The sequence below is a fragment of the Delftia sp. RIT313 genome, assembly GCF_000632165.1.
Taxonomy (GTDB): domain Bacteria; phylum Pseudomonadota; class Gammaproteobacteria; order Burkholderiales; family Burkholderiaceae_C; genus Comamonas; species Comamonas acidovorans.
This window is the reverse complement of record NZ_JFYT01000028.1, coordinates 1-55,827: the sequence shown is the minus strand read 5'-3', so window position 1 is coordinate 55,827 and position 55,827 is coordinate 1. Positions and strand designations below refer to the sequence as shown.

Here is a 55,827-nt window from a genome sequence, read left to right as displayed (position 1 = left end):
GCTGCGCAGCCTGCACACCGCCACATCCACCACGTTGTTCAGCGCATCGACGGGCAGGCTCCAGACCTGCTGCACCAGTTCGGCGCGCGTGACCACATCGCCCTGGCGCTGCAGCAGCAGCCACAGCACGGCGAATTCCTGGCGAGTCAGGTCCAGTCGCCGGCCGGCACGCTCGACCCGCTTTTTCGACAGGTCCAGCACCAGATCCGCCAATGTCAGGCGCAGGCCCTCCTGGCCGGCCGCGCCTCGCATCCGCAGCCGTGCACGGGCCAGGAACACCGGCAACCTGACGGGTTTGACCAGGTAGTCATCGGCGCCGTTCTGCAGGCAGAACACCTGGTCCTCCAGACTGTCGTTTGCGGTGACCACGATGGTGGGCGTGTCGCCCGCCTGGAGCAGGGTCTGCAGGACCGCACGCCCGCTCTGGCCAGGCAGGTCCAGATCCAGCACGAGCAGGCTGTAGGCGCGGCTCAGTGCCAGGTTGCGGCCCTGCAGACCGTCATGCACGACATCGACGTTGAATCCGTCCTGGCACAGGCCCTGGCACAGGTACTGCGCCGACGGCGGGTGGGCATCCACGATCAGGATCTTCATGTCTTTTCCTTCGCACGCGGGCACAGGCGAGGCTCAGGCCAGCACCTGGCGGAGGATCTGCTGCTGCCGCCTGGCCCATTTCGTGCCAATGCGAATGGCATCGCGCTGCTGTGAGGAGGCAGAAGCGAAGAAGACCGTTTCACTGATCTGCAGGCGGTGAAACAGCCGCCGCATCTGCAGGGATCGGGCCCTCAGCGAGCCTTCCGGCGCCAGGGATTCCCCCTGCTGTGCCGAGAACATGGACGCGGCCTGCTCCAGGCAGCGCTGGGCATCGGGCGTGGTCGCGGGCACGGCACGGGGCTCGCACAGCCGGGCCTTCGCCACCAGGGGGTTGTGGCCCACCACCAGCCCCCAGGGACGCATGGCGGTCGAGGGATTGACCGACAGCGCCTCCAGCTTGGTGAGCCCGAACACGCGCGCCAGGCGCAGGCGCATGGCCAGCAGCGGGGCATCTGGCTGTACGGCCTCGATGGCCGCGAGGGCCTCCTCCTCGTTGTCTCCGCCCACGGGCAGCAGCAAGGAACGCAGCAGCAGCCCGGCCAGCACGTCCCCCTTGGCCGCTGCAGCATGCAGCAGGGCCACGCCCTGTTCCATGGGTTCGATGTGCGTGGCATCACGCAGCACCAGTGCACCCAGACGGCGCTCGGCCTCGGGCAGTCCGTGACGTGCCGCCTTCTCCAGGCAAAAGCGTGCCAGGGTGGGATTGGCCACCGAGCTGCGGTAGTCGGAGCAGATGCGGAACAGGTGCAGCCAGGCGGTGACGATGCCGCCATCGGCAGCGCGCAACAGCAGGGCTGCGGCCTTGCGCAGGTTCTGCGCATTCACGAGATTTTCGGGAGCCAGGTGTGCACAGGGCAGCCCTGAAAGCGCCCGTCCAAGCACGTGGCAGGCACGCACGTCGCCATTGGCGGCGCACCGGTCCAGGCTGGCTTCGATCCAGCCCACGGTCAGCCGTCCCAGGTCATGGCCCGCCACCTCCGCCTGGTGGACCAGGTCGGCAATCAGCTGCTGCATGACCGGGCCATGAGCGGCATGAGGCAGGTCGCGCAGGAGCTCCAGCATCCGCACGGCGCGGTGCGACTGGCCCTTGGCCATGGCCTGCCGGGCCTCGCAGGCCATGACTTCGGCAATGTCCAGCGGCTGTATGGCGCGCAGGATCTGCAACGCCTGCAGCAGCTCACCGGATGTGTGCGCAGACACGCTGCTTGCCAGATGGCTTGGCAGTGCGGCGCTGCACTTGCCAAGGCACTCCAGCGCCAGATCGAGCTCCCCCCGGATGAGATGCCAGGCGGCAAGCTTCTGGCGCCCGACATCCTCGTACTCCGCCGCGATCCTCAGGGTCTCCAGCAGCCCGTGCTCCAGCAACTCCCTGAGCGGCAGATGCAAGGCTATGCAGACCGAGGCCTGGCGCCTGGCCTGAGGCAGTGCGGCCTGCAGATACTCCAACCCCACCGGGATGCTCCTGGAAACGCCGGGTCCCCCGGTCAGATACGCCTCCCCGAGCTGAAGCCTGGCGCCCGTGTCCCCTCGCCTGGCCAGCATCCTCAGCTTGACATCCTCGCGCCGCATTTTTCTGTCCCCTCCTATCTTGCGATACCCGCTCACAGCCGTATCAACAACCCGATACGAATTGATTTTTTCTTCTTTACCGGATTCAACCCTCGGGATGCTATCAATCTCCAGAATCCATCTACCCAACAGAAAAGTGACATTCAAGACATATTGAAGAAAGATAACTGCCATGAATGGAATTGCAATCCATTGGTGTTGGCCGGACGGAACATGTTGATCCCAAAAAACCTGTGATTGGCTTGCCACCCCCCGTCGATTCCTTTTCAAGGCTCCTGGCGCCGCCCTGTGAATTCTAGTATTTACAACAGCATCCGTTTTGAAATGGATGCGCATGGAATCCACATTCAATACAAGGACCAGGCATGAAATTCAATCGTATATTGGCGGCCGCACTGCCCGTCATTTCGCTGGCGGCCAGCGCGCAGTCATCCATCACCCTGTTCGGCATCGTTGACGTCAATGGGCGCTACGTGAAGAACAGCGATCTGCCCAGCAACATGACCATGAACAACAGCGGGCTGTCATCGGGCCGGTTTGGCTTTCGCGGCACCGAGGATCTGGGCGGCGGATTGAGGGCCGAGTTCTGGCTGGAGTCAGACCTCTATGCCGACACCGGCACGACAAACGCCAATGGCAAGTTCTTCCAGCGCCGCTCCACGGTGAGCTTGGCGGGCGGCTTCGGCGAGCTGCGCCTGGGCCGCGATTTCACGCCGGCCGCGCAAAATCCCACCAAGTTCGACCCGTTCAACGTGATCGGCCTGGCAAACTCCAACATCATCAGCCGCCTGCCCGGCACCTTCTCGAACTACTACCGCAGCGACAACGCCATCCAGTACTTCACTCCCAAATGGAGCGGTTTCCAGGCAGAAGTGATGTATGCCCTGGACGAAGACCCCGTGAGCAGCGCCGGCCGCCATTTCGGCAGCCGCCTGACCTACGACAACGGCCCTCTGAACCTGGCGCTCACCTATGGCTCGACCGATGTGAACGCTGCGGGCACCAAGCTCAAGCAATACGGCGCAGGCGCCTCCTACGATTTCGGCTTTGCCAAGCTGATGGGGTATTTCCAGCGCGAGGACCTGCCCTATGGCACCTATGGAACCCGCATCGCGGGCTCCGAGGACCGCTGGCAGGTCGGCCTTACCGTGCCCGTGGGGGCGAACTACATCCGCGCCTCCTATGTGCGCACCGATTCGCGCCGTGGCCCGGTGGCCTTCAATGGCAGCGATGCCAACAGGTATGCGATCGGCTATGTGCACAACCTGTCGCGGCGCACGGCGCTGTACGGAACCCTTGCACGCGTGACCAACAAGGGCGGGGCCAATTTCAGCCTCAATGGCGGCACCACCGGATTGGCTGCGGGCGGCAGCTCCACAGGCGCTGAACTCGGCATGCGCCACAGTTTCTGAAGATTTCCACGCATTTGCGGCAATATGGCTGAAATGTCATCCGGCTGCCCGGATATATAGAAGCCAATGGCTCTACAGTCTCCGCCATGGACTGAATACAGTTCATGGCGGATTTCACGAATCCGCCCATGTATCCGCCCTATTTCGGAGGCATATTCAATGAAATCCATATTCATATTGGGCACCGCAGCAATCGTCATGGCTGCATTGCCGGCCCATGCAGAACGCTTTGCAAACGGCAAATCCTATTACGGATCGCCCGCGCCTGCGGGCGTCTACCGTACTGTCGATCTATCGCAGAAAGCGCCCATCAATATCGCCTGCGGCGAAACCGTGAATTTCACCAGCCAGGGCCGCACATTCGCGTGGAAGGTCAGCTCCATCCAGCACAACCATGTCCCGGTGGCGCGCTTTGCGCCGCCCGGTTTCGACACGCAGGGCAAGAGCATCTTCGTCATGCCCGGAGAGCATGAGCTGGGCGGCTGAAAGCGCCGTTGGCAACGAAAGGGCCCGCAATTCGCGGGCCCTTTTCGTTGCTGGAGGCAGGCCGAAGCTCAGGCGGCCAGGGCGCCGCGCATGGCGTCGATCACGGCCTTGTAGTCAGGCTTGCCGAAGATGGCGCTGCCGGCCACGAAGGTGTCGGCACCGGCATCGGCCACGCGGCGGATGTTGGTTTCCTTGATGCCGCCGTCCACTTCCAGGCGGATGTCGCGGCCGCTGGCCTCGATGCGCTTGCGCGCGGCCTCGATCTTGCGCAGCGTGCTGTCGATGAAGCTCTGGCCGCCGAAGCCGGGGTTCACGCTCATCAGCAAGATGAGGTCGATGTCGTCGATGACCCAGTCCAGCACGTCCAGCGGGGCGGCGGGGTTGAACACCAGGCCGGGCTTGGCGCCCTGGGCGCGGATGTTCTGGATGCTGCGGTGCACGTGGGCCGTGGCATCGGGGTGGAAGCTGATGTAGTCGGCGCCTGCCTTGGCGAAGGCCGTGGCCAGTTCGTCCACGGGCGAGACCATCAGGTGCACGTCGATGGGCACGGGCTGGCCGTCGGGCGTCTTCGCATGAGGCTTCAGGGCCTCGCAGATCATGGGACCGAACGTGAGGTTGGGCACGTAGTGGTTGTCCATCACGTCGAAGTGGATCCAGTCGGCGCCGGAGGCGATCACATTCTTGACCTCGTCACCCAGACGGGCGAAGTCGGCAGACAGGATGGAGGGGGCGATGCGGTAGGTGGGGCTCATGGCCTGCGATTGTCGCAGCTAGCCCATGCCGGCACCAGCGACGGCACAAAGCCATGGGCGGCGGCGCGTGGGGACGTTCGCAAGCCGGTACATTGCGGGCAGTTACCATTGCCGCCATGCCCATGAACGAGTTCCAGGTCCAGGTCCGCCCCGCCTTTTTGCCAGAGCAATCCGCTCCAGCGGCGGGCGTATACGCCTTCTCCTACACGATCACCGTGACCAATACCGGCCAGGTGCCGGGCCAGTTGATCGCGCGCCACTGGATCATCACCAACGAACTGGGCCATGTCGAAGAGGTCAAGGGCCTGGGGGTGATCGGCCGCCAGCCGCTGCTGCAGCCCGGCGAGACCTTCGAGTACACCAGCGGCTGCCAGCTGCGCACGCCCAACGGCAGCATGCAGGGCAGCTATCTGTGCATCAGCCACGAGGGCGAAGTCTTCGAGTGCCCCATCCCGCGCTTTCATCTGCAGTCGGGCGCTGGCGGCGACAGCTTTCCGGACCCTGACAACCGCGTGCTGCACTGAGCGCGTTCCTCGGGGGAGGCGCTAGTCTTCCGCCCTGCCGCAAGACCCCTACATGAAGCGAATCACCCAAGACCTGCCCGGCCTTCTGGCCGCACTCGACCCCGAGGCCGACCTCGCCCACCGCCATATCTGGCTGATCCACCTGCTGGAGTGGGTGCGCGCGCCCAAGCCGTCGGTGGACGGCGCCGTGCAGCGTGTGCAGTTGCTGGTGGAGGCCGTGGAGGCCGACCCGGCCGTGCGCCAGCGCCTGCATGCCTGGTGGCTGCGCTTCATCGACACCGTGGACATCACGGCGCTGCTGGCCGATTTCGGCTTTGCGCCGCGCACCAACATGTTCAGCGAGCTGTCCGAGCGCGCACGCTACAAGCTGCTGCCCAGCACGCCGGAGACGGTGGATGCCTCCGAGCTGTTCATGCTGGCCATGCCCGACGAATTCGACGCGCGCTGGCTGCACGCGCTGGAGGCGCCGCTGCTCGAACGCATCGCACTGCTGCTGACCGATGGCAGCGAGGGCCAGGGCAGCAGCTTCTGGCAGAACAGCCTGCTGGGCTCCATCACCTATTGCACGGGGCAGATCCTGTCCACGGGCTTTTCGCCCGAACTGCGCCTGCGCATGGACGAGCAGGCGCGCGACGACCAGCCCTTCCACGCCCTGATCCACGACGCCGAGAGCCTGCGCGTGGAGGTGATGCACGCGCTGCGCACCAATGACCGGCGCGATGCGGCCGAGGCCCGGCTGCGCGAGCGCCTGGATGCCTGCCGCGCGGCCGTGACATCGGTCTACACACATTTCGAGTCCGAAGGGATTTCGGTAGGCCTGGTGTTCCGCCTGCGCCAGCTGCGCGCGCGCATCCTGCGCGTCAGGCGGCTGCTGGACTGCCTTGTGGCCGACAACCGCGCCACCGAGACGGCCGACCTGCTGGCCAACCTGGTGTCCGTGGGCATCGAGCGGCGCAGCCTGCGCGCGCTGCTGTCCACCAACACCTCGCTGCTGGCAGCCAAGGTGGCCGAGCGCAGCGCCGAGACGGGCGAGCACTACATCACGCGCACCGGCCGCGAATACCTGTCCATGGCAACCAAGGCCGCCGGCGGCGGCTTTGTGATGGCCTTCACCACGCTGCTGAAGTTCGCGCTCTACGCGCTGGGGCTGTCGGCGTTCTGGGGCGGGCTGGCGGCGGGCATCAACTACTCCATCAGCTTTGTGCTGATCCAGCTGCTGCACTTCACGGTGGCGACCAAGCAGCCGGCCATGACGGCACCGGCCATGGCCGCCAAGCTCAAGGACCTGCGCGCCAGCGAGGCCATCGAAGAGTTCGTGGACGAGGTCGCCCACCTGGTGCGCTCGCAGGTGGCAGCGGTGCTGGGCAACGTGCTGGTGGTGCTGCCCATGGTGCTGCTGCTGTCGCTGGGCTATGCCCAGCTGTTCGGCCACACGCCCATCGACGGGCCGCATGCGATTGCCGTGCTCGACTCGCTGAGTCTGCTGGGCATGTCGCCGCTGTTCGCGGCCTTCACGGGCGTGCTGCTGTTCGCCAGCAGCCTGATCGCGGGCTGGGCCGAGAACTGGTTCGTGCTGCGCCGGCTGGACTCGGTGATCCGCTACAACCCCGGCATCACGCGCTGGCTGGGCGCCAAGCGTGCCGACCGCTGGGCGCATTTCTGGCGCAAGAACATTTCGGGCTTTGCCGCCAACGTCTCGCTGGGCATGATGCTGGGCCTGGTGCCCGCGTTCGCTGCCTTCTTCGGCCTGGGGCTGGAGGTGCGCCACGTCACGCTGTCGGCAGGCCAGATCGGTGCCGCCATGGCGGCCCTGGGCTGGCAGGTGCTGCACTCCGACATGTTCTGGTGGGCGGTTGCCCTACTGCCGGTCAATGGCGCGTTGAATGTCACTGTCAGCTTTTATCTGGCATTCCGCGTTGCGATGAGGGCACACAATGTCAGCGGAGTCGACCGCTCGCGCATCTATTCGGCCATCCGCCGCCGTCTGCGCACAGCGCCGCTGAGTTTCTTCCGCCCCTGAGCCTGCGGGACCTCGGGAACCACGCGGAACCCACGTGCTGGCGTGCCCGCCCGGCCTTGCAGCCCGGCAGTCACGCCAGTGGATCGCCAACGAAGTGTCCCCGTGCCAAGCGCACGGGACGCGGGCTTGCCCGCGCCGCAGGGAAGGCCCTGCGGAGCTTCGCTTGCGGGCCACTGGCTCGCGCAAAGGACCTCGCTTATGAATGACATGCTGAGCTTCTGGGAACCGTGGCTGCGGCCATCGGCCGGGTTGGCCACGGTGCAATGGTCCCTGCTGCTGGCAGTGGCCACCATGGTGGGTTACGCCTGCCAGCGCCATGCGGCCCTGCCCAAGGTGGTCGGCTATTCGCTGGTCGGCGGCATTGCCGGGCTGATCGGCTTTGGCGCCAATACCGCCTGGCCGCTGCAGGGCACGGGATTGTTCCTGCTGGAGCTGGGCGTGGCCATCGTGCTGTTCGAATGCGGCGGGCGCATCACGCTGCGCTGGTTCCGCCACAACCCCATGGTGCTGGTGCAAAGCGTGGCCGAATCCGCGTTGACCTATGTGCTGGTCTCCCTGGTGCTGGGCTGGCTGGGCGTGGCCCCCGAAGTGGCCGGGCCGCTGGCCCTGGTGGCCATGGCGGCCTCGCCCCTGGTGCTGACGCGCGTGGTGGCCGACATGCGTGCCGCAGGCGCCGTGACCGATCGCGGCCTGGTGCTGGCCACCCTGTCCACGCTGTATGCGCTGGCCCTGGGCAGCGCCAAGGCGGGCATGCTGACGCAGCCCAAGGCGGGCTTCGTGGCCTCGATCATGCCGGTGCTGGTGGTGCTGGGCGTCTCGGTGGCCGTGGCCCTGGTGCTGGCCGTGCTGATGCGCCTGGCGCTGCGCTTCATGAGCCCGGCCAGCGAGAACACCTCCATCCTCTTTCTCACCCTGATCTCGGCCAGCGTGCCCGTGGCCTCGTACCTGGGCGGCTCGGCGCCGCTGGCGGCGCTGCTGGGCGGCATCCTGCTCAAGCAGTTCAACCCGCGCCCCTGGGCCTGGCCGCGCCAGCTGGGCACGGCGGCCTCGCTGCTGACCATGCTGATGTTCGTGCTGGTCTCCACCGTGGCCGCACAGGCCGACTGGAGCGCGCCGGTGGCCGGCGTGGTGGGCGCCGTGATCCTGGCACGCCTGGTCGCCAAGACCATGGGCGTGGCCGTGGGCAATGTGGGCACGGGCGCCAACTGGCGCCAGGCCTTCTGGGTGGGCTGCGCGATGGCGCCCATGTCGTCGGTGGCGCTTTTGATCGCCTCGCAGTTCGTGGCCGCCGCGCCCGAGCTGGGCGCGCAGATCGCAGGCGTGGCCCTGCCCACCATTTTGGTGATGGAGGTGCTGGGCGCCGCCCTGGCCACCGTGGCCATCTACCGCTCCGGCGAAAGCTCCCGTCCCTGGAAGCCGCTGAGCCGCACGAATACCGCAGGAGATGAACGTGAGTCTTGAAGCCTTCAACTCGTCCGAACCGCTGACCCTGGGCGTGGAGCTGGAACTGCAGCTGGTCAACACCCACGACTACGACCTGGCTCCCTACGCCGAGGACATGCTGCGCCTCATGCTCAAGAACCCGCTGCCCGGCAGCGTGGTGCCCGAGATGACGAACAGCATGATCGAGATCTCCACCAGCGTATGCCATTCGGCCTCGGAGGTGCTGGGCCAGCTCAGCCAGATCCGCGATGCGCTGGTCAAAAGCGCCGACAAGCTCAACATCGCCGTGGTGGGTGGCGGCACCCACCCCTTCCAGCAGTGGCATGAGCGGCGCATCTACGACAAGCCGCGCTTCCAGGAGCTTTCGCAGCTGTACGGCTACCTGTCCAAGCAGTTCACCATCTTCGGCCAGCACGTGCACATCGGCTGCCCCGACGCCGACGCGGCCCTGCTGATGCTGCACCGCATGTCGCGCTACATCCCGCACTTCATTGCGCTGTCGGCCTCCAGCCCCTATGTTCAGGGCCACGACACGGCCTTCGACTCGGCGCGGCTGAACTCGGTGTTCGCCTTTCCGCTGTCGGGCCGCGCGCCCTGCGTGCTGCACTGGAGCGAGTTCGAGCAGTACTTCGACAAGATGACGCGCACGGGCGTGGTCAAGAGCATGAAGGACTTCTACTGGGACATCCGGCCCAAGCCCGAGTTCGGCACCATCGAGATCCGCGTGTTCGACACGCCGCTGACCATCGAGCGCGCAGCCGCCCTGTCCGGCTACGTGCAGGCGCTGGCTGCCTGGTTCATGGACACCCAGCCCTTCACGCCCGTGGAGGACGACTACCTGGTCTACACCTACAACCGCTTCCAGGCCTGCCGCTTCGGCCTGGAGGCCGTGTACGTGGACCCGGCCACTGGCGAGCACATGCCGCTGGCCGACCACATCCTCAAGACCATGGATGCCGTGGCCGACTACGCGGCCCGCCATGGCGCCGCGCCCGCACTGCATCTGCTGCGCAGCGACGTGGCCGCCGGCAGCAACGATGCCCGCTGGCTGCGCGAACGCCAGCGCAGCGAGCAGCTGCTGGCCGAGGTCTCGCGCCAGGCGGCCATGCGCTTTCGCGGCCAGGCCGTCTGAGGCCTGCGTTCAGCGCAGGCTCAAGGCAGCACCGCCGCCGCACGCGCGGCGGTGATCTGCGCGTCGGCGTCGCGCTGCAGCAGCAGGCGCTGGCGCACCAGGTCCTGGGCCGCGGCCGTGACAGCGCTCACGTAGCCGGCCTGGTCGACATACAGCTCCTCCAGTGAAGGCCGCCCGTCACCGGCCGCCAGCCGCGCCACGCGCGTCTTGTGGAAGGGGATGAAGCTGCCCGTGAGGTTGGACAGGTCCACGATGCCCGGCGTGGCCACGTAGTTGAACTCCACGCTGGTGCCCAGCGGTGCCCGCGCCTCCACGCTGCGGATGCCGGCGCGCGTGAGGCCGGTGGCCGCATCGACCTGGGGCACGAGGATGGCGTAGTCCTTGCCCGTGGCGCGCGGCGGCTGCAGCGTGGCGATGCCGCTTTCGTCCTGCGACACGTACTGCGGGCCGAAGTCGAGCAGCGCAAAGCCGTTGTGGCGCGCCAGGTAGCGGAACTCGGGGATGGCGGTCTGCACGCCGCCCACGCTCCAGTTCAGGCCCTTCATGGCGGGAAAGACCAGCTTGTCGGGCCGCACCAGGGTGCCGTCGGCCAGCTTGGGCACCTGGCTGGCCGGCGGCTCGGTGCCGCGCACCACCCAGTCCTCCAGCGCGATGAACAGCGCGCGGAACGTGTCGTTGAAGTGCACCACGGTGCCGGCCGGATAGACATTGCGCGTGGGCGCATAGCCGATGCTGGCCGTGCCGCCTGCGCCGCCATGCTGGGTGCTGGCGTAGTAGTAGATGCGCGCATTGGCGGGCTGGGCGATGTCGCGCAGGCCATTGGCATCGGTCAGCACGGGCGAGCCCTGCAGCTGCCAGAACTCCGTGCCCGACAGGCCCAGGAAGAACTTGGGGCAGGTGTTGCTGGCTTCGCAGCGCTTCATCACGCCGCCCTGGCGGCCGCTGACCTCGTCGCTGTAGTCCTTGTCCAGGCCGCGCGGCGCGGTCTGGCCGAAGGCCGTGTGGTCGGTGCGCAGGCCGCCCCCGCCGCCGGGCACGGCGAAGCGCGTGTTGATGTTGGTCTGGCGCGCGGCCACGTGGGCATACATGCCGTCGAAGACCTTGCCGCCATCGAGCGCCTGGTTGAAGCCCAGGTGCAGGAAGGTCTTCATGGCATTGCCCGACTGCGAGGTGCCCTGGCCGATGGTGTGCGTGATGCGCCCGGCCAGCGGATTGGCCTTGCCGTCGGCATCGGCCGCCTTGGCGCGGAAGAAGCTCACCGTGTCGCGCAACGCGGCCAGGCCCACGCCCATGACCTTGGGGTCCTTGGCCACGTAGACCAGCTCGTAGAGGTACTGCGGGTCGAACCCGCCCTTCAGGCAGACGCTGGTGGCCGCAGGCGTGCCGGGGAAGGGATTGGCGGCGGCATCGCAGCTGGCGAACTTCCAGTCGCCCGCAGGCACGGTCTGGCGCGCATCGGTTTCGTTGATGCGGCGCGTGAGCGAGTAGCCGGCCTGCGTGTTGTCCAGGCTGGCGGGCTCGTAGGGGATCATGGTCCCGTTGAACACGCCACCGGGCAGGGTCATGGAGGGCACGGCGGCGGCCGGGACCAGCTCGGTGCGGTAGCTGCCCGTGATGCTGCTGCCGTCCTTGTTGCGGGCCACGGGCACGGTGACCGTCAGGCGCGCGGGCGTGGACTTGGGCACATCGCCCTGCCAGGCCGAGTACAGCAGCACATAGCCGCGCTCCAGGTAGACCGCATCGCCGGGCGTGGCCGTGGGGTTGGGCATGGTCAGGATGTTGCCGCGGTTGGGTGCGTCATAGCGCAGCACGCCGCTGGCCTTGGACATGTCCTTGGGCTTGAGCATGACGAAGTCGGTGCTGTACTCGACCATGCCGCGCGCATTGACGGGCGCCAGCGCCAGGTCCTGGATCACGGCGTTCTTCGGGTCGGCCGGGTCCAGCTCGCCGCGCAGCACGCCGGTCACTTTCTCATAGGCGCCGACACTGCCGTAGCTGCCGGCAAAGTCCTCGGTGGCGCTGATGCTCAGCTGCATGCGCGGCGCCGGCGAACCGGCGGGCGAGTCACTGCCGCCGCAGGCGGTCAGCAGGCCGGATGCGGCCAGGGCAAGGGCCAGTGGATGGGTGGATCTGATGTGCATGTTGTCTCCTTGGGGTCATGGCACAGGCAAGGCTCCGCCCTGGCCGCCGTGCATTGCGGCGGCCTAGGACGGTTCGGAAAAAAGGGGAACGGGAGAGCGGGGAGCGGCCTACTCGGGCTGGATGCCGGCGGCCTTGATCACCTGGCCCCACTTCTGGGTCTCGCCCGCCTGGAAGGCGGCCAGCTCCTGGGGCGTGGCGGTCCAGCCCTCGGAGCCGGACATCTCGAAGAAGGACTTGGCGCCCGCGCTGTGCACGGCGTCGGACAGCAGGCGGTTGAGACGGGCCACCACGGCCTCGGGCGTGCCAGCGGGCGCGTAGGCGGCGAACCAGTAGCCCATGTCATAGCCCTTGACGCCGGCTTCCTCCAGCGTGGGCACCTCGGGCAGCTGCGGGCTGCGTTTGGTGGTGGAGTAGCCCAGGGCGCGCAGCTTGCCCGACTTGACCTGGGGCACGCCGGTGGAGGTGTCGGTGATCATCAGGTCGATCTGGCCGCCCAGCAGGTCGGTGATGGCCAGCGGATTGCTCTTGTAGGGCACGTGCATCAGGTCCACGCCGGCCAGCTGCTTGAGCATTTCACCGGCCACGCGGCTGGAGGAGCTGCCGCTGCCGAACGACAGCTTGCCCGGCTGCTTCTTCGCCGCCGCCAGCAGATCGCCCACGTTCTTGTACGGCGCATCGGCGCGCACCACCAGCACCTGGCCGCCCTTGCCCAGCCCGGCCACGGGCGCGAAGTCCTTGACCGCGTCATAGGGCAGCTTCTTGTACAGATGCTGGTTGGCCGCATGCGTGGTGTTGGTGGTGATCAGCACCGTGTAGCCATCGGCCGCCGAGCGCGCCACCTGCTGGGCCGCGATCATGCCGCTGGCGCCGCCCTTGTTCTCGACCACCACGGCCTGCTTGGTCGCCGTGGTCACGGCCTGGCCCAGCGCCCGTGCCAGCTGGTCGGTGGCGCTGCCGGCCGCAAACGGCACGACGAAGGTGATGGGTTTGGACGGATAGTCCTGCGCCAGCGCCGGTGCGGCGGCGGCTGCCAGCGCGCAGGCGGCCAGCACGAGCGCATGGCGGCGGGGAAGGTTCTGCGAAAAGTTCATGTCTGTCTCCTTTGTTGTGATGAATGTGTGACGGGCGGGTGCTGCCGGCTACTCCGGCGCCAGATGAGGCAGCAGCGAAGCCGGTATGTGGACCTGCATCTGCAGCAGCCAGTACGACAGCGCCTTGCCGTGGCTGTCGAGGTTGAGCGCGTCGTTGACGCCGCCGTCCAGCACCTCGTCCAGCACCCAGTTCATGGCCTGCAAGCGCTGCAGCACGAAGCGCTGCACGCGCGCAGGGCGCCGGGCGGCGAAGTGCGCGGCCACGCGCTCTTCGGTGATCTGCTCCACCAGCACGGGCCAGCAGGCGGCATTCCAGGCGATGAGGCTGATGTTGGAGCGGTTGCCCTTGTCCCCCGTGCGCCCGTGCGCCAGGCGGTACAACGGCACTGTGACGGGCATCGTGGTTGGCAGTGTGTTCATGCGGCGTGCTCCCCGGCTTCTTTCTCGACTCCTTTATTGACCGCTCCCTCGGCCCACTTCCATCCGGTGGCGACGCTCTGCTGCGCCAGCAGGCAGGACACCGTGCCCAGCCGCGCGCGCAGCGCCGTGCGCACGCCGCCGCCGCCGGCCGGCCCGCAGGTGTACAGCGCATTGACCTCGCGCGGCAGGCGCTGCGCCTGGGCCTGCGTGGGGCGCAGCCAGGCGGCGCGCAGGCGCACGTCCTGGGGGGCGGCTGCGCTGCCCGGCTGTGCGTCGCGCCAGCGGCCGGCGTCGTCGCCCAGCACGCTGGCCACGCCGATCCAGTCCAGGCGCAGGTCGCCTGCGGCCTCGCCGCCCAAGCGCTCGCGCAGCACCTCGCCGGCCAGCCGGGCGCGCTCCAGGGCGCGCGGGCCGGCATAGGAGATCTCGCCCTCGGCCAGCCAGCCCGAGGCATGGCAGACATTGACCTTGTAGTGGCCGTTGTGCGCATGGCCGCGCACGCCGCTCAGGCGCACGGCGTCAGGCCCCACCTGGTGCACCTCGGCCTCGGACAGGTCGGCCACCACGTCGGGCGTCAGGTAGGCGGCCGGGTCGTGCACCTCGTACAGCAGCTGTTCCTTGACCGTGCGTTCGCTGACCAGGCCGCCCGTGCCTTCGGGCTTGGTGATGGTGCAGTCGCCCGAGGGCTCGATGATGGCAATGGGATAGCCCAGCCGCGCCAGGCCCTGCACGTCCTTGAAGCCCGGGTCGGCAAAGTAGCCGCCCGTGACCTGGGCGCCGCATTCCAGCAGGTGGCCGGCCATGGTGGCGCGCGCCAGGCGGTCCCAGTCGTCCCAGGCCCAGCCGAAATGCGCCATGGCCGGCCCCAGGGTCAGCGAGGGGTCGGACACGCGGCCGGCCACCACGATCTCGGCGCCGGCCTGCAGGGCCTCGGCAATCGCGCGCGCGCCGATGTAGGCGTTGGCACTGACCAGCGAATCCTCGGGAAACTCCGCGACCAGCGCGGCCCGCAGCGCCTCGCGGTACGCCGGGCCGCTCACGTCGTCGCCATGCACGACGGCGATGCGCGGCACGCGCAGGCCCAGGCGCTGCGCCAGCCGCTGGATGCAGCGCGCCGCGCCTTCGGGATTCGCCGCACCGAAGTTGCTGACGATGCGTATGCCATGCGCCAGGCAGTCGGCCAGCACGGGCTCCAGCAGATCCTCCAGCAGGGGTTCATAGCCGGCGTCGGGCTGCTCGTGCCGCGCGAGCTGGGCCAGGGCCAGCGTGCGCTCGGCCAGGGTCTCGAAGATCAGGCAGGCGCTCTGGCCGCTGGCCGCCAGGGCGCGCACCACGGGCGCGGCGGCATCGGTGCGGTCGCCCGAGAAGCCGGCTGCGCAGCCCACCCACAGCGGGGGCTTGTCCGGGGCAAAGAAGGTTTCCAGATGGTCCATGCAGGCCAATGTAGGCAAGGGCTGCTAATCTGTGAAATCGATTATTCGGATCAACTCATCCAAAAACCAGATGAATATCTCCTCCCGCCAGCTCGATGCCTTCATCGCCCTGGCCCAGCTCAGCAGCTTCACCCTGGCCGCGCAGCGCTGCCATCTGTCGCAGCCGGCCTTCAGCGCCCTGATCAAGGGGCTGGAAGACGGCGTGGGCGTGCGCCTGTTCGACCGCAGCACGCGCCATGTGGCGCTGACGCAGGAGGGGGCGCAGTTCCTCGATGCCGCGCAGCGCATACGCGCCGACCTGGGCGATGCCGTGCACGGCCTGCGCGAGGCGGCGGCGCTGCAGCGCGGGCGCGTGTCCATCGCCCTGCTGCCTTCGCTGGCGGCGGCCTGGCTGCCGCCCGTGCTGGCGCTGTTCCATGCGCGCCATCCGGGCATACAGCTGCAGGTGTCGGACCTGCTGTCCGAATCGTGCATCGCCCAGGTGGCCTCGGGCCAGGCCGACCTGGCGCTGGCCGCCATCCGCGCCGACACCGAGGAGCTGCAGGCCGAATGGTTCTGCGCCGACCGTCTGCACCTGGTCTGCCGCGCCGACCATGCGCTGGCGGCCCTGCCCGCGCCGACCATGGCCGACCTGCGGGACCAGCCCTTCATCCAGCTCGCCCGCCACAGCAGCGTGCGCCAGTACCTGGAATCGCAGGAGCAGGCCCCACCCCTCAACACCTTGCTGGAGGTGGAGCACCTGGCCACCGTGATGGGCATGGTGCGCGCGGGCCTGGGCATCAGCGTGGTGCCGGCCCTGGCGCTGTTCCACTTCGTGCAGCCTGGCCTGGTGACGCGCCCGCTGGCCGATGCCGACCGCCGGCGCGACCTGTACCTGGTGCGCAGGCGCCAGCGCAGCCTGTCGCCTGCCGCCCAGGCCTTCCACGCGCTGGCGCTGGAGCATCGGCCCGGTGCGGGCGAGGCCACCTGATACGGGGCAGCACGAACCTCGCAGCACAATAGCCCGATCGCCAAACGCATCCGAAAGCCGCCACCGTGGGTGAATTCGACCTGATCCGCCGCTTCTTCCAGCGCCCCGTGCGCCGCGCCGCCCTGGGCGTGGGCGATGACTGCGCCCTGCTCGCCCCGGCGCCGGGCATGCAGCTGGCCGTCTCCAGCGACATGCTGGTCGAGGGCCGGCATTTCTTCGCCGACGTGGACCCGCGCCTGCTGGGCCACAAATCCCTGGCCGTGAACCTGTCCGACCTGGCGGCCTGCGGCGCGCGCCCGCTGGCCTTCACCCTGGCCCTGTCCCTGCCGCGTGCCGATGCGGCCTGGACCGAGGCGTTTGCGGCCGGCCTGCTGGCCCTGGCCGACGCCCACGGCTGCGAGCTGGTCGGCGGCGACACCACCCAGGGGCCCTTGAACATCTGCATCACCGTCTTCGGCGAAGTGCCGCCCGGCCAGGCCCTGCTGCGCAGCGGCGCGCGCGCTGGCGACGACATCTGGGTCAGCGGCAGCCTGGGCGATGCCCGCCTGGCGCTGGAAGCCCTGCTGGGCCACATCACCTTGCCACCCGGCACGCTGGCCGCCGCGCGCCAGCGCCTGGAAGCGCCCACGCCGCGCGTGGCCCTGGGCCAGGCGCTGCGCGGCATTGCCAGCAGCGCGCTGGATGTGAGCGACGGCCTGCTGGGCGACCTGGGCCACATCCTCGAGCAATCCCGCGTGGGCGCCAGCCTGGACACGCGCCTGGTCACGCCGCTGCTCGATGCCGGCCGGCACACGCCCCTGGCCATCGACCTGCTGCACCAGTGCACCCTGTCCGGCGGCGACGACTACGAGCTGTGCTTCACGGCCCCGGCCGACAGGCGCGATGCCGTGCAGGCCGCAGGCCGCGACACCGCCACGCGCGTCACGCGCATAGGCTGCATCGAGGCCGCGCCCGGCCTGCGGCTGATCGGCCCGGACGGAGCGGCCATGGCGCCCCGGTGGACCTCATTCGACCACTTCGCTGCGGCCTGACGCCGCGCCAAACCACTTTCATCCGAGAAGGACTGCCCATGGTTCAACGCTCCGCCCTGCCCGCCCTCTCTGCCCTGGCCGCCGCCTGCTTCCTGCTGGCAGGCACCCCGGTCCAGGCCCAGGCACAAGCCCAGGAAGCCACCATCGCCCGCGCCCCCATCGCGCGCGTCACCCTGTATGCGGGCGTGGCCTCGGTGGAGCGCACGGCGCGCATCACGGCCGCCACGCGCCAGCTGGTGTTCGAGTGCCTGCCCGGCTCCATCGACCCGCAGAGCCTGCAGGTCAGCGCCGATGCCGGCGTGCGCCTGGGCGACTACAAGCTGCAGTCGCAGCCGCGCGAACTGGCCTCCAAGGCCTGCGCCAGCCCGCTGGAGCAGCAGATCCGCACGCTGGAAGACCAGCTGGCCGCGCTGGAGGCCGACGAGTCCGCCGCCAAGCTCGTGGGCGACTACCTGCAAGGCCTGGCCAAGCCCGGCGATGACGCCAAAGCCCCCGCCCTGCCCGCCGCCAGCCAGCTGGGCGCCGCCACCGAGGCGCTGCGCAGCACCAGCCGTGGCAACACGCTGCGCGCCCACCAGATCCTGCGGCAAAAGCAGGCGCTGCAGGAGCAGCTCAGGCCGCTGCAGCTCGAACGCGACCGCACGGGCGCCGGCAACGCCCAGGTGATGAAGGTCACCGTGCAACTGGCCAGCCCGGCCGATGCCAATGTGCAGCTGACCTACCAGGTGCGCGGCCCGAGCTGGCAGCCCACCTACCGCGCCCAGCTGGACCCGGCCAAGGGCACGGTGGCCATCGAACGCCTGGCCCTGGTGGCCCAGAACAGCGGCGAGGACTGGAGCCAGGTGCAGCTGCTGCTGTCCACCGGCCAGCCTTCGCGCAGCACGCAGGCACGCCTGCCCAATCCCTGGACGCTGGATGTGGAACGGCCCCGCCCCGTGGCCGCCATGGCCCCTCCGCCAGCGCCGGCCCCGGCAGCCCCTGCGATGATGCTGGAGCGCGCCCGCAAGCCCGGGGCGGCCAGCGAGGCCGCCGAGCTGCCGGTGCTCGATGTCGCCAGCCTCAACACCGCCTACGCCACACAGTTCTCCGTGCCCTACCGCATCAGCGTGCCCTCCAGCAGCGAGCGCGTGACCCTGGCCCTGGGCTCGCAGAACCTGCCGGCCACCCTGCTCACGCGCACGGCGCCCGCCGTGGAAGAGGCCGCCTACCTGGTGGCCCAGCTGGCCGTGCCGGCCGGTGTCTGGCCCGCAGGCCCCGTGGCCCTGTTCCGCGATGGCGCCTTCGCCGGCCAGGGCCGGCTGGACTTCGGCAACGCCGCCGCGCTGGCCCAGGGCCTGTCTTTCGGCCGTGACGACAAGGTGGTCGTGCGCAACCTGCCCGTGGACTCGGCCACGGGCAGCGGCGGCCTGCTCAGCAGCAGCACCGAACGCCAGGTCACGCGGCGCTTCCAGGTGGACAACCGCCATGACCGCGCCATCGAACTGCAGGTGGTGGACGCCGCACCCGTCTCGCGCAATGAGCAGATCCGCGTGCAGTCCCAATACAACCCGCAGCCGGCCACCACGCGCTGGAACGACCGCAACGGCATGATCGCCTGGCAGCAGCCGCTGGCCGCTGGCGCCAGCGCCAGCTTCGAGGCCCGCCACCAGATCCGCCATCCGCAGGATCTGGCGGTCGAAGAGCGTCAGTGAAGCACCAGGGCCGCGCTTATGATCTGGCCCCATGAGTGACGCGCCGCTGCGGCCGGAGGTTTCCGGCGATCCTGCTACCCCCACCTTTGCCTCTGCGGCGCGCCCACCGGAAGGCCCGCCACAGGGCGGCATGGCTCGCCCCACGCTGGAATTCATGATGTCCCACCCGGCCCACTTCATCGCCATGGGGCTGGGCTCGGGGCTGGGGCGCATCGCGCCCGGCACCGTGGGCACGCTGTGGGCCTGGCTGTCCTTCCTGCTGCTGCAGCACTGGTTCACGCCCCAGCAGATCGGCCTGCTGATCGCGGGCAGCATTCCCCTGGGCTGGTGGGCCTGCACGGTCACGGCGCGCCACATGCGCGTGGCCGACCCGGGCAACCTGGTCTGGGACGAGATCGTGGCCTTCTGGCTGGTGCTGTGGCTGGTCATGCCCACGGGCTTCTGGGGCCAGCTCATCGCCTTTGCGCTGTTCCGCTTCTTCGACGCCGCCAAGCCCCAGCCCGTCAAATGGGCCGACCGGTGTTTCAAGGGCTTCGGCTGGCGCGGCGGCTGGGGGATCATGTTCGATGATCTGGTGGCCGCCTTCTGCACGCTGCTGGTCATCGCGCTATGGCGCCATTTCATCGGCTGAAGGAGCTGGCATGAGCGCATCCAACGAACTCGTCGAAACCCTGGCAGGCCTGCTGCTGCAGCGCGGCTGGATGCTGGCCACGGCCGAGAGCTGCACGGGCGGCATGATCGCTGCGGCCTGCACGGACCGCGCCGGCTCCAGCGAATGGTTCGAGCGCGGCCTTGTCAGCTACTCCAACGCGGCCAAGCACGACCTGCTGGGCGTGCCCGAGCCGCTGATCGCCGAACACGGCGCCGTGAGCGAGCCCGTGGCGCGCGCCATGGCCGAAGGCGCCATCGCCCACTCACGCGCGCAGTGCAGCGTGGCCGTGACAGGCGTGGCCGGGCCGGGCGGCGGCAGCGCCGCCAAGCCCGTGGGCACGGTCTGGTTCGGCTGGAGCGTGTACGGCACCACGCACAGCGAATGCCTGCGCTTTGACGGCGACCGCGCCGCCGTGCGCCAGGCCACCGTGGCACACGCCTTGCAGCGCCTCAATGCGCTGATCAGCGCAAGGCTTTTATGAGCCGGTGCGCGATCTCCTGCAGCGGTGCAGGCAGGGCGCGGTAGCTTTCCAGCAGGCGCTGCTCGTCCACGGGCAGCGGCGCGTTGTCGTCTTCCAGGCCGGCCGTCAGCTCCAGCGCCGTGGTCTGCAGCGCCAGGGCCACGCGGGCCAGGGTGTCGTTCTTGAGGGTGCGGATGGCCCCCGATTCGATCTGCGACACGGCCGAGGCCGTGATGCCTGCGGCCTCGGCCAGCCGGCCCTGGGTCATGCCCAGTTCGGCGCGGCGGGCGCGTATGCGTTCACCGATATGTCTCATGGCCCGTGCATCCAAAGCCTGTGGCGCGGGCGCTCAGGCGCCGTGGCACTTCTTGAACTTCTTGCCGCTGCCGCAGGGGCAGGGGTCATTGCGGCCCGGCTGCTCGCCCTTGACGATGGTTTCCTGGCGCGGGCCCATGCTCTTCCAGATCTGGCGCAGGTCGTACAGCGCCCAGATGGCCTCGCCGAACTGCTCCACGCGCTCCTGGCTGGTGCTGGCGGGGCCGTCCTCGTCGTACATGCAGACTTCGGGCTTGCCGGTGTCGTCCTCGGTCAGGGCCACGACGGCGTTGAGCGCCTCGTTGAGCCAGCCGGCGGCTTCCTTGTCGCGCGGGGCGGCCCATTCCTCGGCCCAGTTCTCGACCACGAACATGAAGCCCAGCGCCCAGATCTGGCCGAACGAGGGAATCTCGCCGTCATCGGGACGCTCTTCCTCGGGCAGCGACAGGATGGCACCGCGCATGTCCATGGCCTCGGGCTGGAAGGTGCGGTCGTCTTCCAGCGTCTTCACGTCGGCGTCCAGCTGGATGCGGATCTCGTCCATGCGCAGGCCCACCAGCTCCAGAAAGCGCGCCTGCTGCGCCGCGTCCTTGAACACTTCCATCAGCGGCAGCGGCTGGCCCTCGGCCGCCTCCAGCGTGCCGCCGTCGCCCAGCAGCATGGGCAGCCACTCGGCGGCCGGCACCTCGCGGCGCGTGCAGATCAGCGCCGTCAGGAAACCGTCGCAGAACTCCCACTGCGGAATCTCCTCGCCACGCGTGCGCAGCTCGTCGAGCAGATCGTCGAGTTCCTCCAGCGCCTCGGGCGTCAGGGCAGGCTCGTCGGGCAGGGCGGTGGCTTCGTGGGCGTCGTTGGACATGGCGGGAATCTCTAGGGAAAACAGGGAGAAGGAACCAGCCACGGCCAGCCCCTCGAATGAATGGCCCGCAGTGTAGCCGCGCCGCCATGTCCGTGGCGCCCGGTCGGAACTTGCCCCCGAAAGCCCAGCCGCCCCGATCGCCCGTGACCCCTGAGACGGGCGCGGCCCAAAGCCAGGGGCGCCGAGCAAGAGCCGCCTCGCGGCGATGGCGCCGTCCCCCTCCCTCGCGAAGCGAGTAGAGAGGGGGAAGCCGCGCAGCGGCTCAGGGGGTTCAAAGAGTCCTTGCGATGATCTCCTTCATGATCTCGTCGCTCCCCCCGTAGATCCGCCCTATGCGCGCATCGGTCCAGGCGCGGCCGATCTGGTATTCGGTCATGTAGCCGTAGCCGCCGTGCAGTTGCAGGAATTCGTCGAGCAGGCGGTTTTGCAGCGCCGTGGCATTGAGCTTGACCATGGCCGCCCGGTCGGGAGCGAGCGCGCGGCGCAGGTGCAGGGCGATGCAGTCGTCCACGAAGACGCGCAGCATGGTGGCCTGGGCCTTGGCCTCGGCCAGCTTGAAGCGCGTGTTCTGGAAGTCGAACACCGGCTGGCCGAAGGCCTTGCGCTCGCGCGTGTAGGCAATGGTCTTGTGCAAAAAGGCCTCGATGGAGGCGGCGGCGCGCACGGCCACCACCAGGCGCTCCTGGGCCAGTTCGTGCATCAGATACCTGAAGCCCGCGTTCTCCTCGCCCAGCAGGTGGTCGGCCGGCACGCGCACGTTGTCGAAGAACAGCTCCGAGGTGTCCTGCGCCATGAGGCCGATCTTCTCGAGCTTGCGGCCCTTGGAGAAGCCGGGCATGCCGTCCTCGACCACGATCAGGGACACGCCCTTGGCGCCCATCTCGGGCGCGGTCTTGGCGACGACGATGACCAGCTCCGAATTGATGCCGTTGGTGATGAAGGTCTTCTGGCCGTTGAGCACGTAGTGGTCGCCCTCGCGCCGCCCCGTGGTGCGCACGGACTTGAGGTCGCTGCCCGCGCCGGGCTCGGTCATGGCGATGGCGCCGATCAGCTCGCCTGCGGCCATGCGCGGCAGCCAGCGGTCCTTCTGGGCCTTGCTGCCATAGGCATGGATGTAGGGCGCGACGATGTCCGAATGCAGCGGAAAGCCCAGCCCGCTGGCGCCCGTGCGCGCGATCTCCTCCAGCAGCACGGCCGCATGGCCGAAGTCGCCGCCGCCGCCGTAGGGCTCGGGCAGCATGGGGTTGAGCAGGCCTTCGCGCCCGGCTTGGCGCCAGACCTCCTTGGGCACGATGCCCTGGCGCTCCCATTCGGCATGGTGGGGCACGATCTCGCGCTCGAAGAAGCGGCGGGCCTGCTCGCGGAACTGTTCATGGTCTTCGCGGTAGACGGAGCGCTCGGTCAGGTCTTGCATGGGTCGGTATCCGGTGGTTGTCGGTGAGGAAAGACGGTGAAGGGCCGTTCAGGCGCTGCGCAGGTTGAAGCCCGCGTGCGGCTGCTCGCGCAGCCTGTCCTTGAGCACGCGGCGCAGCAGCTTGCCCGTGGGCAGGCGCGGCAGCTCGTCCACGAACTGCAGGCGCTGCGGGCGCTTGAGGCGCGACAGCGTGGCGCCGGCCTCGGCGACGATGGCGCGCGCCATCTCGGCGCTGGCCGCATGGCCCTGGCGCAGCACGACCACGGCCATGGGCTGCTCGCCGAAGTCGGGCTCGGGCACGCCGACCACGGCCACCTCCTGCACGGCCGGGTGCGTGGCCAGCGCGTTCTCTATCTCCTGCGGATAGAGGTTGACGCCGCCCGACAGGATGAGGTCCGCCCGCCGGTCGCTGAGAAAGAGGTAGCCCTCCTCGTCCACATGGCCCAGGTCGCCATAGGTGGCCCAGCCGCGCTCGTCGATGGCCTCGCGGGTCTTGGCGGGGTCGTTGAGGTAGGCGAAGGGCGCCACGTCCGAGAAGAACACGCGGCCGATCTGGCCCGCAGGCAGCTCCTGCCCGTCGTCGCCCACGATGCGCAGCCGCCCGTAGCTGGCGCGGCCCACCGAGCCTGGGCGCCGGCGCCATTCGGCGGAGTTGATCAGGGTGATGCCGCAGCCTTCGGAGCCCGCGTAGTACTCCAGCAGGATGTCGCCCCACCAGTCCAGCAGCGCCTGCTTGACGGCCACCGGGCAGGGCGCGGCCGCATGGATGGCGCAGCGGTGGCTGGACAGGTCATAGCCGTGCCGCACCTCCTCGGGCAGCTGCAGCAGGCGGCCCAGCATGGTCGGCACCCACTGGCTGTGGGTGATGCGGTAGCGCTCGATCATCGCCAGCGCCTGCTGCGCGTCGAAGCGCGCCGTGATCACCACCGCGCCGCCGCCGTCCAGCGTGCGCAGGCAGTAGCGCAGCGGCGCTGCGTGGTACAGCGGCGCGGGCGAGAGGTAGACCGCGTCGGCATCAAATCCCATGTTGCGCTGCCAGGCCAGGAATTCGGGGTCGGCCTGCGTGCGGTAGAGCGCCGCCGGCAGCGCCTTCTTGATGCCCTTGGGCCGGCCCGTGGTGCCGGAGGAGTACAGCAGGTCGCGCCCCAGCGGACGGCCCGACAGGTCGATGGGCGCGGGCGCCTGCGCGCGCCAAGCGGCCAGGGCATCGGCCAGCGACGGCAGGCCCGTGGATGCGCAGTCTCCGTCCACCGAATGCACGGTGGCGGCCAGCGCGGCCGGCAGCTGCGCCGCCGTGGCAGCGGAGGCAAAGACATGGCGCGCCCCGCTGTCGCCCAGGATGTAGGCCACCTCAGGCGCCGTCAGGTGGGTGCTGATGACCACCGCGTACAGGCCCGCCAAGCGCGCGGCCAGCACCAGCTCCAGGATCTCCACGCGGTTTTCCATCAGCACGGCCACCGTGTCCCCGGCCGCAAGGCCCTGCCCGGCCATCCACTGCGCCACCTCGCGCGAGCGCTGCGCCAGCGCGCCCGCCGTGTGCTGCTGGCCGCTGTCGCCCATGGTCAGCGCAACGCGGTCGGGCCGGGCATCGGCCCAGCTGTGAAAGTCATGCACGCCGTCTCCTTTGCTTTTTTGAATCCGCCGTCTCGAATTCATCGGGTTTTCAGCAAGTATTTTTGTTTACGCTCGGTTTTTCATCCGGGAAAACGCTTTGTTCAATGCAAATTTCGAGACTTATCATTCATTTCATGAACCTCCAGTCTCATTAAATCCGCATGAACACTCCTGTCATCGTCGATGCCATCCGCAGTCCCATGGCCCGGGCCAAGCCCGATGGCGCCCTGGCCCAGCTCCACCCCGTCGATCTGCTCAGCCAGGTGCTGGAGCAGCTCGTGCAGCGCAACCGCATCGACCCCGGCGCGGTGGACGATGTGATCACCGGCTGCGTGAGCCAGGCCGGCGAGCAGGCCGGCACGCCGGGCCGCCTGGCCTGGCTGGCCGCAGGCCTGCCGGCCCATGTGCCGTCCACCACCATCGACCGCAAGTGCGGCTCCAGCCAGCAGGCCGTGCACTTTGCCGTGCAGGCCATCATGTCGGGCACGCAGGACATGGTGATCGCCTGCGGCGTGGAGTCCATGAGCCGCGTGCCCATGGGCAGCTCGCGCATGGGGCAGAACACCACGGGCGCGCGCTTCGATGCGCGCTTTGCGCCGGGGCTGGTGGGCCAGGGCGTGTCGGCCGACCTCGTGGCCGCGCGCTGGGGCCTGGGCCGCGAGGAACTGGATGCCTATGCCGCGCGATCGCACCAGCGCGCCCATGCGGCCCAGTCGGCCGGGCACTTCGAGCGCGAGATCGTGGGCATCACCACGCCTGCCGGCCTCTTCACGGCCGACGAGACCATCCGCCCGGGCACCACGGCGCAGAAGCTGGGCGCGCTCAAGGCCGTGTTCCAGAACGACGAGCTGTCGGCGCGCTTTCCGCAGATCCGCTGGCACACCACGGCGGGCAATGCCTCGCAGATGACCGACGGCGCCAGCGCCATGCTGCTGATGAGCGAAAAGCGCGCCCAGCAACTGGGCCTGCGCCCCCGTGCGCGCTTCGTGGCGCTGGACGTGGTGGGCGACGATCCGCTGTACATGCTCACGGCCCCCATTCCCGCCACGCGGCGCGTGCTGGCCAAGGCCGGCATGCGGCTGGAGCAGATGGACCACTGCGAGATCAACGAGGCCTTCGCCTCCGTGCCGCTGGCTTGGCAAAAAGAACTGGGCGCCGACCCCGAGCGGCTGAACCCGCGCGGCGGCGCCATCGCCCTGGGCCATCCGCTGGGCGCCTCGGGCATCCGCCTGATGACCACCATGCTGCACGCGCTGGAGGACAGCGGCGCGCGCTATGGCCTGCAATCCATGTGCGAGGCCGGCGGCATGGCCAACGCCACCATCATCGAACGCCTGTGAGCCAGGCACCGGAGACACATCCATGCAACTGCAAGAGAACATGACGGCCCTGGTGACGGGCGGCGTATCGGGTCTGGGCGAGGCATCGGCCCAGGCGCTGCTGGAACGCGGCCTGAACGTGGTGGTGGTGGACCTGAACGAGGACCGCGGCGCGGCCATGGTGGACTCCGCCCGCCAGCGCCACGGCAGCCGCCTGCGCTTCGTGAAGGCCGACGTGGCCGACGCCGACCAGATGGCCGCCGCCATTGCGGCCGCCGAGGACTTCGGCGAGTTCCGCGCCCTGGTGCACTGCGCGGGCGTGGGCGGGCCGCTGCGGCTGGTGGAGAAGGACGGCAGCCCCGGCTCGCTGGACAAGTACACGGGCATCGTCCGCGTGAACCTGATCGGCACCTTCAACACGCTGCGCCTGGCCGCCGCCAGCATGGCGCGCAACGAGCCCGTGCAAGGCGAGCGCGGCGCCTGCGTGCTCACGGCCTCGGTGGCGGGCTACGAGGGGCAGATCGGCCAGATTCCCTACGCCTCGGCCAAGGCCGGCATCATCGGCATGACCATCGTCGCCGCGCGCGACCTGGCCACGCGCATGATCCGCGTGTGCACCATTGCGCCGGGCCTGTTCGACACGCCCATCCTGGCCAAGCTGCCCGACAACATCCGCCAGTCGCTGGCCGCCTCCGTGCCCAACCCCGCACGCCTGGGCCACCCGTCCGAGTACGCGCTGACCGCGCTGCACATCCTGGAGAACCCCATGCTCAATGGCGAGACGATTCGCCTGGACGGTGCCATTCGGATGAGTCCTCGCTGAGCGCTTTCCGGGCCTCGCAAAACCAAAGGCGCACAGAGGAGACACCATGTTCAAACGCCTCACGCTGGCGGCTGCCGCCTGGCTGTGCGCCACGGCAGCCATTGCAGCCGATGCCTGGCCCACCCGGCCCATCACCCTGGTCGTGCCGGGCGCGGCCGGGGGCTCCACCGACATTCCCGCGCGGCTGCTGGCGCTCAAGCTGGGCGAGCGGCTGGGCCAGCCCGTCATCGTGGACAACAGGCCCGGCGCGGGCGGCTCCATCGGTGCCAGCCAGGTGGCACGCGCGCAGCCGGACGGCTATACGGTGCTGGTGGGCAACACGGGCTCCAACGCCATCAACTACACGGCCTACAAGAAGCTGCCCTACAGGCCCGAGGACTTCGTGGCGCTGACGGACATGATCTCGTTCTCCAACGTGCTGGTCGTGCCGCAGGCATCGCCGGTGCGCTCGCTGGACGATCTGCTCAAGGCCGCGCGGCAGGCGCCGGGCAAGCTGTCGTTCTCTTCGGCCGGCGTAGGCCAGACCACGCACCTTATGGGCGAGCTGCTGCGCGAGCGCACGGGCGTGGACGTGGTACATGTGCCCTACCGCGGCTCGGCACCGGCGACGGCGGCCATCGTGTCGGGAGAGACGCAGTTCATGTTCGACAACCTCACGGCCTCGCTGGTGCATATCAAGGCGGGCAAGCTGCATCCCATCGCCGTGACGGGCGCGCAGCGCGAGCCCGAGCTGCCCAACGTGCCCACCACCACCGAACTGGGCCTGCAGGACTTCGACAAGGTCGGCTGGATGGGTTTCTTCCTGCCCGCGCAGACGCCGCCCGCCGTGGTGCGCAAGCTCACCGACGGCCTTGTCGCCGTGCTCCGGGACCCCGAGGTGGCGCGCCGCTACCGCGAGCTCGGCGGCCGCGCCGGCGGCATGCCGCCGGCGCAGTTCACCCAGCTGGTGGACAACGACCGCAAGAGCTGGGGCGCGCTGATCACCAGCCGCCAGCTGCAACTCGACTGAACCGATTTCGACGGAGACGCCATGAAGGTGCTGGACAGCGTGCGCGTGCTGGAGATTGGCGGCATCGGCCCGGGGCCGTTCTGCGCCATGCATCTGGCGGACCTGGGGGCCGATGTGGTGTCCATCGTGCGGCCCGAGGCGGAACCCGCCGCCACCTCAGCCACCTCAGCCGCCTCCGCGCTGTCGCGCGGCAAGCGCTCGGTGTTCGCCGATCTCAAGTCACCCGAAGGGCGTGACCTGGTGCTCGCCCTGGTGCGCGATGCCGATGCGCTGATCGAAGGCATGCGGCCCGGCACCATGGAGCGCCTGGGCCTGGGGCCAGAGGCCTGCCAGGCCCTCAACCCGCGCCTGGTCTATGGCCGCATGACGGGCTGGGGCCAGGACGGCCCGCTGGCCCAGGCTGCTGGCCACGACAACAACTATGCGGCCGTCTCGGGCGCACTGTGGGGATGCTCGCCGGCCGATGCCCGGCCGGTCTCGCCCTTTGCCACCCTGGGCGACATCGGCGGCGGCGCCATGTACCTGATGACGGGGCTGCTGGCCGGCATCGTACAGGCGCGCGCCACGGGGCGCGGCACCGTGGTGGACGCGGCCATCGTCGATGGTGCGGCGCACATGCTCAACCTCATGCTGCATGCGCGCCAGCGCGGGCTGGTGGCCGACGAGCGCGGCCACAGCATCCACGACAGTGCGCCGTTCTACGAAACCTATGCCTGTGCCGATGGCGGCTTCATCACCGTGGGCGCCATCGAGCCGCAGTTCCATGCCCTGCTGCTGGACAGGCTGGGCCTGGCCGATGCCGCAGCGTTCCAGGGCCCCCAGTGGGACCGCGCCGCCTGGCCCGCGCGGCGCGCGCAGCTGCAGACGCTGTTTGCCTCCAGGCCCCGCGCGCACTGGCAGCAATTGCTGGAGGGCAGCGATGCCTGCTTCGGCGCCGTGCTCAGCCCTGTGGAAGCCGCCAGCCACCCGCACCTGCAGGCGCGTGGCGTCTATCTGCAGCCCGAAGGCGGCGCCCTGCAGGCCAGCCCCGCGCCGCGCTTTGACGGCCAGGCCTATGCACCGGGTCCTGCAAATGCCGCAGGCTCCGACACCGCCAGCGTGCTGGAGAAGGTGAGCGCAGGGCGCGCGCAGGAAGTCTGGCGCAGCGCCCGCTGATTCACGAAAGGCTGGAAGCGCCCAGCATGCCCTCGACCAGGCGCACCAGCGTGATCAGGCGCGGCCCGGCATCGCTTTCCAGCGCGCGGCTCTGCGGGCTGTAGATGGGCAGGGAGACCGAGAACACCCAGTACTCGCCGTCCTTGGCCGTGGACATGGGCACGGCAATGGACTGGATCTCGCGGTGCAGGTCGCCGTGGCTGCGGCAAAAGCCGTGCTCGGCCAGGTCGCGCCGCGCATCGTCGAGCCGCTCGCGCAGTTGCTGGGCGCGTGCGGGATCGTCGGCCTGCAGTTCCGCGATGAAGGCCTCGCGCTCGGCCTCGGGCAGGCTCAGCAGGTAGGCGCGGCCCGTGGCGGTGCGCGACAGCGAGATGTGCACCCCGATCTCGGGCAGGAAGACTTTGTTGGTCAGGCCGTTGGCCAGCTCCACCAGGCACAGCTGGCGGCCATGGCCCACGGCCAGCTGGATCTGGCCTTCCAGATGGTTGGCCAGCTCCTGCATGTGCGGCCGCGCGAACTGGCGCATGTGCATGCGCGCCAGCACGGGCGAGGACAGGTTCAGCAGCCCCACGCCCGGCACGTACTTGGACAGGCGCTCGGAGTAGCGCATCAGGTTCAGTTCGCACAGGGTGTCGATCAGGCGGAACAGCGTGGGCTTGGGCAGGCCCGTCATGTCCATCAGTTCACGGGCGCTGAGTTCCTGGTGCTTGTTGGAAAAGCACTGGAGCACGGAGATGCCGCGCACCAGGGCGGCCACCAGCTTGCCACTGTCTTCTGTGTTCATGAATGGTTTTCGGCACTGCTAAAGATGAAACGATTGTCTCAATTTTCCGGCTGCCAAGCGGCAAATCCACCGACCTTGCCGCAGTGCAAACCCTGGCGCCCCTGCCGGCCGGCGCAAGCGGCCAGTCCTGGCACGGCACAATTGCCGCATCCGGCTGGCGCTGCGCGCCAGCCACTCACTTTCCAGAGCCTGCCGTGTCCGAACCGTCCTCCGCCGTCCCGCCTACCGAGCCGCCAGACTACGACGCCTTTTTGCGCGCCCATGTGCTGAGCCAGCCCCTGAGCATCCAGCGCTATGACCGGGAAGACGAAACCATCTGGGTCAAGCGCGCGGGCGCCAGCAACCCGGCATGGCGCTATCGCGCGCTGGCCCTGCTCGCCTTGTGCCTGCGCCTGCCCGTGCTGCGGCCCGTGCCCAATCCCGGCGGACACGAAGCCATCCGCACCGAGGTACGCCGCCTGCGCCAGCTCGCGCAGCGCGGCCTGCGCGTGCCTGCCGTGCTGGCCGAGTGCGAGGACGGCTTTGCCATGCGCCACCTGGGCAGCCCCGGCGTGGAGGCGCCCTCGCTGGGCAATGCCATGGAAGCCGCCCTGCCCCGGAGCGATGGCAGCACGCTGGCGCTGTGGCTGCAGGGCCTGCAGACCCTGCAGCAGGTGCATGGCAGCGGCGACTGCCTGAGCCAGGCCTTTGCGCGCAACATGGTCTGCTGTGCCGATGGCGTGATCGGCTTCATCGACTTCGAGGACGACCCCGCCGCCCACCTGCCCCTGGCGCTGTGCCGCGTGCGCGATGCCCTGTGCTACGCCCACTCCACGGCCTGGATACTGGAGCAGGCCGGCGCCATGCCGGCCGCGCGCACGGCCTGGCAGGATTTCGTGCAGTCCATGGAACCCGAGACCCGCGCCCTGATGGCGCGCACCGTGAAACAGCTGGCCTGGGTGCGCCGCCTGCCCGAAAGCCGCCGCCTGGGCCGCGACATGCAGCGCGTGCGCATGGCCTACACGCTGGTGACGCCGTAGCGGCAGCGGGCTGCAGGCCTCAGCCGGGCTTCAGCCAGGCAGATGGCCCAGCGAGGCGCTGACGCGCGCCGCTTCGGCGCGCAGGGCCCGGGCCACCGCGCCCTGCGGGTCCGGGTCGAAGCCGCCGCTGGCGCCCAGCGCGCACAGCACGCCCACCACATGGCCCGTGTAGTCGTGCAGCGGCGCCGCCACGGCGCTGATGCCCGGCAGGTTGACGTCGCGCACCGAGGCGCAGCCCGCAGCGCGGATCTCGCGGCGCAGCGTGCCCAGCGGGTCCGCGCCATCGAGCAGCGCGCGCCGCGCGGCAGGCGCCTCGGCCAGCTCCCGGGCCAGCAGCGCATCCACGCGGGCATCGTCGTCCATGAAGGCGAAGAAGGCGCGCCCCGTGGCCGACCACAGCAGCGACATCACCGAGCCCACGCGCACATTGACGGTGACCGGCAGGCCCGGCTCCTCGAAGCGCACGATGGTCGGCCCCAGGTTGCCCATCACGGCCACGAAGCTGGTGACCTGCAAGGCCTCGCGCAGGTGCAATAGGGCCGGCTCGGCCAGGCGGATGGGGTCGGACTGCCGCATGGCGGCCAGGCCCACGCGCATGGCCTCGGCCGCCAGCGCGTACTGCGTGCCGCCACGGTCCTGCTCCACCAGCCCCTCGGCCATCAGGCTGGCCAGGTAGCGGTGGACCTTGGCCGGGCTTTCCTCCACCGCGCCCGCGATGGCCGTGAGGCTGGCGCGTCCGCCCAGCGTGGCCAGGGCCTTGAGCACGGCCAGGCAGGTCTCGGCGGCCTGCACGCGCTGGCGCCTTTCGCGCGGCGGCGCGGGCTCGTCGATCTCGGAGGCAGCAGTGGAAGTCATGGCGGCAGGGCGGGTCTGGAAAGGCCTGTTTTAAGGGCTGGCGGGGCATTGTGCCGCAGCTTGCGGGTAATCCCGGGCGGTGTTTTTACGCAATGCGTAGAAAAATTACGCAAAACAAGATTCCATGGATTCCACCCAGGCCTCACCGGAGACAAGCCCCATGCACAAGCGCCTTTTCCTCACCACACTGGCCGCAGGCCTGCTATCGGCCACCGCCCTGCCCGGCGCGCTGGCCCAGGACGGATTCCCCAGCAGGAACGTGCGCTGGATCGTTCCCTACGCGGCCGGCGGCGGCTCGGACTTCCTGGCCCGCACCATAGGCCAGGCCTGGGGCGGCCAGGTGCACCAGCCCATCGTGGTGGACAACCGCCCGGGCGGCAACACGGCCATAGGCGCCTCGGAAACCGCGCGCGCCGCCGCCGATGGCTACACCGTGCTGTCGGCCGACAACGGCACCCTGGTCTTCAATCCCGTGCTCTACAAGAGCCTCAGCTACAACCCCGCCAGGGACCTTGCGCCGGTCACGCTGATGGGCCGCTTCCCGATGATCCTGGTGGCCGGCCCCGGCATGGCAGCGGCCACGGCCAAAGACTTCCTGGCCCAGGCGCGCACCAGCAAGGACGGCGTGAACTACGCCTCCGCCGGCGCCGGCAGCCCGCACCACCTGGCCATGGAACTGCTCAGGGTGGAGGCCGGCCTGAAGCTGGTGCACGCACCCTACAAGGGCGCGGCACCGGCCCTGGGCGACGTGGCTGGCGGCCAGGTGCCCGTGATGATGGTGGACCTGGCCGCGGGCGCAGGCTTCATCAAGGGCGGCAAGGTCCGCCCGCTGGCCGTGGCCAACGCCACGCGCCTGCCCCAGTTGCCCGACGTGCCCACCTTCGCCGAGCTGGGCCTGCCCAAGGTGCAGGCCGCCGCCCTGGTGGGACTGGTGGCGCCCGCCAGGACCCCGGCCCCGGTCATCGCGGCCCTGCACAGGCAGGTCGTGGCCGCGATCAACGAGCCCGCCGTGCGCCAGAAGCTCGTGGATTTCGGCGTGGAGCCCGTGGGCAACACGCCCGAGCAGTTCGCCGCGCTGCTGGCCAGCGAAAGCACGCGCTGGCACCAGCTGATCCGCGACCAGAACATCACTTTGGATTGACCCTCCGCGCCTGCCTGCCTGCGAACCTGCCATGACTGCCTCCGCCGCCTCCAACGCCGCCCCTTCCACCTCTGCGCCAGCCTCCGCGCGCTGCCCCTTCGACCACCGCCAGCCCAGCGGCCAGACCGGCCCCACGGGCTGCCCCGTCAGCGCGGGTGCCGCGGCCTTCGACCCGTTCAGCGACGGCTACCAGCAGGACCCGCCCGAATATGTGCGCTGGGCGCGCGAGCAGGAGCCGGTGTTCTACAGCCCGCAACTGGGCTACTGGGTGGTCACGCGCTTCGACGACATCAAGGCGGTGTTCCGCGACAACATCGCCTTCAGTCCCTCGATCGCGCTGGAGAAGATCACGCCCACGGGCGAGGAGGCCAATGCCGTGCTGGCCTCCTACGGCTTCGCGCTGAACCGCACCCTGGTCAACGAGGACGAGCCCGCCCACATGCCGCGCCGCCGCGCGCTGATGGACCCGTTCACGCCCGAGGAGCTGCGCCACCACGAGCCCATGGTGCGCGAGCTGGCGCGCGCCTATGTGGACCGCTTCATCGACGACGGCCGCGCCGACCTTGTGGACCAGATGCTGTGGGAGGTGCCGCTGACCGTGGCCCTGCACTTTCTCGGCGTGCCCGAGGAGGACATGGACAGGCTGCGCGAGTACTCCATCGCCCACACCGTCAACACCTGGGGCCGGCCCCGACCCGAGCAGCAGGTGGCCGTGGCCCATGCGGTGGGCAACTTCTGGCAGCTGGCCGGCAAGGTGCTGGCCAAGATGCGCGAGAACCCCGATGCGCCGGGCTGGATGCAATACGGCATACGCAAGCAAAAGGAGCTTCCCGAGGTCGTCACCGACTCCTACCTGCACTCCATGATGATGGCCGGCATCGTGGCCGCGCACGAGACCACGGCCAATGCCACGGCCAACGCCGTCAAGCTGCTGCTGCAGCATCCCGGCGCCTGGAAGCAGATCTGCGAGAACCCTGCGCTGATCCCCAATGCCGTGGAGGAATGCCTGCGCCACAACGGCTCGGTGGCCGCCTGGCGGCGCCTGGCCACGCGCGACGTGGTGATCGGCGGCGTGGCCGTGCCGGCGGGCTCGAAGCTGCTCATCGTGACCTCGTCGGCCAACCACGACGAGCGGCATTTCGCCGATGCCGACTTCTTCGACATCCACCGCGACAACGCCGGCGACCACCTGACCTTCGGCTATGGCTCGCACCAGTGCATGGGCAAGAACCTGGCGCGCATGGAGATGCAGATCTTCCTGGAGGAGTTCACGCGCCGCCTTCCCCACATGCGGCTGGCCGAGCAGCGGTTCACCTACGTGCCCAACACCTCGTTCCGGGGCCCCGAGCACCTGTGGGTGGAGTGGGACCCGGCCCTCAACCCCGAGCGCGCCCGTCCCGCCCTGCTGCAGGCGCGCCAGCCCGTGCGCATCGGCGAAGCCCTGCAGGGCGGCGCCAGCCGGCCCATGGTCGTGGCCGAGGCCGAGGCCGCCGCCGAAGGCGTGCTGCGCCTGCGCCTGAAGGCCGCCGATGGACACGCCCTGCCGCGCTGGACGCCGGGCTCGCACATCGACCTGCAATGCGGCGACACTGGCCTGTCACGCCAGTACTCGCTGTGCGGCGACCCGCAGGACACCGGCAGCTACGAGATTGCCGTGCTGCGCGAGGCCAACGGCCGTGGCGGCTCGGCCTGGGTGCACGAGCATCTGCACCGCGGCGCCACCGTACAGCTGCGGGGCCCGCGCAACCATTTCCCGCTGGACGAAGGCGCCAGCCACCTGATCCTGGTGGCCGGCGGCATCGGCATCACGCCCATCTCGGCCATGGCACGGCGCGCCAGGGCATTGGGCCTGTCCTATGAGATCCACTACAGCGGCCGGCGCCGCGCGGGCATGGCGCTGCTGGCGCCGCTGCTGGCCGAGCATGGCGCCAGGCTGCATCTGTACGTGGCGGAGGAAGGCCGGCGCGCCGACTACGCCGCCCTGCTGGCCACGCCGCGCGCCGGAGCCCGCATCCATGCCTGCGGACCGGCGCGCCTGCTGGACGGCCTGGAGGCCGCCAGCCGCCACTGGCCCGAGGACAGCCTGCGCGTGGAGCATTTCGTCTCCACCGTGGGGGCGCTGGACCCTGCCAGGGAGCAGGGCTTCGAGGTGGAACTGCGCGCCTCGGGCCTTGTGCTGCAGGTGCGCAACGACCAGACGCTGCTGGACGCCCTGCGCAGCGCGAAGATCGAAGTGCAAAGCGACTGCCGGGAAGGGCTGTGCGGGTCCTGCGAAGTGCCCGTGCTCGAAGGCGAGGTGGACCACCGCGACATGGTGCTCACGCGCGGCGAGCGCGCGGCCTGCACCAAGATGATGAGCTGCTGCTCGCGCGCCAGGAGCGGCAGGCTGGTGCTGGGCCTGTAGCCAGGGCTACAGGGCAGCCCGGCGCCCGCAAGCCCGGCGCCCAGAAACACAAAAGCCCCAAGGCCATCATCGGCAATGGGGCGATCGCATCGGTGGGCGCGCTTCGGGGCGCACCTGCCTCCAACCGGATTACTGGTTGGCGATTTCGAGCTCGGCGTTGCGGGCTTGCTGGATGAAATCGATCAGGGAATAGATTGCTTGGCGCATGGTGAACTTCCTTACTGAGACGCTCAACAATCACTGGCGGCATGCATCTCAAGTGCCGCGAATGCCGGGAAAACCCTCTAAGCGTTTACCCTATGTCTAAGTATAAACCACTAGATCCGCCCATGCAAAGGCACAGTTGTAAGCGCACGTCAAGATTCCGCAGAGGAGCCCAACTGCGTCCCAATGTCAGGCATGGGATGATTCAGGCTTATGACCGCGCCTTCCGTTTCTCTCGCACCCTGGCACATAGAGCCGCTGAACCCGGCCGAGGCGCCGTGGCCGCTGCTGCTGTCGGCGGATCCGTCGCGGGAGAAGGTGCGCGGCTATCTGGCGGGCTCCACCTGTTTTGCCGCGCGCGAGTCCTTCCAGCGCGAAGGCCAGCCGCCGCGTCCCGGCGGGCGCGGCGAGGTATTGGGCATGTGCGTGCTGGTGCCGCTGCGCGCCAGCGGCGATGAGGCCTCAGGCCCACCCGCCTGGGAGCTGATGAACATCGCGGTTGCGGAATCGCTGCACCACCGGGGCCTGGGCAGCGCCCTGCTGCGGCGTGCCATCGAATGGGCGCGCTCCCAGCGAGCGCCGCGCATCGAGGTCGGCACGGGCAGCTTCGGCGACCAGCTGGTCTTCTACCAGCGCGCGGGTTTTCGCGTGACGGGCATAGACCGGGATTTCTTCCTCAGGCACTACACCACCCAGCTGTGGGAGCGCGGCGTGCAGCACCGCGACATGCTGCGCCTGACGCTGGAGCTGGGCACGGGCCGCTGAGGGCCTCGCGGGCGAGGTGAATCACGGGGAGTGAGGGCATGGCGTGATAATTGAGACGCATTCCCATCCCATCACCTGTCCCGCCGCATGCCCGCCCATCCCCTGCCGCCACCTCCCGTCGCCGTGCTCTACGCAGACCACCATGGCTGGCTGCAAGGCTGGCTGCGCCGCAAGCTGGGCGACACCGCACAGGCGCAGGACCTGGCGCACGACACCTTCGTGCAACTGCTCACCACCCGCCACCTTCCACCGCTGGACAACCCGCGCGCCTACCTGACCACCATGGCCAAGCGCACGCTGTTCTCCTTCTGGCGCAGGCGCGACCTGGAGCATGCCTACCTGGAGGCGCTGGCGGCCCAGCCCGCCATGCACATGCCCTCGGAAGAGGAACGCTATGCCATCGTGCAGGCGCTGCAGACCGTGGACCGCGTGCTGCAGTCGCTGCCACCCACCACGCGCCGCGTGCTGCTGCTCAATCAGTTGCACGACATGCCTTACCGCGACATCGCGCTGCGCCTGGGCATTGCCGAGATCACCGTGCGGCGCCACATGGCGCGCGCCATAGCCGCCTGCTGCGCACTGGACTGCGCAACGGCGCTGCCGCAATGAGTGCCACCTCGGCCGCCGCCCTGCGCCAGCAGGCCATCGCCTGGCTGGTGGAGTCGCGCTCGGGAGCCATGACCGAGCACCAGCGCAAGGCCCTGGACCGTTGGCGACAGGCCGACCCCGCCCACGAAGCCGCGTGGTCCCAGGTGAGCGGCTCGCTGGAGCGCGTGCTCCAACCGCTGGCGCCCCACACCTCCAGCCATGCGTCAGCCGATGCAGCGCTGAACGCACTGCTGCAGCCCGACCGCCGCCGCAGGCGCATTGCGGGCGGCGCACTGGCCTTTGCGGGCGCGGCCCTGGGTGGCCAGGTGGCCCACCGATTCACGCCTTTGCCCGGCCTGCTGGCCGATGCCCATACCGCCACGGCCGAGCGGCGCAGCCTGGAGTTGGCCGACGGCAGCCGGCTGCTGCTGGACGCGCGCAGCGCCATCGATATCGACCTGGGCGCCGACAGCCGCCGCGTGCATCTGCGCCAGGGCGCGCTGATCGCGCAGGTGCCAGCCGGCAGCCCCTTCACCGTGCAGACCCGGCATGGCCAGGCCCAGGTGCCGGCAGCGCACGGCGCGCGCTTCATGGTGCGCCTGCAGGAAGAGCGCACGCAGGTGGCCGCGCTCGCGCAGGACGTGGACCTGCACACACGGCTGGGCGCACAGTCCCCGCTGCAGGCCGGCGCCAGCGCCTGGATGGACGGGGCTGCCATTTCCGAGGCCCTGGCGCGCGCCGAGGCGGCAGCGGCCTGGCAAAGCGGCATGCTGGCCGTGGACGATTGGCCGCTGGACTCGGTGGTCGACGCCCTGCGGCCTTACCGGACCGGCCTGTTGCGCGTCGCCCCTGCCGCCTCCCGGCTGCGCGTGCTGGGCACCTTCCCGCTGGACGATACCGACCGTGCGCTGCAGGCGCTGGCCAGCAGCCTGCCCATCCGCGTGACGCGCTATCGCGGCGGCTGGCTGACGCTGATCGATGCGGCCTGAGGCCCGGTCAACGCGGGGCTCCAAAAAAAAACTGCGCCAGAGGTGATCACATCCGACCCGCTCGCGCGACATGTCCTGTGTCATCCCCCATTCTCCGGAGTCCACAAGCATGTCCCGCTCTCTTTTCGCATGGCGCCCCGTGGCCCATGCCGCAGCCCTGGCCGCCCTCATCGCCACCCTGCCCGTCCAGGCCCAGACCGCCCAGGAGGCCGCGGTAGCCTCCGGCGCCGAAGCCGCCCAGCGCCAACGCTATGACCTGCCAGCCGGGCCACTGGCCCGGACGCTGCTGGCCATTGGCCAGCACAGCGGCCGCACGCTGTCGCTGGACCCCGCCCTGGCCTCGGGCAAGCAGGCGCCGGCGATCCAGGGCAGCTACACGGCGGAGCAGGCGCTGCAGACCGCGCTGGCCGGCAGCGGCCTGGTGCTCACGCGCGATGCCCAGGGCGTGCTCGGCGTGCGGACAGCGCCCCAGGCCAGCGCCCTGCCTGCGTCGGCAGCGCCTTTGCCGGAGCAAGGCGTCAGCCTGGCCACGGTGACCGTGTCCGGCAAGGCCCCGGGCTCGACCACGGAGGGCACGGACTCCTACACCACGGCATCGTCCAGCAGCTCCACGCGCCTGAACCTGGCTCCCCAGGAGACGCCCCAGGCGCTGACCGTGATGACGCGCCAGCGGCTGGAGGATCTGGGCACCACGCGGCTCAGCGACGTGCTGGAGGCAGCGCCCGGCATCATCGTCACGCGCGACGGCCTGGGTGCCGAAAGCGACGGCTACTGGTCGCGGGGTTTCGAGATCCAGAACTACGAGATCGATGGCGTGCCCACGGCTGCGGGCCTGAACCAGTACACCCAGCACATGGCCATGTACGACCGCGTGGAGATCGTGCGCGGCGCCACGGGCCTCATCAGCGGCATGGGCAACCCCTCGGCCACCATCAACCTGATCCGCAAGCGCCCCACGGCCAGACCCCAGACGCAACTCAATGTCGATGCCGGCAGCTGGGGACGCCGAGGCGCGGGCCTGGACATCTCCCGCCCGCTGAACCAGGACGGCTCGGCCCGCGCGCGCCTGGTCGCGGACTACCAATCGGGCGATGCCTGGCTGGAGCGCTACCACCAGGACTCGCGCCTGCTGTACGGCATCGCCGAGGTCGATCTCGACGACCGGACCCTGTGGACCGTGGGCTTCAGCTACCTGCGCAACGATGTGGATGCGCCGATGCGCTCGGGCCTGCCGTCGCGGTTTCCGGACGGCAGTGCCACCCGGCTGCCCCGCGCCCTGAACGGATCGCCGAACTGGTCGTACAACAACCATGAGCAAAGCGGCTTCTTCACCTCCATCGAGCGCGAGCTGAGCGGCGGCTGGACCGGCAAGGTCGAGTACGCCTACGGCCAGGACCGCTACGACTCGGTCTACACCTACCTCAACGGCACGCTGCAGGCCGATGGCAGCGGCACCAGCCTGCTGCCCGTGCGCTTTCAGGGCCAGCCGCGCCAGCACAACCTCGACATGTACCTGACCGGCCCGCTCAAGCTGTTCGGCCGCGAGCACGAGTTGATCGCCGGCCTGACACTGTCGCGCTTCGAGGACAAGGGGCCCACCTCCGGCAGCTGGCTCTACGACTACTCCGGCTCGGCCGCAGGCCGCATAGACAACCTGTTCACCTATGACGGCAGCAATCCCGTGCCCGACTTCGCGGCCAGCGGCCGGTTCTCCACCAAGGAGCACCAGTACGCAGGCTATCTGACCGGACGTTTCCGCATCTCCGAGCCGCTGCGCCTGATCCTGGGCAGCCGCCAGATCTACTGGGGGCGCGATACCGCCAGCACGCCGGACACAGGGGAAGCCACCACCACCCGCGCCCGGGAAAACGGCGCCTTCATCCCCTACGTGGGCGCCGTCTACGACATGACGCCCCAATGGGCGCTGTACGCCAGCTACACCAAGATCTTCAACCCCCAGGCCTCCTGGGTGCGCGACGAGAACAATGCCACGCTGGCGCCCATGGAAGGCCGGGGACTGGAGGTCGGCATCAAGGGCAGGCATCTGGACGGCAAGCTCAACTCCAGCCTGGCCCTGTTCAACCTCAAGCAGGACAACCTGGCGGTGTGGCAGGCGCAATTTCCGGGCAGCAATGTCTACAAGGCCGAGCAGAACACCACCTCCCAGGGGCTGGAGATGGAACTGAGCGGCGAGCTGGCGCCGGGCTGGCAGGTCTCTGCCGGCTATGCCAACACCCTGACCACGAATGCAGAGGGCCAGCGCATCAACACCATGCTGCCGCGCAACAGCGTCAAGCTCTTCAGCAGCTACCGCCTGGGCGGCGCACTACAGGGGCTGACACTGGGCGGCGGAGTGAACTGGCAAAGCGAGGTAGGCGACGCCACGGTGCGGCAGGCCAGCTATGCCGTGGTGAACCTGATGGCACGCTATGACATCGACCGGCACTGGAGTGCGTCGGTGCACCTGAACAACGCGCTGGACCGCAAGTACTTCAGCTACGCGGGCTACTACAGCCACTACGGCACGCCGCGCAATCTCATGGTGGGCGTCAAATACCGCTTCTGAGCCAGGTTCTGAGCCCGGTCCCCGACCTCCTGCCGGCCTGGCCGGCAGGGGGCGGCCCCGCTCAGTCCGAGGACAGCTTCATCAGCACCAGGCCCGAGACGATGAGCACGGCCGCGCCGATGCGCATGGCGCTGACCTGCTCGCCCAGGACCGTGATGCCGACCAGGAAGGCGCCCACGGCGCCGATGCCGGTCCAGATCGTGTAGGCCGTGCCCAGCGGCAGGCTGCGCATGGCCACGGCCAGCAGGCCGAAGCTGGCGATCATGGTGACGATGGTGATGGCGCTGGGCACCAGGCGCGTGAAGCCGTGTGATTGCTTCATCGAGAACGCCCAGACCACTTCGAGCAGCCCCGCCACCAACAGATAGACCCATGCCATGGAAAACTCCTTGTGAAGCCGGGTCGTCCCGGCGCATGCATGTCCCGGTGTGGGGGAGGCCGTCCTCCTGGCAGAAGGGCTTGCGCCTCCTGCATGGCCGCCAGTTTAGGAGAAAGCCTTCAAGCTGGCCGCACCCAGGCTGTTGCCCCATTGCCGCCTGGGTGGTTGCTGCACAACAGCGACCAGGGCGTCAGGCGGCCAGCGCCTCTTCCTGTTCAGCCAGCAGGATGTTGCCCACGGTGGCGCCCAGGCCGGCCACGCGCTTGCGCAGCTTGAGCACGGCCTTGTCCTTGCTGATCAGCAGCGCCTGGTGCTGGCTGGCCAGGTCCAGGAAATGCTGGTCGTCGGGGTCGGTGCAGGCAAAGCGGATGCGCGGCGCATCGGCCACGTACTCGACCGCTCCGTCAAAGGCCGAGAGCACGCCCTCGACCGTCTTGCCGTAGAAAGCCACGCGCGGCGCGATCTGGCTGTAGTGCAGCACGCGTTCGAGCTCGAGGCGCTGGGCCTGGTCGGCAATCCAGCGCATCTGTCCCTGCTCCACCAGTTCGCGGATGGGGGGGACATGCGGATCGTCGAAGATCAGCATGTCAAGGACCACATTGGTATCAAGCACCACGGGCCGAGGCAGGGGACCTTCGTAGCCGTCGTTGCACTGCGGCCAGCGCAGCACGATCTTCATGGCGCGGCGCCCTCTGCCGGGCCTTCGGCGGCCTTTCTGGGCTTGACTGCGCCACGGATCATGTCGAAGCGGAACAGCCGGCATTCGATGGGGCCGTTCCACATGGGCGTGCGACGCGCCTCCTTCAGGCGCATCTTGCCGGGCAGCTTGAGGTCGGGCGTGAGCATCCAGGCGCTCCAGCCGCTGTAGTTCTTCTTCCAGTGGGTGGCCAACTGGCTGAAGAATTCCACGCCGTCCTCGGTCTGGGCCGTCTCGCGGCCCGCGCGCTCGACCACTTCCATGCGCTCGCCGGCACTGCGGCCGGCCGAGCCGGCTGCGGCAATGCGCTCGCCATAGGGCGGGTTCAGCAGCATCAGGCCGGGCTGCTCGCAGGGCGGCATGCGCTGCAGCGCGTCGCCACCGCGCAGTTGCACGGTCTGGCCCACGCCCGCGCGCTCGGCGTTGCGCTGGGCAAAGTCCACCATGCGGTGGGACACGTCGGAGCCATAGATGGCCACGGGGCTGTCGGGCAGGATGGCGGCCTCGGCCTCGTCCAGCATGGCTTCCCACACATGCCTCTGGAAGGGCACCAGCTTCTCGAACGCGAAGCGCCGCAGGATGCCGGCCGGAATGCGGCGTGCAATCTGCGCGGCCTCGATCAGCACCGTGCCGCTGCCGCAGCAGGGGTCGTACAGCGGCTGGGGATCGTCGCCGTGCGGGTCCCAGCCCGTGGCGGCGATCATGGCCGCGGCCAGGGTTTCCTTGAGCGGCGCATCGCCCTTGTCCTCGCGCCAGCCGCGCTTGAACAGCGCCTCGCCCGAGGTGTCGATGTAGATGGTGGCCTCGTCGGTCGTCAGGTGCAGGTGCACGCGCACGTCGGGGTGGCGCGTTTCCACGTCGGGGCGCACGCCCTTCCTGTCGCGGAAGCGGTCGGCAATGGCGTCCTTGACGCGCAGCGCCGCGAAGTTGAGGCTGGTCAGCGGGCTGTGCTGGGCCGTGACCTCGATCTTGAAGCTCTCGCGCGGGGAGAACCAGATCTCCCAGGCCACTTCGCTGGCGGCGCGGTACAGGTCGTTCTCGTTGCGGTACAGGGTCTGCGACAGCTGCACCAGCACGCGCTGGGCCAGTCGGCTGTGCAGGTTCAGCAGCAGGGCGTCGCGCCACAGGCCGCGCACCATCACGCCGCCACGGCCCACCATGAGGTCGTGGCCGCTCAGGCCGGTGATCGCGTGGACCTCGTCGGCCAGAAATCCCTCAACGCCGGCGGCGCAGGGCAAAAACAGATGCAGTTGGTTCATAGCTTGGGTGCCGAGCATACGCGCACCGCGATTCCCCGCGCAGGCGCCAGCCGAAACCCGCTTGCCTGCGCTTCGGCCCGGGCCTACAGTGGAAGCAACCGCGAGGGAGAGCACCATGAAGCCTCGAACCACGCCCGTCCACACGGATTTCCTCGGCGCCACGCAGGCCGCACGCCTGGTGGCGCAGGTCGGCGTTGCCGCCTGCCTGGCCGGCCTGGCCGATGCCATCGAGCAAGACTTCGCGCGCTGGCCCGATTTCGAGAAATCGGCCCGCATCGCCCACCATTCGCCCGGCGGCGTGATCGAGCTCATGCCCGTGTCCGATGCGCTCGACTACGCCTTCAAGTACGTCAACGGCCACCCGGACAACGCCGATCGGGACCTGCCCACGGTGATGGCCTTCGGCGCCCTGGCCGACGTGGCCACGGGCCTGCCGGTCTTCCTGTCCGACCTGACGCTGGCCACGGCGCTGCGCACCGCCGCCACCTCGGCGCTGGCCGCGCGCCGGCTGGCACGGCCGGGCTGCCGCAGCATGGCGCTGATCGGCGCAGGATCGCAGTCCGAATTCCAGGCCCTGGCCTTCACCCACCTGCTGGGCGTGGAACGGCTGCGCATCTTCGACATCGATGTCCAGGCCATGCGCAAGCTGGTGGACAACCTGGGCCATGCGGGCATCGCGGCCCAGCGCATCACCTGCTGCGCCAGCAGCGCCGAGGCCCTGGAGGGCGCCGACATCGTGACCACGGTGACGGCCGCCAAGCACCGCGCCTGCGTGATCGCCGATGCCGACGTGCGCCCGGGCACCCACATCAACGCCGTCGGCGGCGATTGCCCCGGCAAGACCGAGCTGCCCCTGGCACTGCTGCGGCGCGCGCGCATCTTCGTGGAGTTCACGCCCCAGACGCGCGTGGAAGGCGAGCTGCAGCAATTGCCCGCCGACGCGCCCGTGACCGAGCTGTGGCAGGTCATCAACGGCCAGGCGCCGGGCCGCGGGCATGACACGGAGATCACGCTGTTCGACTCCGTGGGCTTTGCGCTGGAGGACTATTCGGCCCTGCGCTGGTTGCGCGCGCTGGCCCACGACACCGGACTGATGCAGTCGATCGACCTGGTGCCTGCGCTGGCCGACCCCCGCGACCTGTACCGGCTGGTGCGCGAGGCCGGGCAGGCAGAACGCGGCTTTGGCTGACACGGGGACTGCATACCATGGGTCCCATGAGCATGAACACCCATACGACCCCGCAGACCGCACGCGCCCTGAGACTCATAGGCGTGCCCACCGACATCGGTGCCAGCCGCCTGGGCAGCGCCATGGGGCCCGACGCACTGCGCGTGGCCGGCCTGGGCCCGGCGCTGCGTCAGCTGGGCTGCCAGGTGAGCGACATCGGCAATCTGGCAGGCCCGCCCAATCCGCAGACACCGCCCGAGCAGGGGCTGCGCCACCTCGCACCGGCCCGTGCCTGGATGCAGGCCGTGCACCAGGCCGTGGGCCAGGCGCTGGACGATGGCGAGCTGCCGCTGATGCTGGGCGGCGACCACAGCCTGGCCATGGGCTCGATCAGTGCCGTGGCCGCCCACTGCCGCCGCCTGGGCCGCGCGCTTCGCGTGATCTGGCTGGACGCCCACGCCGACTGCAACACGCCCGATATCTCGCCCAGCGGCAACCTGCACGGCATGCCCGTGGCCAGCCTGTGCGGCCTGGGGCCCGCGGCGCTCACCGCGCTGTCCCAGGGCGGCGATCCGGCGCTGGCAGCCGCCTCGCTGTGCCAGATCGGCCTGCGCAGCGTGGATGACCAGGAAAAGCGCCTGCTGCATTCGCTGGGCGTGGAGGTCTATGACATGCGCGCCATCGACGAGCTGGGCATGCGCGAGGTTATGCGCCGCGCGCTGGAAGACCTGGAAGGCAGCGACACCCACCTGCACCTGAGCTTCGACGTGGACTACCTCGATCCCGACATCGCGCCCGGCACCGGCACCCCCGTGCGCGGCGGCCCCAGCTACCGCGAGGCCCAGCTGTGCATGGAGATGCTGGCCGACACCGGACGCCTGGGCTCGATGGATCTGGTGGAGCTCAATCCCGCGCTGGATGTGCGCAACCAGACGGCAGAACTGGTGGTGGACCTGCTGGAGAGCCTGTTCGGCAAGAGCACGCTGGTGCGGGCCGATCGCTGACCCCGCTCAGGCTGGCGAGAGCGAAACACGCCAGCCGTCGCCCGCTGCGTCCGTGGTAAGGCGCACGGGCACAAAGCGCTCGATCACCTCGAAATTGCTGCGCGCATGCGGCGTCAGTTCCGTGCAGGTGTAGCTGGCCCCGCGCCCGCTGCGCCAGACGGCCAGCGCCAGCGGCAGGGCCCATTGGTCGGCCAGGTACGGGCCCAGCGCGGCCTGGCTGCCCTGGTGGCGGCGCACCTCGCGTGCCAGGTCATGCGCCACCTTTTCGGCGCTGACACCCTTCATGCCGAACTGCGTGAACACTTCGCTCAGGTGCTCATAGGCCAGCGTGGCCAGCAGCGCGTTGCCCGGGCCTTCGTTCTGGCGCACGGCAGCCACCTGCAGCTGCTCGCCAGACCAGCCCAGGGCCTGGCCCAGATGGTCCAGTTCGCGCTGGGCCACCGCGCGTGGCAGCGCGGGCGCAAAGCATTCGGCATGGCTGGCCACGGGCGCGCCGCGTTCGGTGATATCGAAAGGCACCAGCCCATTGGTTGCCGGCGTGATCGTCACGTCCATCTCGCCGCCACCGGCCGGATAGAAGCCCAGCCGGCGCAGCCGCAGTTCGCAGCGCGCGCCCAGCCTGTGCAGCAGCGGTGCATAGCTGCGCTCCAGGAAGTGGAAGGGCGGCGCGGCCGGGTTGTGGGTGCCGCCGCCCAGGGTCAGGCGGCTTTCGCCATCGGCCAGCATCAGCGCGGGCCACAGCGTCTGCAGCAGCAGGGTGCAACTGCCCGCCGAGGCAATCACGAAGCGGTACTCGCCCGCACGCACCGGCCCCGGTGTGAATTGCAGCGCCTGCGAATTCATCTCGGCGCCCTGCATCTGCGCGCCGCAGATTTCGGCGGCGGCATTGACGCAGGCCAGGTGCTGGCGCATCAGGCCCGGCTTGGCGCGCCCGGCACGGATGCGCTGCATGGCAAAGGGCTGGCCCGTGCACATGGACAGCGCCAGCGCGCTGCGCAGCATCTGGCCTCCGCCCTCCCCGGCGGAGCCGTCGATCTCGATCACTTTCATTTTTCTCTTTCATTCATTGCCGCCAAAGCGCGCCACGGCATCCCGCAGATAGCGGTCCAGCGGCGCCGCATCGGCCTGCTCCCCCGGATCGGGCGCATGGGCCATGGCATGGGCCAGCTCGCGCTCCAGGAAATCATGGACGCGCACCCGGCGCGGCCCCTTGGCGGCCTCGCCCAGGCGCATCTTGAGCTCCAGCAGCTCGTTGAGCTCGGCCAGCAGGCCTGCATCCTCCAGCGTGCCCGCCGCCAGCTGCGCAAAGCGCATGGGCGGCGCACCACGCCCCTCGCGTATCCAGCGCGCGGCCAGCAAGGGGCGCAGCACGTAGAAGTACTTCTTGTAGCGCACCACATCACCCTGCAGGTGGGCGCGCAGGTTCTTGCGCGCCATGGCCACGTAGTGGTGGTAGCCGCGCACCGGCGAAAAGCCCTGCTCGGCCAGCAGATGCAGGCGCTCGGCCCAGGGCTGCTCCTGCCGGTAGACCACGGGCGAGCGCAGCCATTCAAGCAGCGTGGGGTTGGAGGCGCGCAGCAGCCCCAGCGCCTTGCGCAGCTCCCAGCCGCTGACATCGAGCTCGCCGCTGAGCGGCTGCTCTATGACATCGCGGCCCGGCGCCACCGTCAGATACCAGGGCAGGCGGTGGACATAGATGAAGCGCACGTCGTAGTCGCTGTCGGGCGAGGCAAAGCCCCAGCCCCGGCTGCCCGACTCGCAGGCAAACAGCACCGTGACCTCGTGCCTGCGCTCCACCTCGGCCAGATTGGCCAGCACCGTGGCGCGCATGGCGTCGGAGACCGGATGCGCGCTCAATACCTTCTCTTCCCTCATGCTCTCATCCTGCTTTCTGTTCTGGAGGATGAGAGCCCGGGGCCCTCATCCACTCACCCTTTCACGCACACCACTTGCTTCAGGGTGTGCACCACCTCGACCAGATCCTGCTGCGCGGCCATGACCGCATCGATGTCCTTGTAGGCCATGGGAATCTCGTCCACCACATTGGCATCCTTGCGGCATTCCACGCCCTCGGTGGCCTTGATGTGGTCCTCTACGCTGAACATCTTCTTGGCCTTGGTGCGGCTCATCACGCGGCCCGCACCGTGGCTGCAGCTCTCGAAGCTCTCCGGATTGCCCAGGCCGCGCACGATATAGCTGCGCGCGCCCATGCTGCCCGGGATGATGCCCAGCTCGCCGCGCCGCGCGCTCACCGCGCCCTTGCGGGTGATGAACACGTCCTGGCCGAAATGGCGCTCCTGCTGCACATAGTTGTGGTGGCAGTTCACCGCCTCCACATGCGACTCGAAGGGCTTGGCGATCACCTTGCGCACCGTGGCGATGAGGTTGGCCATCATCACCTCGCGGTTGCGCATGGCGAACTTCTGCGCCCAGGACACGCCGCGCACATAGTCGCCAAAGTAGCGGGCCCCTTCCTCGAAGTAGGCCAGATCCTTGTCGGGCAGGTTGCGCTGATGGAGTTCTGCATCCTTCTTGGCCAGCTCGATGAAATGGGTGCCGATGGCATTGCCCACGCCGCGCGAGCCCGAGTGCAGCATGAACCACACGAAGCCCGCCTCGTCCAGGCAGATCTCGATGAAGTGGTTGCCGCTGCCCAGCGTTCCCAGGTGCTTGCGGTTGTTGGTGTTGGCCAGGCGCGGATGCAGCTCGCACAGCAGGTCGAACTCATCGGCCAGCGTGGCCCAGACCTGGTCCACCGACACGGGCGGGTTCTCCCAGCTGCCCGGATCGCGGCCCCGGTGGCGCGGCACCGAGCCATGCGGCACGGCCTGCTCTATGGCCGAGCGCAGCGGGCCCAGGTTGTCGGGCAGGTCCTCGGCGCGCAGCGTGGTCTTGGCAGCCATCATTCCGCAGCCGATGTCCACGCCCACGGCCGCCGGGATGATGGCCTTGATGGTCGGGATCACCGAGCCCACGGTGGCGCCTATGCCCAGGTGCACATCGGGCATGGCCGCGACATGCTTGAACACCACGGGCAGGCGCGCGGCGTTCTCCAGCTGCCTGCGCGCCTCGTCCTCCACGGGCACGCCCTTGGTCCACATCTTGATGGGGACGCCGTTTTCCACGTTGTGTTGCAGGTAGTTCATTGCGTTGTCCTTCAGTCTTCTTGTCTGTTCGTCTTGTTTAGGTCTTGCTGTCGCCCGGCTCATCCACGCATCAGGCGAGACAGGTCCCGCTTGCGGATGGCGCTGCCCAGGCTTTGATAGTCCCGCAGCGGGAATTCATGCTCCAGCCAGCGCTTTCGGTACTCCTCGACACCCATGCCGCAATAAATACCGTCCAGCACGCGGTACACGCTGCGCACCACGTCCTCGCGGGCCACCTGCCCACGGGCCAGCACTTCATAGTCATCCATGGCGGTGATGCCCCAGCTGGCCCAGTCCGCGTACTGACGCAGCTCGTATGAAAGGGTGTCGCGGTCACCCTCCATGCTCAGGTGCACTTCGCCGGGCTCGTCCATGAACACGGCGGCAGCCCGGTGCGCGCCCTTGGCCAAAGCCAACGCCATGGCGGCCAGATCACCCAGCGAATCGTGCAGGTAGGACACGGCACACACCAGTTCCTCCTCGGGCGTGCTGAACTTCAACGTCGCCCAGCCCGCCTTGCCCACCTCATAGCTCCATAGTTCTTCGAATGCGGCCATGGCCGTACCTCTCTTTAGTTTCTTCGTTGTCCGTTGTGCCCCGACCAGCCTGCCGGTCAACGCATCTTCACCAGCCCGTTGAGCACCTGATCCAGCCCGCCGAACACGGAGATCTTGTCGATGCGCTCGGCCACGCGTTCCAGCGTCTCCAGCTCCTTCATGCGCAGGGCCACGGGGTTGTCCTCCATGACCTTGGCTGTGTTGAGCAGCGAGCGCGTGGCCGCCGTTTCCTCGCGGCGGCGGATCACGTTGGCCTGGGCCTGCTTTTCGGCCTGCACCACCTGGGTCAGGATGGCCTTCATCTCGCCGGGCAGCACGATGTCCTTCACGCCCACGCTCTCCACCACCATGCCGAAGGGCTGCAGCTTGGCCGCCATGTGCGCGGTCACCACGTCATCGATCACCGTCTTGTTCTCCAGCAGCTCATCGAGCGTGCGGGTGCCCACGGCGGCGCGCAGCGCGAACTGCAGCTCCCGGTACAGGTGCTCGGCAGGTTTTTGCAGCTGGGCAAAGGCGCGCAGAACGTCGGTGTGGCGATAGGTGGCGCTCAGGTTCAGGCGCAGGCTCACCTTGTCGCGGGTCATGATGTCCTGGCCCGAGACCTCGACGGCCTGCAGGCGCAGGTCCACCAGCTCCACGGCAATGCTGCGGCCGAACTTCCAGAACGCATGGCTGCCGGCCTGCAGCAGGCGGTCCACCTTGCCGTCGATGGTCAGCAGCGCGCACTGGCCTGCGGGCACCTGCACCTGCAGCACGCCGTTGAGGCCGGACACGCTGCGCTGGCGCAGCTGCGTCTGGGTCAGGCGCGCCGCCAGGGCGGCGGGCAGCTCGGCGCCGGCCTGCAGGTCGACCACCTGCACGCCCACGTCCACCAGTCCCTTCCAGTACAGGCGGCGCGTGCCGGGCGGCAGGATCTCGACCAGCACGCCGTTTTCGCTGCGCAGGCCTGCCTCGGTTTCGGACAGTTCCACGCGCAGGAATTCGGCGGCCACCACGGCGGGCTCCTGCGCCATCAGGTAGTCGGCCAGACCGTGCGTGAAGGCGGGCTGCTCCAGGGCAAAAGTCTCCACCCGCAACTGGTCGGTGCCGGCAAACAGCCAGTGCCGGCCGCTGTGCAGCACGCGCTCGAAATCGCCATTGCGCAGCAGCAGGGCGCGTTCGTTCTTCTTGACGGTGATGCGTTGGATCTTCAGCATTTCTTCTTCTCCTCGTTCGGCGTCTTCGCCGCAATCAATAGGGGTGCCGTTACAGCAGCGGCGGGGTTCCAGGGGGCACGGCCCGGGCCTTGCAATGCGCCGTGGCGGCAACCCTGGAACAGGTTGCAGCGTGGCTGGCTGCGGGCGCGGACCGTGCCGGGACCTGGCACAGCCGCCGCCGCTGACGGGTGGCGGCCTTGGGCTGCATCGCAACCCGGTGGCCACCTCCCGCGTTCGGCGGGTGGTCTTTCGACCGTTTCAATAGCCCGGCCTTGCGGCCGGAAGAGTGGACAGGAATCGAACCTGCGACAGTCCTCTTGCGAGGGTGCTCTACCAGACTGAGCTACCAGTGGCTGGCAAGCCTGGAGTCGAACCAGGCGTCCCTTGCGGGACGGTTTCCACAACCTTGCCGTTACCCAGCGCTTGCGGCGTGCGGCATGCGGGAAATCGACAAGCCCCTGGGGGCCCGGACTTCCGGCACCGGCGGGGCGGGCCTTTGCCCCAACCCCGGCCTGTGAGCGGTCACCGCTTGCACTGGATGCCTTGGTTATTGCGAGATGCGTGCCAGCCTGGCCTCAGGCGCCAAAAAATTCTCCAACTCATTGATTTATTTGGATAAATATCAAATCACACTTTCCTTTATTTCTTCTTCAATCCAAAGAAACTAGAATTTCAGCTATCCAACTAGACAAAAACATGGAAAAGAAAAAGGTCGTCATCGGCTTTCTGGGTACGCAGCTGGACTCCGGCAGGGGCGCGGGGCGCTGGGAAAAATGGCGGCCGACCCTCTCCCTCATGCAGCACGAGGATCTGGTGGTGGAGCGGCTGGAGCTGCTCTACACGCCGCCCCATCTGGCCCTGGCGCAGCTGCTGCAGGGCGACATCGCCACGGCATCGCCCGAGACCCAGGTGAACCTCGTGCCCATGAACATTGCCGATCCCTGGGATTTCGGCGAGGTCTATGCGCGGCTGTTCGACTGGACGCAGGCCTACCGCTTCGACCCCGAGCGCGAGGAGTACTGGACGCACATCACCACGGGCACGCACGTGGCACAGATCTGCCTGTTCCTGCTGGTGGAGTCGCGCCGCATTCCCGGCGTGCTGGCCCAGACCTCGCCACCCCGGCGCCAGCGCATGGGCGACCCGGGCAGCTATGCGCTGATCGACCTGGACCTGTCGCGCTACGACGTGATCGCCCAGCGCTTCGGCGCCGAGCAGAGCGAGGCCGTGCAATTTCTCAAGAGCGGCATCGCCACGCGCAATGCCGGGTTCAACGCGCTGATCGACGAGATCGAGCGCGTGGCCGTGCGCTCGCGCGCGCCCATCCTGCTCACGGGTCCCACGGGTGCGGGCAAGTCGCATCTGGCGCGGCGCATGTACGAGTTGAAGAAGGCCAGGCACCAGGTGCAGGGCGACTTCGTGGAGGTCAATTGCGCCACGCTGCGCGGTGATGGTGCAGCCTCGGTGCTGTTCGGCCACAAGAAGGGCGCGTTCACGGGCGCTGCGGCCGACCGCGCCGGCCTGCTGCGCAGCGCGCACCAGGGCGTGCTGTTCCTGGACGAAATCGGCGAGCTGGGCCTGGACGAACAGGCCATGCTGCTCAAGGCGGTGGAGGAAAAGCGCTTCTATCCCATGGGCAGCGACCGCGAGGTCAGCAGCGACTTCCAGCTGGTCGCCGGCACGCACCGCGACCTGCGCATCGACGTGGCGCAGGGGCGCTTTCGCGAGGATTTGTTCGCGCGCATCAATCTGTGGTCCTACGCGCTGCCGGGCCTGGCCGGGCGCCCCGAGGACATCGAACCCAACATGGACCACCTGCTCGCGCGCTCGGCCGACGAGACCGGCCAGATGGTGCGCTTCAACGTGGAGGCCCGCGAGCGCTATCTGCGCTTTGCGCGCTCGCCCGAGGCGCTGTGGAGCGGCAACTTCCGCGACCTGTCGGCCAGCATGACGCGCCTGGCCACGCTGGCCGACGGGGGGCGCATCTCCACGGCCCTGGTCGATGCCGAGATACAGCGCCTGAAGTGGCTGTGGCAACGAGGCGATGCCGTGCAACCGGCCGGCGCCAGCCTGCAAAGCCTGCTGTCTGCCGAAGTGCTGGAGCCGCTGGATCTGTTCGACCGCATGCAGCTCGAAGCGGTGCTGCGCGTGTGCCGGGAGTCGCCTTCGCTGTCCGATGCGGGGCGCCGCCTGTTCGACCGGTCACGCACCCAGCGCAGCGTGGTCAACGATGCCGACCGCCTGCGCAAGTACCTGCTGAAATTCGGCTTGAAGTGGGATGCCGTGGCCGGCCGAACGCCATAGACACCACGGTGGCGCGATGGCGAGTTTGCGCGCCTGGGCTACAGCGCCTTGCGCAGCGTGGTCGGCGGGATCTTGAGCAGCTCGCGGTACTTGGCCACCGTGCGCCGCGCGCATTCGATGCCCTGCTCCTTGAGCATGTCGGCGAGCTGGTTGTCCGACAGCGGCTTCTTGGGGTCTTCGGCCGCGACGAACTGCTTGATCAGCGCGCGCACGGCCGTGCTGGAGGCATTGCCACCGGCCTCGGTGCCCAGGCCCGAGCCGAAGAAGTACTTGAGCTCGTAGGTGCCCTGCGGCGTGGCCATGTACTTGGCCGTGGTCACGCGGCTGATGGTGGATTCATGCAGGCCCAGCGCGTCGGCAATGTCGCGCAGCACCAGCGGGCGCATGGCCAGCTCGCCATGCACGAAGAAGTTCTTCTGGCGCTCCACGATGGCCTGCGACACGCGCAGGATGGTGTCGAAGCGCTGCTGGATGTTCTTGATGAACCAGCGCGCCTCCTGCAGCCGCTGCTGCAGCGCTGCATGGCCTTCGCTGCCCCTGTGGCTGCGCAGCGCGCTGGCATAGATGTCGTGCACGCGCAGCTTGGGCATGACGTCGGGGTTGAGCTGCACGCTGAAGTCCATGCGGCCCGCGCCGCTGCGCACGGGGCGCACGATGACGTCGGGCACGACGATCTGGCGCTGCACGTCGGCAAAGCGCCGGCCCGGGCGTGGCTCCAGCCGGGTGATCAGCACCAGCGCCTCGCGCAGCCGCTCCTCGCGCGCACCGCACAGGCTGGCGAGCTTGCGCAGGTCGCGCCGCGCCAGCAGGTCCATGGGCTGGGCGCAGATGTCCAGCGCGGTGCGCAGCACGGCCTGCCGGTCTTCGTCCTCGGCACTGCCGTTGCCTTCGCGCTCGGCATCGGCCAACTGGTCGCGCAGTTGCAGCGTCAGGCATTCGGCCAGGTCGCGCGCGCCCACGCCCACGGGCTCCAGGCTTTGCAGCAGGCGCAGCGCCACGGTGAAGCGGTGCACCAGTTCCTCGCACTCCTCCAGATCGTCGCCCGCCAGGCCCTGTGCCAGCTCGTCGAGCGGGTCTTCCAGATAGCCGTCGTCGTTGAGGTTCTCGATCAGAAAGCGCAGTGCGGCGCGGTCCACCTCGCCCAGGCGCAGGCTCAGGGCCTGGCGGTGCAGGTGGTCGGTCAGGCTTTCGGCGCTGCGTGCCAGTTCGGTGGCATCGGCCTCGTCTTCCTCGCCCTGCCCGCGCGTGCGGCTGGAGGGCGCATCGCTGCCCCAGTCGCGGTCATCGTTGCCCGAGGTGGTCTGGCCGTCGCCTTCCCAGCTCAGGGACTCGGCCGTGCCGGAAGTCTCCACGGCATCGCCGGAGGATGCGTCCGACGAGGGCTCCCACTCCACCGCCGCCGAAGACTGGTCTGCGCGGCTTTCCTGGAAGGACTCCGTGGCCTCGGCGCCGGGCGCGGCAGGCTCGCGGGTGCCGGCAGCCGCATCGTGATCGCCCTCCTCGTTCGCCAGCTCCAGGAAGGGGTTGTCGCCCAGCATCTGCTCCACTTCCTGCGCCAGCTCCAGCGTGGACAGCTGCAGCAGCTGTATCGACTGCTGCAGCTGGGGAGTGAGCGAAAGATGCTGGGAGACGCGCAGCGACAGACCGGGCTTCAAGCGGCAGCTCCTTCGCGCAGACAGTCTCGCAGACGGGCCAGGCAGGGCATGGCGCTACATCCGGAAGTGTTCGCCGAGGTAGACACGCCGCACTTCGGCGTTGTCCACGATCTCCTCGGGTGTGCCCTGGGCGAGCACGTGGCCGTCGCTGATGATGAAGGCATGGTCGCAGATGCCCAGCGTCTCGCGCACGTTGTGGTCGGTGATCAGCACGCCGATGCCGCGCGCCTTGAGAAAGCCGATGATGCGCTGGATCTCGATCACGGCGATGGGGTCGATGCCGGCAAAGGGCTCGTCCAGCAGGATGAAGCGCGGCTGCGTGGCCAGGGCGCGCGCGATCTCGACGCGGCGGCGTTCGCCGCCCGACAGCGCCAGCGCTGGCGATGCGCGCAGATGGTCCACTCGCAATTCCTGCAGCAGCGCCGTCAGGCGCTCCTCGATGACGCTGCGCGCCAGCGGCCGGCCCTGCTCGTCCCTTTGCAGCTCCAGCACGGCGCGCACGTTGTCCTCGACGCTGAGCTTGCGGAAGATCGATGCCTCTTGCGGCAGGTAGGACAGGCCCAGGCGCGAGCGCTGGTGGATGGGCATGTTGCCCACGGCCTGGCCGTCGATGAAGATGTCGCCGCCGTCGCTGCGCACCAGGCCCACGATCATGTAGAACGAGGTAGTCTTGCCCGCGCCGTTGGGGCCCAGCAGGCCCACGACCTCGCCCTTTTTCACGGACAGCGACACATCCTTGACCACCTTGCGGCTGCCGTATGACTTGGCCAGATGGCGTGCCTGCAGGCTGCTGCCCTGGTCGGCGCGTGCAGTGGCAGCCGGGGCTGCGGCTTGCCCGCTCATCGCTTGGTACCGCCGAGGCTGTCCAGGCTGTTGCTGGGCTGCAGGGACGTGCCCGGCGTGCCCGCTGCGGGGGCGCGCGGCTGCGAGCCCGGCGTGCCTTCCTTGGGCGCCAGCACGGCGCGCACGCGACCGCCCTGGCCGGCCGTGGAACTGGGCTGGCCACCGCTGGTCTTTTGCCCGTCAACGGTGAACACGTCGGTGAGGTTGTTGTAGACGATGATGGAGCCGGTGATCTCGTCGCTGAGCTGGCCGCCGCGATAGCGGCGCAGTTCGCCGCGGCGGATGAACTTCACGAGGTCGGCCTTGCCGTCGTATTCGATGACCTCGCCCTCGCCTTCCACGAACTCCTCGGGCTGGCCCGGCACGGTATCGCGCTTTTGGCGGAAGAAGGCACGCTTGCCCGCCTCGGCCGTCACCACGCCGTACTGAAAGCCTTCAGGGTCTTGCCGCACATCGAGCTGGGCGCCGCGCAGCACGATGGTGCCCTTGGTCATCACCACGTTGCCAGTGAAGACGCTGGTCTGCTTGAGTTCGTCATGGCGCAGCGCATCAGCCTCGATGTTCATGGGCTTGGTGCTGTCGGCCTTTTCGGCCTGGGCCATACCGGCGAAAGCCGCCAGGGCGGCGGCGAGCAGGAGGGAGGAAAGTCGTTGTTTCATGGAGGGCACGCTTCTTGCATCCATTGTAGGGGGTGTCGCGCGCAACCGTTCCTGGCGTCTTTCAACGCGCACGGAAAGCGCTGACACAAAGGCACAAAAAGAGGTTTCCAAAAGCGACAGGCCCGCACAATGGCGGGCCTGTCGCGGCTTGGCTGGGCCGAGGCCCGGGCCTCAGCCCTTGCGGCTGGTGGCGATCAGCTGATCGACCACGCGCAGCACATTGGTCATGTTGCCGGCCTTGGTGCCGTCGGTGTAGTAACGGCCCGCCACGCCCATGGCCGGCACGCCTTCCACGTCATAGTCCTGCTGCAGCTGGGTGGCCTTGCGAACCTGGTTGGAGACGCTGAAGGAGTTGTAGACCTCCTTGAACTTGGCCACGTCCACGCCCTGCTTGCCCACCCAGGCGAAGATCTCGTCGTCCTTGGCCAGACGGTTGCGTTCCACATGGATGGCGTGGAAGGCGCGCGCATGCATGGTGTCCAGCAGGTTCATGCCTTCGAAGGCGTAGTAGAGCTTTTGCTGGGGCACGAAGCTGGCGTTGAAGGCCACGGGCACGCGGTGCACGACCACGTCGGCCGGCGCCTGGTTCTTCCAGGCGGCAAAGGTGGGCTCGAACGCATTGCAGTGCGGGCAGCTGTACCAGAAGAACTCGACCACCTCGACCTTGCCGGCGCCGGCGCTGGTGGGTGCGGGCTTGGCCAGCTTGATGTAGTCCTTGCCCTCCTTGGGCGCTGCGGCCTGGGCCTGGGCGGCGGAAGTGCCCAGCGTCAGTGCGCTGGCAGCGGCTGCCGAGGCAGCCAGGGAAAAGTCGCGGCGATTCATCAAAACAAACTCCTCGTTCAATGCTGCAGGTTAGGAGGCAGGGGCCCGCCAAAAGTTCAGCGCTCTTGTTGCAACGCGCTTTCAGCGTGCGGCGCGCACCAGCGTGGACTCGACCCCGGCGCCATCGAGCTTTTGCTTGAGCTGCTCGGCATCGTCGCGCTTGGTGAACGGACCCACACGCACGCGGAAGATGGTGATGCCGTTTTGCTCGCGCTCGCTCACGCGCGCCTCCCACCCCAGCATGGCCAGCTTGGCGCGCTGCGCATCGGCATCGCCCTGGCTGCGGAAGGCGCCGGCCTGCACGAAGTAGTTGAAGGCGGCGTCGGCCTTTTCTGCCTTTTCCGCCTTCTCGGCGGCGGCGGAGCGCGACTTGACCAGGTCACCCAGCGGATCGGCCGAGCTCTTGCCATCGGCCTTGTTTTCGGGCTTGGCAGGCGGCTTGGCCGGGTCCACGGGCGCGGGTGGCGGAGTCACGCCCAGCCTCCCCGGCAGC

The 55,827-nt window shown here is 68.8% G+C and carries 51 protein-coding genes (1 of these 51 only partly in view); 25 read left to right on the top strand and 26 right to left on the bottom strand.

Annotation, left to right across the window (positions count from 1 at the left end):
- Positions 1-594, bottom strand: partial view of a winged helix-turn-helix domain-containing protein gene (locus BW39_RS04335; protein WP_043820088.1) — the 5' portion only. 99 nt of this gene lie to the left of the window's left edge; the window shows 594 of its 693 coding nt (coding positions 1-594); its start codon is at positions 592-594; its stop codon lies off the left edge, out of view.
- Between the two features lie 33 nt (positions 595-627).
- Positions 628-2,046: a hypothetical protein gene (locus BW39_RS04330; RefSeq protein WP_235264149.1), complete on the bottom strand. Its 1,419-nt coding sequence runs from the start codon at positions 2,044-2,046 to the stop codon at positions 628-630.
- Positions 2,047-2,528: 482 nt separating this feature from the next.
- Here BW39_RS04330 and BW39_RS04325 point away from each other — a divergent pair, with 482 nt between their 5' ends.
- Positions 2,529-3,575: a porin gene (locus BW39_RS04325; protein ID WP_013804713.1), complete on the top strand. Its 1,047-nt coding sequence runs from the start codon at positions 2,529-2,531 to the stop codon at positions 3,573-3,575.
- A 198-nt stretch (positions 3,576-3,773) separates the two neighbouring features.
- Positions 3,774-4,061: a CzcE family metal-binding protein gene (locus BW39_RS04320; protein WP_224986389.1), complete on the top strand. Its 288-nt coding sequence runs from the start codon at positions 3,774-3,776 to the stop codon at positions 4,059-4,061.
- Positions 4,062-4,129: 68 nt separating this feature from the next.
- Here BW39_RS04320 and rpe read toward each other — a convergent pair whose 3' ends face one another.
- Positions 4,130-4,813, bottom strand: a complete 684-nt coding sequence (gene rpe / locus BW39_RS04315; RefSeq protein ID WP_012202654.1) for a ribulose-phosphate 3-epimerase — start codon at positions 4,811-4,813, stop codon at positions 4,130-4,132.
- A gap of 116 nt (positions 4,814-4,929) precedes the next feature.
- Between rpe and apaG the strand changes: the two genes are divergently transcribed.
- The 4 genes from apaG (at position 4,930) to BW39_RS04295 (ending at position 9,932) form a co-directional block, all read left to right on the top strand.
- Complete coding sequence (apaG, locus tag BW39_RS04310; RefSeq protein ID WP_034367895.1) at positions 4,930-5,337, top strand: Co2+/Mg2+ efflux protein ApaG; 408 nt, start codon at positions 4,930-4,932, stop codon at positions 5,335-5,337.
- Between the two features lie 52 nt (positions 5,338-5,389).
- Positions 5,390-7,357, top strand: coding sequence for a site-specific recombinase (locus tag BW39_RS04305; protein ID WP_012202652.1), 1,968 nt, complete (start codon positions 5,390-5,392; stop codon positions 7,355-7,357).
- A 198-nt stretch (positions 7,358-7,555) separates the two neighbouring features.
- On the top strand, positions 7,556-8,818 hold the full coding sequence (locus BW39_RS04300; protein ID WP_043820084.1) for a cation:proton antiporter: 1,263 nt from the start codon (positions 7,556-7,558) through the stop codon (positions 8,816-8,818).
- Entirely contained in the window at positions 8,808-9,932 is a 1,125-nt protein-coding gene (locus BW39_RS04295; protein ID WP_013804717.1) for a YbdK family carboxylate-amine ligase, read from the top strand. The genes BW39_RS04300 and BW39_RS04295 overlap by 11 nt, the downstream gene beginning before the upstream one ends.
- A gap of 20 nt (positions 9,933-9,952) precedes the next feature.
- Here BW39_RS04295 and BW39_RS04290 read toward each other — a convergent pair whose 3' ends face one another.
- The 4 genes from BW39_RS04290 to BW39_RS04275 all read right to left on the bottom strand — a co-directional run bounded on the left by BW39_RS04290 (position 9,953) and on the right by BW39_RS04275 (position 15,018).
- Positions 9,953-12,073, bottom strand: coding sequence for an alpha/beta hydrolase domain-containing protein (locus tag BW39_RS04290; RefSeq protein ID WP_043820082.1), 2,121 nt, complete (start codon positions 12,071-12,073; stop codon positions 9,953-9,955).
- Between the two features lie 108 nt (positions 12,074-12,181).
- Positions 12,182-13,165 (bottom strand): Bug family tripartite tricarboxylate transporter substrate binding protein, encoded by a 984-nt coding sequence (locus BW39_RS04285; RefSeq protein ID WP_043820080.1) that lies wholly within the window; start codon positions 13,163-13,165, stop codon positions 12,182-12,184.
- A gap of 48 nt (positions 13,166-13,213) precedes the next feature.
- Positions 13,214-13,585: an AtuA-related protein gene (locus tag BW39_RS04280; protein ID WP_043820078.1), complete on the bottom strand. Its 372-nt coding sequence runs from the start codon at positions 13,583-13,585 to the stop codon at positions 13,214-13,216.
- Positions 13,582-15,018, bottom strand: a complete 1,437-nt coding sequence (locus BW39_RS04275) for an acyclic terpene utilization AtuA family protein (RefSeq protein ID WP_052155275.1) — start codon at positions 15,016-15,018, stop codon at positions 13,582-13,584. The genes BW39_RS04280 and BW39_RS04275 overlap by 4 nt, the downstream gene beginning before the upstream one ends.
- Positions 15,019-15,088: 70 nt before the next feature.
- Here BW39_RS04275 and BW39_RS04270 point away from each other — a divergent pair, with 70 nt between their 5' ends.
- From BW39_RS04270 to BW39_RS04250, 5 genes are all read left to right on the top strand, one after another.
- Positions 15,089-15,988 carry a LysR family transcriptional regulator gene (locus BW39_RS04270; RefSeq protein WP_043820076.1) on the top strand — a complete coding sequence of 300 codons (900 nt, stop codon included), beginning with the start codon at positions 15,089-15,091 and terminating at the stop codon, positions 15,986-15,988.
- 65 nt (positions 15,989-16,053) lie between these two features.
- Positions 16,054-17,019 carry a thiamine-phosphate kinase gene (thiL, locus tag BW39_RS04265; RefSeq protein WP_043820074.1) on the top strand — a complete coding sequence of 322 codons (966 nt, stop codon included), beginning with the start codon at positions 16,054-16,056 and terminating at the stop codon, positions 17,017-17,019.
- A 38-nt stretch (positions 17,020-17,057) separates the two neighbouring features.
- Positions 17,058-18,710 (top strand): DUF4139 domain-containing protein, encoded by a 1,653-nt coding sequence (locus tag BW39_RS04260; RefSeq protein ID WP_043820071.1) that lies wholly within the window; start codon positions 17,058-17,060, stop codon positions 18,708-18,710.
- 130 nt (positions 18,711-18,840) lie between these two features.
- Entirely contained in the window at positions 18,841-19,341 is a 501-nt protein-coding gene (locus BW39_RS04255; protein ID WP_012202641.1) for a phosphatidylglycerophosphatase A family protein, read from the top strand.
- Positions 19,342-19,351: 10 nt separating this feature from the next.
- The gene (locus BW39_RS04250) at positions 19,352-19,843 is read left to right on the top strand and encodes a CinA family protein (RefSeq protein ID WP_043820068.1); all 492 of its coding nucleotides are present in this window, start codon (positions 19,352-19,354) and stop codon (positions 19,841-19,843) included.
- On the opposite strand, the gene BW39_RS04245 is transcribed toward BW39_RS04250, so the two are convergent.
- From BW39_RS04245 to BW39_RS04230, 4 genes are all read right to left on the bottom strand, one after another.
- Positions 19,824-20,138, bottom strand: a complete 315-nt coding sequence (locus tag BW39_RS04245) for a helix-turn-helix domain-containing protein (protein WP_012202639.1) — start codon at positions 20,136-20,138, stop codon at positions 19,824-19,826. The genes BW39_RS04250 and BW39_RS04245 overlap by 20 nt on opposite strands.
- 33 nt (positions 20,139-20,171) lie before the next feature.
- Positions 20,172-20,996, bottom strand: a complete 825-nt coding sequence (locus tag BW39_RS04240) for a YecA/YgfB family protein (protein WP_043820066.1) — start codon at positions 20,994-20,996, stop codon at positions 20,172-20,174.
- Positions 20,997-21,267: 271 nt separating this feature from the next.
- Entirely contained in the window at positions 21,268-22,410 is a 1,143-nt protein-coding gene (locus BW39_RS04235; RefSeq protein WP_043820063.1) for an acyl-CoA dehydrogenase family protein, read from the bottom strand.
- A gap of 48 nt (positions 22,411-22,458) precedes the next feature.
- On the bottom strand, positions 22,459-24,024 hold the full coding sequence (locus tag BW39_RS04230; RefSeq protein WP_043820062.1) for an AMP-binding protein: 1,566 nt from the start codon (positions 24,022-24,024) through the stop codon (positions 22,459-22,461).
- A 161-nt stretch (positions 24,025-24,185) separates the two neighbouring features.
- On the opposite strand from BW39_RS04230, the gene BW39_RS04225 reads away from it, so the two are divergent.
- Genes BW39_RS04225 through BW39_RS04210 form a run of 4 tightly spaced genes read left to right on the top strand, consistent with a single transcriptional unit; the run spans position 24,186 to position 28,330 of the window.
- Complete coding sequence (locus tag BW39_RS04225) at positions 24,186-25,364, top strand: thiolase family protein (RefSeq protein WP_043820060.1); 1,179 nt, start codon at positions 24,186-24,188, stop codon at positions 25,362-25,364.
- 22 nt (positions 25,365-25,386) lie between these two features.
- Complete coding sequence (locus tag BW39_RS04220) at positions 25,387-26,166, top strand: SDR family NAD(P)-dependent oxidoreductase (protein ID WP_043820057.1); 780 nt, start codon at positions 25,387-25,389, stop codon at positions 26,164-26,166.
- A 46-nt stretch (positions 26,167-26,212) separates the two neighbouring features.
- Positions 26,213-27,175: a Bug family tripartite tricarboxylate transporter substrate binding protein gene (locus BW39_RS04215; RefSeq protein ID WP_043820054.1), complete on the top strand. Its 963-nt coding sequence runs from the start codon at positions 26,213-26,215 to the stop codon at positions 27,173-27,175.
- A gap of 21 nt (positions 27,176-27,196) precedes the next feature.
- Positions 27,197-28,330 (top strand): CaiB/BaiF CoA transferase family protein, encoded by a 1,134-nt coding sequence (locus BW39_RS04210; protein ID WP_043820052.1) that lies wholly within the window; start codon positions 27,197-27,199, stop codon positions 28,328-28,330.
- 1 nt (position 28,331) lies between these two features.
- Here BW39_RS04210 and BW39_RS04205 read toward each other — a convergent pair whose 3' ends face one another.
- A complete protein-coding gene (locus tag BW39_RS04205; RefSeq protein ID WP_012202623.1) occupies positions 28,332-29,114 on the bottom strand; it encodes an IclR family transcriptional regulator in 783 nt (260 codons plus the stop codon).
- A gap of 194 nt (positions 29,115-29,308) precedes the next feature.
- On the opposite strand from BW39_RS04205, the gene BW39_RS04200 reads away from it, so the two are divergent.
- Entirely contained in the window at positions 29,309-30,133 is an 825-nt protein-coding gene (locus BW39_RS04200; RefSeq protein WP_043820168.1) for a hypothetical protein, read from the top strand.
- A 30-nt stretch (positions 30,134-30,163) separates the two neighbouring features.
- Here the strand turns inward: BW39_RS04200 and BW39_RS04195 are convergent, their stop codons facing one another.
- Entirely contained in the window at positions 30,164-30,988 is an 825-nt protein-coding gene (locus tag BW39_RS04195; protein ID WP_043820050.1) for an IclR family transcriptional regulator, read from the bottom strand.
- 160 nt (positions 30,989-31,148) lie between these two features.
- Between BW39_RS04195 and BW39_RS04190 the strand changes: the two genes are divergently transcribed.
- The 6 genes from BW39_RS04190 to BW39_RS04165 all read left to right on the top strand — a co-directional run bounded on the left by BW39_RS04190 (position 31,149) and on the right by BW39_RS04165 (position 39,645).
- Complete coding sequence (locus tag BW39_RS04190; protein WP_034389537.1) at positions 31,149-32,129, top strand: Bug family tripartite tricarboxylate transporter substrate binding protein; 981 nt, start codon at positions 31,149-31,151, stop codon at positions 32,127-32,129.
- A gap of 31 nt (positions 32,130-32,160) precedes the next feature.
- Positions 32,161-34,533 (top strand): cytochrome P450/oxidoreductase, encoded by a 2,373-nt coding sequence (locus tag BW39_RS04185; RefSeq protein ID WP_043820047.1) that lies wholly within the window; start codon positions 32,161-32,163, stop codon positions 34,531-34,533.
- Positions 34,534-34,950: 417 nt separating this feature from the next.
- Entirely contained in the window at positions 34,951-35,502 is a 552-nt protein-coding gene (locus tag BW39_RS04180) for a GNAT family N-acetyltransferase (RefSeq protein ID WP_034389533.1), read from the top strand.
- Positions 35,503-35,589: 87 nt separating this feature from the next.
- On the top strand, positions 35,590-36,111 hold the full coding sequence (locus tag BW39_RS04175) for a sigma-70 family RNA polymerase sigma factor (protein ID WP_043820044.1): 522 nt from the start codon (positions 35,590-35,592) through the stop codon (positions 36,109-36,111).
- A complete protein-coding gene (locus tag BW39_RS04170; protein WP_043820043.1) occupies positions 36,108-37,079 on the top strand; it encodes a FecR domain-containing protein in 972 nt (323 codons plus the stop codon). Before BW39_RS04175 ends, BW39_RS04170 begins: the two co-directional genes overlap by 4 nt.
- 109 nt (positions 37,080-37,188) lie before the next feature.
- The gene (locus BW39_RS04165) at positions 37,189-39,645 is read left to right on the top strand and encodes a TonB-dependent siderophore receptor (protein ID WP_043820041.1); all 2,457 of its coding nucleotides are present in this window, start codon (positions 37,189-37,191) and stop codon (positions 39,643-39,645) included.
- Between the two features lie 61 nt (positions 39,646-39,706).
- Here BW39_RS04165 and sugE read toward each other — a convergent pair whose 3' ends face one another.
- The 3 genes from sugE to BW39_RS04150 form a co-directional block, all read right to left on the bottom strand.
- Positions 39,707-40,024, bottom strand: coding sequence for a quaternary ammonium compound efflux SMR transporter SugE (sugE, locus tag BW39_RS04160; RefSeq protein WP_012202617.1), 318 nt, complete (start codon positions 40,022-40,024; stop codon positions 39,707-39,709).
- A gap of 190 nt (positions 40,025-40,214) precedes the next feature.
- Complete coding sequence (locus tag BW39_RS04155) at positions 40,215-40,703, bottom strand: putative toxin-antitoxin system toxin component, PIN family (protein WP_012202616.1); 489 nt, start codon at positions 40,701-40,703, stop codon at positions 40,215-40,217.
- Positions 40,700-41,980, bottom strand: coding sequence for a THUMP domain-containing class I SAM-dependent RNA methyltransferase (locus BW39_RS04150; RefSeq protein ID WP_012202615.1), 1,281 nt, complete (start codon positions 41,978-41,980; stop codon positions 40,700-40,702). The genes BW39_RS04155 and BW39_RS04150 overlap by 4 nt, the downstream gene beginning before the upstream one ends.
- Before the next feature lie 115 nt (positions 41,981-42,095).
- Between BW39_RS04150 and BW39_RS04145 the strand changes: the two genes are divergently transcribed.
- Positions 42,096-43,169: an ornithine cyclodeaminase gene (locus tag BW39_RS04145; protein ID WP_043820039.1), complete on the top strand. Its 1,074-nt coding sequence runs from the start codon at positions 42,096-42,098 to the stop codon at positions 43,167-43,169.
- A 17-nt stretch (positions 43,170-43,186) separates the two neighbouring features.
- The gene (gene rocF / locus BW39_RS04140; protein ID WP_034389523.1) at positions 43,187-44,152 is read left to right on the top strand and encodes an arginase; all 966 of its coding nucleotides are present in this window, start codon (positions 43,187-43,189) and stop codon (positions 44,150-44,152) included.
- A 6-nt stretch (positions 44,153-44,158) separates the two neighbouring features.
- Here the strand turns inward: rocF and rtcA are convergent, their stop codons facing one another.
- The 5 genes from rtcA to BW39_RS04115 are packed head-to-tail and all read right to left on the bottom strand — an operon-like array spanning position 44,159 to position 49,051.
- Positions 44,159-45,202: an RNA 3'-terminal phosphate cyclase gene (gene rtcA / locus BW39_RS04135; protein ID WP_043820037.1), complete on the bottom strand. Its 1,044-nt coding sequence runs from the start codon at positions 45,200-45,202 to the stop codon at positions 44,159-44,161.
- A 9-nt stretch (positions 45,203-45,211) separates the two neighbouring features.
- On the bottom strand, positions 45,212-46,027 hold the full coding sequence (locus BW39_RS04130; protein ID WP_043820034.1) for a nucleotidyltransferase domain-containing protein: 816 nt from the start codon (positions 46,025-46,027) through the stop codon (positions 45,212-45,214).
- Positions 46,028-46,080: 53 nt separating this feature from the next.
- On the bottom strand, positions 46,081-47,298 hold the full coding sequence (locus BW39_RS04125) for an RtcB family protein (protein WP_180288353.1): 1,218 nt from the start codon (positions 47,296-47,298) through the stop codon (positions 46,081-46,083).
- Positions 47,299-47,357: 59 nt separating this feature from the next.
- On the bottom strand, positions 47,358-47,855 hold the full coding sequence (locus BW39_RS04120; RefSeq protein ID WP_043820033.1) for a hypothetical protein: 498 nt from the start codon (positions 47,853-47,855) through the stop codon (positions 47,358-47,360).
- A gap of 56 nt (positions 47,856-47,911) precedes the next feature.
- Positions 47,912-49,051 carry a slipin family protein gene (locus tag BW39_RS04115; protein WP_012202608.1) on the bottom strand — a complete coding sequence of 380 codons (1,140 nt, stop codon included), beginning with the start codon at positions 49,049-49,051 and terminating at the stop codon, positions 47,912-47,914.
- A 696-nt stretch (positions 49,052-49,747) separates the two neighbouring features.
- Here BW39_RS04115 and rtcR point away from each other — a divergent pair.
- On the top strand, positions 49,748-51,355 hold the full coding sequence (gene rtcR / locus BW39_RS04110; protein ID WP_043820031.1) for an RNA repair transcriptional activator RtcR: 1,608 nt from the start codon (positions 49,748-49,750) through the stop codon (positions 51,353-51,355).
- A gap of 38 nt (positions 51,356-51,393) precedes the next feature.
- On the opposite strand, the gene BW39_RS04105 is transcribed toward rtcR, so the two are convergent.
- The 5 genes from BW39_RS04105 to BW39_RS04085 all read right to left on the bottom strand — a co-directional run.
- Positions 51,394-53,010 carry an RNA polymerase factor sigma-54 gene (locus BW39_RS04105; protein ID WP_043820029.1) on the bottom strand — a complete coding sequence of 539 codons (1,617 nt, stop codon included), beginning with the start codon at positions 53,008-53,010 and terminating at the stop codon, positions 51,394-51,396.
- Positions 53,011-53,064: 54 nt separating this feature from the next.
- Positions 53,065-53,853, bottom strand: a complete 789-nt coding sequence (gene lptB, locus BW39_RS04100) for an LPS export ABC transporter ATP-binding protein (protein WP_012202605.1) — start codon at positions 53,851-53,853, stop codon at positions 53,065-53,067.
- Positions 53,850-54,512, bottom strand: coding sequence for a lipopolysaccharide transport periplasmic protein LptA (lptA, locus tag BW39_RS04095; protein WP_013804753.1), 663 nt, complete (start codon positions 54,510-54,512; stop codon positions 53,850-53,852). The genes lptB and lptA overlap by 4 nt, the downstream gene beginning before the upstream one ends.
- A gap of 171 nt (positions 54,513-54,683) precedes the next feature.
- The gene (locus BW39_RS04090; RefSeq protein ID WP_013804754.1) at positions 54,684-55,334 is read right to left on the bottom strand and encodes a thiol:disulfide interchange protein DsbA/DsbL; all 651 of its coding nucleotides are present in this window, start codon (positions 55,332-55,334) and stop codon (positions 54,684-54,686) included.
- A gap of 81 nt (positions 55,335-55,415) precedes the next feature.
- On the bottom strand, positions 55,416-55,827 hold a 412-nt coding region (locus BW39_RS04085; RefSeq protein WP_043820026.1), incomplete at its 5' end, for an SPOR domain-containing protein.

What these genes read in the sequence shown, in the direction of transcription:
- BW39_RS04325 (WP_013804713.1), top strand. Translation starts at nt 2,529, where the DNA reads ATGAAATTCAATCGTATATTGGCGGCCGCACTGCCCGTCATTTCGCTG.
- BW39_RS04320 (WP_224986389.1), top strand. Translation starts at nt 3,774, where the DNA reads ATGGCTGCATTGCCGGCCCATGCAGAACGCTTTGCAAACGGCAAATCC.
- rpe (WP_012202654.1), bottom strand. Translation starts at nt 4,813, where the DNA reads ATGAGCCCCACCTACCGCATCGCCCCCTCCATCCTGTCTGCCGACTTC.
- apaG (WP_034367895.1), top strand. Translation starts at nt 4,930, where the DNA reads ATGCCCATGAACGAGTTCCAGGTCCAGGTCCGCCCCGCCTTTTTGCCA.
- BW39_RS04305 (WP_012202652.1), top strand. Translation starts at nt 5,390, where the DNA reads ATGAAGCGAATCACCCAAGACCTGCCCGGCCTTCTGGCCGCACTCGAC.
- BW39_RS04300 (WP_043820084.1), top strand. Translation starts at nt 7,556, where the DNA reads ATGAATGACATGCTGAGCTTCTGGGAACCGTGGCTGCGGCCATCGGCC.
- BW39_RS04290 (WP_043820082.1), bottom strand. Translation starts at nt 12,073, where the DNA reads ATGCACATCAGATCCACCCATCCACTGGCCCTTGCCCTGGCCGCATCC.
- BW39_RS04285 (WP_043820080.1), bottom strand. Translation starts at nt 13,165, where the DNA reads ATGAACTTTTCGCAGAACCTTCCCCGCCGCCATGCGCTCGTGCTGGCC.
- BW39_RS04280 (WP_043820078.1), bottom strand. Translation starts at nt 13,585, where the DNA reads ATGAACACACTGCCAACCACGATGCCCGTCACAGTGCCGTTGTACCGC.
- BW39_RS04275 (WP_052155275.1), bottom strand. Translation starts at nt 15,018, where the DNA reads ATGGACCATCTGGAAACCTTCTTTGCCCCGGACAAGCCCCCGCTGTGG.
- BW39_RS04270 (WP_043820076.1), top strand. Translation starts at nt 15,089, where the DNA reads ATGAATATCTCCTCCCGCCAGCTCGATGCCTTCATCGCCCTGGCCCAG.
- BW39_RS04260 (WP_043820071.1), top strand. Translation starts at nt 17,058, where the DNA reads ATGGTTCAACGCTCCGCCCTGCCCGCCCTCTCTGCCCTGGCCGCCGCC.
- BW39_RS04255 (WP_012202641.1), top strand. Translation starts at nt 18,841, where the DNA reads ATGGCTCGCCCCACGCTGGAATTCATGATGTCCCACCCGGCCCACTTC.
- BW39_RS04250 (WP_043820068.1), top strand. Translation starts at nt 19,352, where the DNA reads ATGAGCGCATCCAACGAACTCGTCGAAACCCTGGCAGGCCTGCTGCTG.
- BW39_RS04245 (WP_012202639.1), bottom strand. Translation starts at nt 20,138, where the DNA reads ATGAGACATATCGGTGAACGCATACGCGCCCGCCGCGCCGAACTGGGC.
- BW39_RS04240 (WP_043820066.1), bottom strand. Translation starts at nt 20,996, where the DNA reads ATGTCCAACGACGCCCACGAAGCCACCGCCCTGCCCGACGAGCCTGCC.
- BW39_RS04235 (WP_043820063.1), bottom strand. Translation starts at nt 22,410, where the DNA reads ATGCAAGACCTGACCGAGCGCTCCGTCTACCGCGAAGACCATGAACAG.
- BW39_RS04225 (WP_043820060.1), top strand. Translation starts at nt 24,186, where the DNA reads ATGAACACTCCTGTCATCGTCGATGCCATCCGCAGTCCCATGGCCCGG.
- BW39_RS04220 (WP_043820057.1), top strand. Translation starts at nt 25,387, where the DNA reads ATGCAACTGCAAGAGAACATGACGGCCCTGGTGACGGGCGGCGTATCG.
- BW39_RS04215 (WP_043820054.1), top strand. Translation starts at nt 26,213, where the DNA reads ATGTTCAAACGCCTCACGCTGGCGGCTGCCGCCTGGCTGTGCGCCACG.
- BW39_RS04210 (WP_043820052.1), top strand. Translation starts at nt 27,197, where the DNA reads ATGAAGGTGCTGGACAGCGTGCGCGTGCTGGAGATTGGCGGCATCGGC.
- BW39_RS04205 (WP_012202623.1), bottom strand. Translation starts at nt 29,114, where the DNA reads ATGAACACAGAAGACAGTGGCAAGCTGGTGGCCGCCCTGGTGCGCGGC.
- BW39_RS04195 (WP_043820050.1), bottom strand. Translation starts at nt 30,988, where the DNA reads ATGACTTCCACTGCTGCCTCCGAGATCGACGAGCCCGCGCCGCCGCGC.
- BW39_RS04190 (WP_034389537.1), top strand. Translation starts at nt 31,149, where the DNA reads ATGCACAAGCGCCTTTTCCTCACCACACTGGCCGCAGGCCTGCTATCG.
- BW39_RS04185 (WP_043820047.1), top strand. Translation starts at nt 32,161, where the DNA reads ATGACTGCCTCCGCCGCCTCCAACGCCGCCCCTTCCACCTCTGCGCCA.
- BW39_RS04180 (WP_034389533.1), top strand. Translation starts at nt 34,951, where the DNA reads ATGACCGCGCCTTCCGTTTCTCTCGCACCCTGGCACATAGAGCCGCTG.
- BW39_RS04175 (WP_043820044.1), top strand. Translation starts at nt 35,590, where the DNA reads ATGCCCGCCCATCCCCTGCCGCCACCTCCCGTCGCCGTGCTCTACGCA.
- BW39_RS04170 (WP_043820043.1), top strand. Translation starts at nt 36,108, where the DNA reads ATGAGTGCCACCTCGGCCGCCGCCCTGCGCCAGCAGGCCATCGCCTGG.
- BW39_RS04165 (WP_043820041.1), top strand. Translation starts at nt 37,189, where the DNA reads ATGTCCCGCTCTCTTTTCGCATGGCGCCCCGTGGCCCATGCCGCAGCC.
- sugE (WP_012202617.1), bottom strand. Translation starts at nt 40,024, where the DNA reads ATGGCATGGGTCTATCTGTTGGTGGCGGGGCTGCTCGAAGTGGTCTGG.
- BW39_RS04155 (WP_012202616.1), bottom strand. Translation starts at nt 40,703, where the DNA reads ATGAAGATCGTGCTGCGCTGGCCGCAGTGCAACGACGGCTACGAAGGT.
- BW39_RS04150 (WP_012202615.1), bottom strand. Translation starts at nt 41,980, where the DNA reads ATGAACCAACTGCATCTGTTTTTGCCCTGCGCCGCCGGCGTTGAGGGA.
- BW39_RS04145 (WP_043820039.1), top strand. Translation starts at nt 42,096, where the DNA reads ATGAAGCCTCGAACCACGCCCGTCCACACGGATTTCCTCGGCGCCACG.
- rocF (WP_034389523.1), top strand. Translation starts at nt 43,187, where the DNA reads ATGGGTCCCATGAGCATGAACACCCATACGACCCCGCAGACCGCACGC.
- rtcA (WP_043820037.1), bottom strand. Translation starts at nt 45,202, where the DNA reads ATGAAAGTGATCGAGATCGACGGCTCCGCCGGGGAGGGCGGAGGCCAG.
- BW39_RS04130 (WP_043820034.1), bottom strand. Translation starts at nt 46,027, where the DNA reads ATGAGGGAAGAGAAGGTATTGAGCGCGCATCCGGTCTCCGACGCCATG.
- BW39_RS04125 (WP_180288353.1), bottom strand. Translation starts at nt 47,298, where the DNA reads ATGAACTACCTGCAACACAACGTGGAAAACGGCGTCCCCATCAAGATG.
- BW39_RS04120 (WP_043820033.1), bottom strand. Translation starts at nt 47,855, where the DNA reads ATGGCCGCATTCGAAGAACTATGGAGCTATGAGGTGGGCAAGGCGGGC.
- BW39_RS04115 (WP_012202608.1), bottom strand. Translation starts at nt 49,051, where the DNA reads ATGCTGAAGATCCAACGCATCACCGTCAAGAAGAACGAACGCGCCCTG.
- rtcR (WP_043820031.1), top strand. Translation starts at nt 49,748, where the DNA reads ATGGAAAAGAAAAAGGTCGTCATCGGCTTTCTGGGTACGCAGCTGGAC.
- lptB (WP_012202605.1), bottom strand. Translation starts at nt 53,853, where the DNA reads ATGAGCGGGCAAGCCGCAGCCCCGGCTGCCACTGCACGCGCCGACCAG.
- lptA (WP_013804753.1), bottom strand. Translation starts at nt 54,512, where the DNA reads ATGAAACAACGACTTTCCTCCCTCCTGCTCGCCGCCGCCCTGGCGGCT.
- BW39_RS04090 (WP_013804754.1), bottom strand. Translation starts at nt 55,334, where the DNA reads ATGAATCGCCGCGACTTTTCCCTGGCTGCCTCGGCAGCCGCTGCCAGC.